We start from the raw sequence: 55,248 nt of genomic DNA on the forward strand, positions 1-55,248 counted from the left end.
CAAACTCTTCAATTTAAGATTTGTTTGATTTGCTACTAATAAAAGCAGCGATGCTCAAAGATTACTTTCTGCAAATATGCATTCGAACCGAAGTTCAAATGTGTACTGCTTTGGTCACTCTTCAAGACTTTGATATTGCTTCTGCCTGCCGAAACAGGCTTCGATATCGTCTTGCGAGTGCCCACACAGATTGTCTGATAAATTGTTAAAGAGCGTTCGTTACCCGTTTGCCTTTCGGCGAATCTTACGGTAACGCGGGAGGCAGATAATACGCTTTCCCGCTACAGAGTCAACCACTTAATCAGTTAATTTTCTCTGCTCTTCCCGGCCACTCTGTGAAGTTGCTCACAGCGCCGTGTCGATGGATGCGCATTATAGGGAGCCGCCTCAGAATGGCAAGGGTTTATCTTAAAGTTTTTTCTAACTGCTGATTATTTGAACGCAAAGACTACTTATGACGCGTTTTTATCGCTTTTGGCAGGTCAGCCAGACTATTTAGCACCCAATCAGCTAGCACCTCTCCTTCTGCGCTAACAGGCTTGCCAGTGCGAACTAACACTTTAGTGCCGACATTAGCCGCGAATGCTGCCTGCATATCTTCAATTTTGTCACCAACCATATAAGAAGAAGCCATATCAATGTTCAATTCGCTTTGTGCTTGCAGTAACATGCCAGGCAGCGGTTTGCGGCATTCACATGTTTCGCTGAACTCCGCTACACTGCCATCGGGGTGATGCGGACAGAAGTAGATGCCGTCCAGGTCAACACCACGGTCAGCCAGAGACCAATCCATCCACTCGGTGAGACTTACAAATTGCTCTTCGGTAAACATACCGCGTGCAATACCTGATTGATTGGTTACCAATACCAAAGCGAAACCCATTTCTTTCAATTCACGACAAGCATCAATAACACCGTCTATAAACTGGAAGTTATCAATTTCGTGGACATAACCGTGATCAACATTAATTGTACCATCACGATCTAAAAATATTGCGGGGACGGGCTGAGTCACTTATCTGCTCCTGAGGGCTGTAAACCCCACTAGTATCGCATGTTTTATTACCGATTGAGAATGGAAGAGAATCGGTGTTGCCAGTTGACTTAGCCGTCTAGACGCCTTAACATCCAATCTATACTTTGGTTCCGCTGAAGTTTACTTTTTATCTAGCCACGGAAACGACGATAAAATAAGAATAATATGATTAAACTTTCTCACATCAGCAAAGTGTTCCAACAGGGTTCGCACACTATTACCGCGCTTACAGACGTGAGTCTACACGTCCCTGCTGGACAAATTTATGGCGTTATCGGTGCATCAGGTGCGGGTAAAAGTACACTGATTCGCTGTGCCAATATGTTAGAGCGCCCTACCAGCGGCAAGGTTCTGGTTGATGGGCAAGATCTGACAACCTTATCTGAAGGTGAACTGACGCGCGCGCGTCGTCAAATCGGCATGATTTTTCAGCATTTCAATTTACTGTCATCTCGCACGGTGTATGGCAATATTGCGTTGCCTCTAGAGCTGGATAACACGTCACGCGCAGATATAAAGAAGAGAGTTACCGAACTGTTGGATCTGGTCGGTTTAGCGGATAAGCAAGATGCTTACCCGGCTAACTTGTCGGGCGGTCAGAAGCAGCGTGTTGCTATCGCGCGTGCTTTAGCCAGTAATCCAAAAGTCTTGTTGTGCGATGAAGCCACCAGCGCATTAGACCCGGCAACCACTCGTTCGATTCTGGAGCTGCTTAAGGACATTAATCGTCGTCTGGGACTGACTATTTTGCTTATTACTCATGAAATGGATGTGGTGAAACGCATCTGTGATCAGGTTGCTGTAATAAGTGAAGGCAAATTGATTGAGAAAGACAGTGTCAGTGAAGTGTTCTCGCATCCGAAAACCCCGCTGGCGCAACAATTTATCCAATCAACACTCCATTTGGATATTCCAGAAGATTACGCCCAGCGTATGACGCAGGAACCAACTGCAGATCGCGTTCCACTGCTGAAATTGGAGTTCACCGGTCAGTCCGTTGACGCACCACTCATTTCACAAGCGGTGCGCCGTTTCAATATTGATATCGGGATTCTCAGTTCGCAGATGGATTATGCCGGTGGCGTTAAGTTTGGTGTCATGTTAGCAGAGCTGCATGGCGACGATCAGGATGGCCTCGCTGCCATCAAGTTTTTGCAAGATCATCATGTAAAAGTAGAGGTTCTGGGTTATGTCTGAGGCAATGATGTGGTTAATGGGCCGAGGCGTCTGGGAAACTCTGATGATGACTTTTGTGTCTGGTTTCTTTGGTTTTGTGCTAGGACTGCCGGTTGGGGTGCTGCTGTATGTCACTCGCCCAGGGCAAATTATCGCCAACAATAAGATTTACCGCACCCTGTCTGGAGTTGTGAATATTTTCCGTTCCATACCTTTTATTATCTTATTGGTGTGGATGATTCCATTCACTCGAATGATTGTCGGTACATCGATTGGGTTACAGGCGGCGATTGTGCCACTAACAGTCGGTGCAGCCCCCTTTATTGCTCGTATGGTGGAGAATGCCCTACTAGAGATTCCATCTGGTTTGGTTGAGGCTGCCCGTGCGATGGGAGCGACCCCAATGCAAATTATTAAAAAGGTGTTGTTGCCCGAAGCCCTACCCGGCTTGGTGAATGCCGCCACTATTACATTAATTACCCTGGTCGGTTATTCCGCGATGGGTGGTGCAGTCGGTGCCGGTGGCTTAGGCCAGATCGGTTATCAGTATGGTTACATTGGCTATAACGCCACGGTAATGAATACTGTATTAGTATTATTAGTAATTTTGGTTTACCTGATTCAGTTCAGTGGCGATCGGATCGTAAAAGCCGTTACCCACAAATAGTTCTTAACACATCAATTACCCAAAGGAATTGATGTTGCAGGTAGGCGGCAAGCGAACATATCCCGATAAGCTTATTCAAGTAAGTGATTCGGGTAAGTGAAAGTTGCTAACAACCCTGCAGCGCCAAGTACCAAGTACCAAGGGTATAGCGACTGCCTCACACAGCGGCGCATCTTAACGAATGTCTATAGAGGAAGGGATATGTCTTTAAAATTCAAATCTATCGCGGCAGTCAGTGCACTGATTGGTACCTTGGCTCTGGTGGGTTGCGGCCCGGCAGAGAAAGATCCAAACCACATTAAAGTTGGTGTCATTGTGGGTGCCGAGCAACAAGTTGCTGAAGTTGCTCAAAAAGTGGCAAAAGACAAATATGGTCTGGATGTTGAACTGGTTACCTTTAACGACTATGTTTTGCCAAACGAAGCATTGAGCAAAGGTGATATTGACCTGAATGCCTTCCAGCATAAGCCTTATCTGGATCAGCAAATTAAAGATCGTGGCTACAAGTTAGTGTCTGTGGGTAACTCATTCGTTTATCCAATTGCTGGTTACTCTAAGAAAATCAAATCATTGGAAGAGTTACAACCGGGTTCTCAGGTCGCACTGCCAAATGACCCGACCAATCTGGGCCGTTCTCTGTTGCTACTGCAAAAAGTGGGGCTGATTAAACTGAAAGACGGTGTTGGTCTGCTGCCAACCGTGTTGGATGTGGTTGAAAATCCTAAAAACCTGAAACTGGTTGAACTGGAAGCCCCTCAGTTACCACGTTCTTTGGATGACCAACAAATCGCCTTGGCGATTATCAATACCACCTACGCCAGCCAGATTGGTTTAACACCGGCTAAAGATGGCTTGTTCGTGGAAGATAAAGAGTCACCTTACGTCAATCTGATCGTGGCTCGCGAAGATAACAAAGATGCGGAAAACGTGAAGAAATTCGTTCAGGCATATCAGTCTGATGAAGTTTACGATGCAGCAAACAAAGCATTCAACGGTGGTGCAGTGAAAGGCTGGTAAGTGTTAATTGGCTATTTTGCTGAATATGGCGTTAGCTAAAATCAGTGTTTGCTAAATATATTGCAAGACGGGCTATGGCCCGTCTTGTTATTTGCATCATAGATTGCTTCAATAGCGCCTCTTAAATAAAAAAGGCTGAGGAATTTCTATGCGTGCGTTACCTCTGTGTCTGTTAGCACTTTCGCTAACTGGATGCTCCATGCTTCAATCAAAGCCATCCACCACAGAAAGTCCGGTTAAGCAACCACCTCCGGTGACTAAACCCAGCCCAACGGCAGCCCCTCGTCCGGCACCGGTAAAACTTTATAAAAGTGCTGAAGAACTTGTTGGCAAGCCTTTCCGCGACTTAGGCGAAGTGTCCGGTGAGTCTTGCCAATCTACCGTTCAGGACTCTCCAGCCAGTATCGCCACCGCCCGTAAGAGAATGCAGACCCGTGCTTCTTATATGAAAGCCAATGCGGTGCTGCTACACGGATGTGAAATACAAAGTGGCGTTCCTGGCTGCTATCAACAAGCGGTGTGCCAAGGTTCTGCACTGAACGTTTCATCAAAATGAGTGTATTTTCCTTCAATCAGATCGGGGTGATTCGCTCACCCTATAAAGAAAAGTTTGCGGTGCCAAGGCAGCCCGGTCTAATTGAAGATGGCGGTGGTGAGTTACAGTTAGTGGCTCCCTATAATCAGCCGGAAGCCGTGCGTGGGTTATCTGACTTCAGTCATGTATGGGTGATGTTCGTTTTCCATCAAACCATGGCGGGGGGTTGGCGTCCGACGGTTCGCCCGCCACGTTTAGGCGGTAATACACGGATGGGCGTATTTGCCACTCGCTCCACTTTCCGGCCAAATCCTATCGGCATGTCGTTGATTGAGCTGAAAGGGATACGTTGCCAGGGCGCAGAGGTGATTCTGGAGTTGGGGAGTCTGGATCTGGTTGATGGAACCCCGGTGATTGACATTAAACCCTATCTGCCTTTCGCAGAGAGCCAGCCACTGGCGCGCGCTGGTTTTGCGCAGACAGCCCCAGATGCAGATATGCCGGTGTGTTTCTCAGCCACCGCTGAGCAACAGTTAGTACAGCAGCAGACGCGTTATCCACATTTGCGGCGTTTTATCAGCCAGGTTTTGGCACAAGACCCCCGTCCAGCCTACCGTAAAGACGATAATGAAAGCCGCGAATACGCGGTTCTGTTGCTGGAATTTAATGTGCGTTGGCGGGTTATGGGCCAGCAAACAGAAGTGTTGTCGCTCGACCCACGCTAAATTTCAGCCAGCTCTCTTTTGACAACCCGTACTCGCTGGTAAACTAAACCACTTTTTACTTTTTGGACTGCCTCTACTTGTTGCAGTGCTAATGGAACCAAAACATCATGCGTACTAGCCAATATCTGCTCTCCACTCTAAAGGAGACACCTGCCGATGCTGAAGTGATCAGTCACCAACTGATGCTTCGTGCCGGGATGATCCGTAAACTGGCATCAGGTCTTTATACCTGGTTACCGACCGGAGTTAGGGTGTTGAAGAAAGTCGAAAACATCGTGCGCGAAGAGATGAATAACGCCGGTGCTATTGAGGTTTCAATGCCCGTCGTACAACCGGCTGATTTGTGGCAGGAGAGTGGTCGCTGGGAACAGTATGGTCCTGAGCTATTGCGTTTTGTCGATCGCGGCGAACGCCCATTTGTGCTCGGTCCAACTCATGAAGAAGTGATTACTGACCTGATTCGCGGTGAGATCAACTCTTACAAACAGTTGCCGCTAAATTTTTTCCAAATCCAGACCAAGTTCCGTGATGAAGTTCGCCCTCGTTTCGGCGTGATGCGTGCTCGCGAGTTCCTGATGAAAGATGCTTACTCTTTCCATACCACTCAGGAATCGTTGCAGGAAACTTACGACGCGATGTATGCGGCCTACAGTAAGATTTTCTCTCGTATGGATCTGAATTTCCGTGCAGTTCTGGCAGATACCGGTTCAATTGGTGGCAGTGCATCGCATGAATTCCAAGTGCTGGCCGAGAGTGGCGAAGACGACATCGTGTTCTCAACCGGTTCTGATTATGCCGCTAATATTGAGTTTGCTGAAGCAGTGGCTCCTGATGAACCACGAGCTAGCGCCACGGAAGAGCTGCGTATCATTGATACCCCGAATGCAAAAACCATCGCTGAATTGGTCGAGCAGTTCAACCTTCCAATAGTGAAAACAGTGAAAACCTTATTGGTACATGCTCACGAAGAGAGTGGTCACAAGCTGGTTGCGTTGCTGGTTCGCGGTGATCATGAACTCAATGAGATTAAAGCAGAAAAACTGCCACAAGTCGCCAAACCACTGACCTTTGCCAGTGAAGAAGAGATTCGTGCAGTGATTGGCGCAGGTCCAGGGTCATTAGGCCCGGTTAATTTGCAGTTGCCAATCGTGATTGACCGCAGTGTGGCAGCAATGAGTGATTTTGGTGCTGGCGCGAATATCGACGGCAAACACTACTTTGGTATTAATTGGGAGCGTGACTTACCGCTGCCACAAATTGCCGATTTACGTAATGTGGTTGAAGGTGATATCAGCCCTGATGGCAAAGGCACATTACTTATCAAGCGTGGTATTGAAGTCGGTCATATCTTCCAGCTAGGCACTAAATACTCGGAAGCGATGAAAGCCACGGTTCAGGGCGAAGATGGCCGTAACCAAGTGATGACCATGGGTTGTTACGGTATTGGCGTATCCCGTGTAGTAGCAGCGGCCATTGAGCAGAATCATGACGACCGTGGCATTATTTGGCCGGATGCGATTGCACCGTTCCAGGTAGCCATTTTGCCAATGAATATGCACAAATCTTTCCGCGTGAAAGAGTTGGCAGAAGAGCTGTATGCCACTCTGCGTGCCCATGGTATTGACGTGATTCTTGATGACCGCAAAGAACGCCCAGGCGTGATGTTTGCCGATATGGAGCTGATTGGCGTGCCACACAATATCGTGATTGGTGACCGCAATCTCGACTGCGAAGAGGTGGAATATAAAAACCGCCGTGTTGGTGAGAAGCAGATGATTAAAACCAGTGAAATCATTGAGTTCCTGCTGGGCCAAATCAAGCGCTAATTGACCCTAAATAAACCGCTGAGCCGCTGGATAGTTAACTCACTACCAGCGGCTTTTTATTGCAGCAACGGATAGATTCTATTTACTGCCGCAACTCTTACTGGCATTAAACTTAATGTTATCAGCCGGAATCAGCGTTTTGTCTGATTGCCCTTCTTCCATCGATGGCCGCACATCAAAATGGCCATTAAGGGTTAAAAATACCGGTTCACCGACCTTTTTACGGGCCTTTAAATATCCGGTTTCCAGTGCAATATTATTCTCGACTGGGAAGGTTCGGCCGGTAGCACAATCGGTAAATACGGCGGCATCAGCAAAATACTTATACATACCGCTCAACGGTATCGGCGTTTTGGGTAACGGCTGATCACTCGGGGTAAGCTGATAATTCAATGCTGACTGAATCGCCAATCCTTGTTGGTCGAGCATCACCAGATTTTTACCTACTGGCCGAAAGTAGCGTTTCTCCCCTTGCCCGTTAGTAAGTACCAACTTATCAGCAGTACGCGCCCACTGACCGTATTCAGCAAAGGTTTGATCGCTCTCGTTGTTATCGCCAGCATGAGCAGTACCACGATAAATTTCCTTCAGGATAAAAGTCCCATCGCTATCAAGGAACAGTGAGGTATCCAAACCACTGCAATCCGCGCAGGGTAATACGCCCTGATAGCTTTGCTGCATAGGCTGTAAAGCCTGTTCAACCGGTTGATGTCGATTGTTGCAACCTAATAATGACAGTGCACCTACTGCCAAAAATAGCGTTATTGTTAATTTTTTCACAGTCATTCTCCCATACTGTGTCCGATATATAAGGAATGAAGCCACATTAGTCACAATGTATAAATCCCAGGCTAAATAATGGCATCACTCCTGATGTATTTTGCCGCGCAGCGCTTTGGTCGCACCTTTGCGGACTTTGCCCTCGACTCGCCTTATTTTTGAGCCTTTGGTCGGTTTTGTCGCCCGACGAGCCTTTTCTACCACCATTGCCTGACGGATTAATGCCACCAGCCGCGCCAATGCCGCTTCGCGATTCATATCCTGGCTGCGGTATTCTTGCGCTTTGATGATAACGACACCCTCTGCCGTCATCAAATGGCTATTTAGCAATAATAACCTTTCTTTATAGTACTCTGGCAGGCTTGAAGCCTTAATGTCAAAGCGCAAATGAATGGCAGTTGAGGTTTTATTGACGTGCTGTCCCCCCGCGCCCTGCGCCCGGATCGCCGTCAACTCAATCTCACTGTCAGGTAGACTGACATAATTAGATATAATCAGCACGCTTATTGCCCGTCGCCTTGCCATTCATCAAAACTAATTTCCAGATTATTCTGAGCATCCGACAACCAAATAGTTCCCTCTTGCAACGTAGCCTGTAACGACATATTACGATTCGCAAGTGCCGCCAACTTGGCCATCTGTTCATCACCCAAGAAGCGCACCCGCAAATTGCGGTGCCCGGATAACTTATCCCGGACTTGTGGCCACCACACCTTAGCTGCGCGTTCGCTGTAGGCATACAGCACCACTTGCTGTGACTGATTACAGGCTTTACGCAGACGTTTCTCCTCTGGTAACCCCAGCTCAACCCACAATTCAATACCGTTATGGTCATTATGACGCCAAATCTCCGGCTCATCGTCAGCGCTCAGACCTTTAGTAAACTGCAAACGCTCATCAGCGTGGCAGATCCATGCGAGTAACCTCAGCATCATACGCTGGTCAGTTTCGGAGGGGTGCTGCGCGATAGTCAGGTTAACATCCTGAAAAAAATTACGATCCATATCCGCAATGTTAACAGCAGCTTTATGGATGGTTGCTTTTAGTGCCATGGGTGACCTCTTAATTATCTGGCGGACAGTGTACTTGATCCAGTCTGCCAGCAGCCAGCCAACCCTGCATAAAGAGAACGATTAGTGGCATCAATGCGAAAAAGAAACCTTGTGCCACACTCTAATATCTCTATCACTCCTGTGCTATAGTCCTTATAAGTTCAGAGTTTATCTTCGTAGGTTGACAGTGTGTCGCTTCCGCTGAGAATCTACTGGGTTAAACTTTTCCAGGAGGATTACTGTGCAGCAATACTGTGAATTAGTACGCCGTTTTTATGCCCAAATTGGAAGTGGCGATCTGGGTTACGTACCAGACGCATTGCGCTGTGTATTGAAAGCATTGGACGAAGTTGCGGCTAACGACGCACTACCGTCCTCCGTTAGGGAACAGGCGGCCTTTGCCGCCGCTAACTTATTGGTGAGCGATTATGTCGATGAGTGAAGAGTATCAACCCATCAATTGTGATGACTACGATAATCTAGAGCTCGCCTGCCAACATCACCTGATACTGACGTTGAAGTTGAGAGGCGGTGAGATCGTAGAAGGTAAAGCCAGCGATCTGCTGCTGAGAAAAAAGGTCGAATACCTGATTATCGAGCAAGAAGGAACAATGCGCGAGTTGCGTCTGGACTATATTGCCAGCTTCAGTCACCCCGCGATAGGGACTGTTGTGGTGAGTGCATCATAGCTTCATCCCATTATATTGATGACGGGCCGCTGAAAAGTGGCCCGTTTTGCATTCAGGGCAGACCAAACCGAATCAAGGTTTTAAACTGGCATAGTAAGCCGCCAAATCAGAGAAATCCTCGTCGGTTAAAGGCGCAACATAAGCCTGCATCACTCCAGCTTGCCCACCAGTTCGCTCCCCTTTTTTATACGCTTTTAATGATTGTTCTAAATACATGGCATTTTGCCCAGCCAGATTAGGATACATCGGCACCGAAACCTTACCTTGTGCACCATGACAAGCCACACAACTGGCAGACTTAACCCGCCCCGCTTCGATATCATTTTTTGCCAACGCCGAGAAACTACTCAATCCCCATAACACCATTATACTGACGACTAATTTCATTATTGCTCCTCAAAATAGACTGTTCTGCGTGTTGTTATTTTATTATTCCGCGTTGGCCCAATTTAGGTGCCAACAGGGTTCGCCTTCTTTTGCCTGGCCTGCCTGAGCCACAAACACTCCAGCCGCAGCAATTAATTGTTCGCCAAAGTAGAGTAGCGGAATACGCTCCCGTTGCCACGGCGGTACCCCCAACTCTTGCCAAATCTTTTTGCTATGGCGCGAATGGTGCCGCCCAACAATCTTGATATCACCTTGTAAACCGAAACGGACGCTGATCACCTCGCCGGTTGCCGCAGCCCTGACCGCTTGCCCCCCTTCAGTAATAAAACTCAATACCCCCAGATTGGCAGGTAGAATCAAAGGGCCTGGGGGGATTGCGACATGATTAGGCCCAGCCTCAATGTTGGCCCAAGGTAGATGCCGTATATTTATCTCAGCCAGCGGTGGCAATAGATATAAATATTGCCGGAAGCGGCGAACCTGATGTGCCCCCAAAGTAAGCTGAGGCTCTGCATCTTGCCTTGCCATAGCAACTTCTAACCACAAACGTTGCAGTTGGTTTTGCGATGGCATCACTGCCCCCCATCTAGCCAGCCAACGGCGTAATATCGCCCCCCGTTTGGCTTCTGAGGCCAGTAATAACCCCTCAATAGAAAGCGCGCCATCCGGGCTTTGCAGTTGTTGCAGATTATCTGCCAACAACTCATCCAATAATTGTTCCTGCTCAGCGCACAGACTTGCACTGCGCGCCGTCGCTTGAGCAAAATGCGGCCAGCGCTGATGAAGCAGAGGCAACACACTTAATCGCAAGAAGTTACGATCGAAACGATGGTCCTGATTGCTGTCATCTTCAATCCACCGTAGTTGTTGTGTTTGAGCATAGTTCTCAAGCGTTGCGCGGGAAAAGGCCAACAATGGCCGCAACAACTGGCTATGGGCAAACGGCATTCTGCCTGCCATTGAGGACAGCCCCGCCGGACCACTGCCCCGCTTAAGTGCCAGTAAGAAGGTTTCACACTGGTCATCCAGATGTTGAGCCGTAAGTAGCACTTCATTGGCAGCTAAATGTGAGGAAAATGCCTGATAGCGAGCCGTTCTGGCGGCAGCCTCTATTCCATTGTGTCGCGGATCAATCTTCACTCGCACCACTTCAAGTGGAACTTCCCATTGATCACACTGCTGCTGGCAATGTTTTACCCAACTGTCTGCCAATGGGTTTAATCCGTGATGAATATGAATCGCGCGAACTTTCAGCTCAGGGAGCAATTGTTGGCGCAGGCTAACCAATAAATGCAGTAATACACTGGAATCCAACCCACCGCTGAACCCCACCAGCACATGGCGATGATCACCCAATTGCGCGAACAAAGGATTGAGTAACACATTAGGCATAAAGGTGGCTGAGTTCATGTCATTCCAGCGTTATTTCGTATAGCTCCAGAGGTAAACCATCTGGATCAGTAAAGAAAGTAAAACGTGATTGGGTATAGGGATCAATGCGAACCGCTTCGCAAATCACACCGGCGGCCCCCAGTTCACTGACTGCCTGCTCAATATTATCAACCTGAAAAGCCAGGTGACGTAAACCACAAGCCTCTGGGCGGCTAGGCCGTGTTGACGGGGAGGGAAAAGAAAACAACTCAATAATATATTGCCCATTTAAGGCTAAATCAGCTTTCCATGAGTCGCGTTCTTCACGATAGACCTCACTTATCAAGCTGAACCCCAGCACCTCACAGTAGAATTTTTTACTGACCTGATAATCTGAGCCAATGATTGCAATATGATGTATCTGACGTATTGCTAACATGTATTACTCCAGTTTAATCATTTGTCTTCAGCACATTGACCCAATAGCGACCATCATCATCGCGTTTAGCTCCGTGAATGTCGGTTTCAAATCCAGGGTAATGCGCGCCGATGGCACACAGCATCAGCAGGAAGTCCAAGACTGCGCGGCTCTCTTCACTGATCATTTCACCTGGCATAACCAACGGTACCCCCGGCGGATAAGGCAGGATCATGTTGGCCACAACTTTGCCTATCAAATCACGCATTTCGCAGGCCGCTATATTACCGCGAATCTGCTGTTGGAACATGTCATACGGCGTGAGTTTCATCTCTGGCAGTACATCAAAGGACTGGCGCATCAAACGGGGCAAGTCGTGTTTACGGATCAATTGGTGGATACCGGCGGCCAACTCCTGAATGCGCATATGGCGGTAAAAATCGGGATCTTCAGCAAACAGATCCGGCAGCATATTTTTAACCCGCAAGTTAAGATCATAAGCGCGTTTAAATTCAGTGAGGCCGCGTAATAAGCTCATCGCCTTAGTTTTATCAATGCCAATACTGAACAGGAACAGCAAATTATATGGCCCGGTTTTCTCTACCACGATGCCGCGTTCATCGAGAAATTTAGCGACTAATGCCGCAGGGATCCCTTCGTCTTCAAGTTCCCCTTCACTGCTCATACCCGGCGTCAGGATGGTCACTTTGATCGGATCCAGATACATATGATCTGCATCTGCATTGCTAAAACCATGCCACTTTTGCCCCGGTTGCAACGGCCAACAGGCTATTTCGTCAATATCTTCTGGCTGCCAGACATCAAAGAACCAGTTGTCACTCTGTGAACGTAAACGGCGAACTTCTTTGCGAAAATGCATCGCACGCTCAATGGAGCGCATAATCATGCGCCTGCCCGGTTTACCACGCATCATTGCTGCGGCAGTTTCCATTGATGCCACAATGCCGTAATTCGGTGAGGTGGTGGTGTGCATCATATAAGCTTCGTTAAAAGTGCCTTCATTGTAATCACCTTTAATATGAATCATCGAAGCTTGAGAGAATGCGGCCAACAATTTATGTGTCGATTGCGTTTCATAGAAAACTTTACCCGCAACCCGTTCCCCGCTCATGCCACTTTTCCCTTCATAGATCTCATGGAAATTGGTATAAGGCACCCAGGCGGAATCAAAGTGAATTGAAGGGACGTCCAGTGTCTGCTTAATATAATCAGTATTATAGAGCAGCCCATCATAGGTCGAGTTCGTTATCACCGCATGCACTGGCCAGCTGGCATTCTTGGTTTGTGCAATTTTCTCAGTAATAGATTCGCGCGTAAATTCGTGCTGCGGGATGCCGCCCAAAATACCGTAAGCATTACGGGCCGGGCACAAATATAGCGGAATGATATTGGTCATCATCAAAAGATGGGTCAGAGACTTATGACAATTACGATCAATCAATACTGTACTGCCCGAGGGGGACGAATACATGCCAATGATTTTATTTGCCGTTGATGTCCCGTTCGTCACCATATAACTCTGCTCAGCATTGAAAGTACGGGCAATATACTCTTCGGCTTCCAGATGCGGGCCACTGTGGTCTAATAGTGATCCGAGTTCAGTCACTGAAATCGACACATCAGCCTTGAGGGTGTTAGCACCAAAGAAATCATAGAATAAGCTGCCTACCGGGCTTTTTTGAAATGCCGTCCCCGCCATATGCCCCGGCGTACAGAAGGTATATTTCCCTTCTTTGACGTAATTAAATAACGCCTTGGTTAGCGGCGGAGTGATGCTATCCATATACTCAGCGGTATATTGTTCAATATGCTGGGCAATATCATCTGCCGCATTTAACGTATATTCAAAGAAATAAAGAGCCATGCGCATTTCATTCAAACTGACATCCAATGAGGAGGTCGTATTGATAAATGCGTAAAGTGGGAGATACTCGTTCAGATCATTAATTTCAGTGCAAAGCTCATTACTGTGCTGGTCCCAATCGAAAATCACACCAATAATCCGCGCATTATGCTCGATCAGTTTAAGCAGATCACCACGATCCTGAGGGTAGATCAACTGAAAACCTTTAGCCAGCAGGGCATCGTTTAACTCACGAATAGGTTCATCTTTGTAGTAAACCCCCATCGGCCCCATGATTGCGATGATATTCATCGGTGAATCCTCATATTGTCCGCCAATTACCTATAACAACATGAAATTAAATTTTTGCCAAAATTATTATGGAGTTAGATATTATTACTCAGAATCTATAAGTAAAAAATCCGGCCCATAATATATGAGCCGGATTTCAATATTTCTCTGCGATGCCCAATAAATCGGGCATGCTTAATCAGCAATAACCGTAATTCATCAGACGCTGATAACGACGATTCAATAATTCTTCGTCATTCAAAACATCCAGATCACTAAGATCAGCCAACAGTTGCGCCTTCAAAGCAGCAGCAATAGTGGTGTAATCACGGTGCGCGCCGCCTAAAGGTTCAGGGATAACCGAGTCAATCATCTTTAATTCTTTCAGACGATGAGCCGTAATACCCATGGCCTCTGCGGCTAACGGTGCTTTATCAGCACTTTTCCATAGAATAGATGCACAGCCCTCTGGGGAGATAACGGAATAGGTGCTGTATTGCAGCATATTCACTTTATCGCCAACACCAATGGCTAATGCGCCGCCTGAGCCACCTTCACCAATAACGGTACAAACGATAGGAACACTCAGACGTGACATCTCACGCAGGTTACGTGCGATGGCTTCAGATTGACCACGCTCTTCTGCGCCAACACCAGGATATGCCCCTGGTGTATCAATGAAAGTAATGATTGGCAGCTTAAAGCGCTCAGCCATCTCCATCAGACGCAGTGCCTTACGATAACCTTCAGGCGCTGGCATACCAAAGTTACGGCGAATTTTTTCTTTGGTTTCACGGCCTTTTTGATGACCAATGATCATCACCGGGCGACCATCCAGACGAGCAATACCACCGACAATAGCTTTGTCGTCGGCATAAGCGCGATCACCCGCCAGTTCTTCGAAATCAGTAAAGATATTAGCGATATAATCCAGGGTATAAGGACGACGAGGGTGGCGTGCCAGTTGGGCAATCTGCCATGCGCCGAGGTCCGAGAAAATTTTCCGCGTCAGCTCAACACTTTTCTCACGCAGACGCTGGACCTCTTCATCCAGATTAATATCTAATTTTTCGTCTTGACGGCTGACTGCAGTCAGCGAGTCAATTTTCGCTTCCAGCTCTGCAATCGGCTGTTCAAAATCAAGAAAATTCAGACTCATAGCATTCCTATTTTAGTCAAATTCCAGTTCCACCTGCTCATTACCTACCAGCGTTCGCAAATCTATCAATAAGCGATCGGTGGGCGTCACGCGCCATGTGGCTCCAAACCGCAGCCGGGCGCGAGCATCTTCCCGTTGGTAATAAAGATGCACTGGGATCGTCCCCGCTCGATGGGGTTCCAACGACTGACGGAGACGGTTCAAAAGCTGGTCATCAATTTGCCTGTCGGTCAGCGATATAGCAAGCCCACGGGCATATTTTTCACGAGCTTCACTGATGTCCATTAACTCACGGGCGGTCATTTTAAGTCCACCACTAAAGTCATCAAAGCTGACCTGTCCAGTGGCTATCAGGATACGGTCTTTTTCCAATAAATGCTGATATTTTTCCAATGCATCGGTGAATAGCATCACCTCCAGACGCCCGGAACGGTCATCCAAAGTACAAATACCAATGCGATTCCCGCGTTTTGTTACCATAACCCTTGCAGCGATTACCAGCCCTACCGCAGTGGTCATTTTGCCCCGATCCGTCGGATGCATATCTTTCAAACGCAGCCCGCCAGCATAACGTTCGATTTCCTTTAGATATTGAGTAATCGGGTGGCCGGTTAGGTATAACCCCAGCGTTTCCCGTTCACCGTCTAAAACAATTTGTTCCTGCCACCGCGGCACATTAGCATAAGATTGCTCAACCTGCTCAGGTGCATCAGCCAATACGCCAAACATATCGGCCTGACCAATGGCCTCTGCTTTCGCATGTTGGTCTGCGGCTTTTAACGCTTCGCCTAAGGAGCTCATTAATGCGGCACGGTGCGGCCCCAAACGGTCAAAAGCACCGGACATGATTAACTTTTCTAATATCCGCCGATTCAGCTTTTTCGTATCGACGCGGGCACATAAATCAAACAAATCTTTGAAGTGACCGCCCTCTTTACGTGCCTCCAGTATCGCGTCGATCGGCGCCTCACCAACCCCCTTGATAGCACCAATCCCGTAAACAATTTCACCCTCATCGTTTACATGGAAGTGATACAGGCCACTGTTAATTTCTGGTGGCAGAATCTTCAGCCCCATACGCCAACATTCATCAACCAGACCAACAACTTTATCGGTGTTATCCATATCGGCGGTCATTACCGCAGCCATAAACTCAGCCGGATAATGTGCTTTTAACCACAACGTTTGGTAGGACACCAAAGCATAAGCAGCGGAGTGAGATTTGTTAAAACCATAACCGGCGAACTTCTCTACCAAGTCAAAGATTTTTATCGCCAATTCACCGTCAACGCCCTGACTTTTGGCCCCATCTTCGAATACCGAACGCTGTTTTGCCATCTCTGCTGGGTTTTTCTTACCCATAGCTCGACGCAACATATCCGCGCCGCCAAGGGAGTAGCCAGACAGAACCTGCGCAATCTGCATAACCTGTTCCTGATACAGGATGATGCCATAGGTCGGCTCCAGTACAGGCTTCAGGGATTCATGTTGCCATTCGATATCAGGATAGGACAGTGCTTCACGACCATGTTTACGGTCAATAAAGTTATCTACCATCCCGGATTGCAGCGGACCGGGGCGGAATAATGCCACCAGAGCTATCATATCCTCGAAGCAGTCTGGCTTCAGCCGCTTGATAAGATCCTTCATACCTCGGGATTCAAGCTGGAATACTGCTGTCGTTTCCGAACGTTGCAGCATATCGAAGCTTTGCTTATCTTCCAGCGGAATAGAGGCGATATCTATCGGTTCCAGCCCAGTTTTGGCGCGCTTGGCATTGATCATCTCCAGCGCCCAATTAATGATAGTTAGCGTACGCAAACCGAGGAAGTCGAACTTCACCAGACCGGCATATTCCACATCATTTTTATCGAACTGAGTAACCGGGTTTTTGCCTTCCGCATCACAATATAGCGGTGCAAAATCAGTAATTTTGGTCGGAGCAATAACCACCCCACCGGCGTGTTTCCCAGCGTTACGTGTTACCCCTTCCAGCTTACGCGCCATATCAATCAGCGCCCTAACCTCTTCATCGGCTTCATAAATTTCAGGAAGTTGCGGTTCAGCGGCAAAGGCTTTTTCCAGCGTCATTCCAGGATCTGGTGGCACCAATTTTGAGATACGATCGACAAAACCATAAGGGTGGCCCAGCACGCGGCCCACATCGCGGATAACCGCTTTGGCAGCCATCGTACCGAAGGTAATAATCTGAGAAACCGCATCGCGGCCATACATCTCGGCCACATGTTCAATCACCAGATCACGTTTCTCCATACAGAAGTCAACGTCGAAGTCGGGCATTGATACACGTTCAGGGTTGAGAAAACGTTCGAACAGCAGGTCAAATTCCAGCGGATCCAGATCGGTAATCTTGAGCGCATATGCCACCAGAGAGCCTGCACCTGAGCCTCGCCCTGGCCCTACCGGAACACCATTATCTTTAGACCACTGGATAAATTCCATTACTATCAAGAAGTAACCAGGGAATCCCATCTGGTTGATAACTTTTAGCTCAATATCGAGCCGCTCGTCATACTCTGGCCGTTTTTGCGCCCGTACTTGCGAGTCGGGGAAGAGGAATTCCAACCGCTCTTCCAAACCTTGCTTTGATTTTTCTACCAAAAAATCTTCCGTGCTCATCTCACCGGTAGGGAACTGCGGTAGAAAGTATTCCCCAAGGCGGATGGTGACGTTACAACGTTTGGCTATTTCAACACTGTTGAGCAGCGCTTCAGGAATATCCGCGAACAGCTCACACATCTGTTCTTCATCGCGCATAAACTGCTGAGGACTATAATTTTTAGGCCGCTTAGGATCAACCAATGTAAAACCGTCATGAATAGCAACGCGGATCTCATGGGCGTCAAAGTCAGACTCAACAATAAAACGCACATCATTGGTCGCAACAACGGGCAGCCCACGATCAGTCGCTAGCGCGACTGCCGCATGAAGATAGTTCTCTTCGTCTGGCCGACCGGTACGGATTAGCTCCAAATAGTAACTGTCAGGGAAATGCTCTTGATAAAACTCAAGACACTGATCAACCTGAGTCTGATTGCCGCGCAGCATAAACTTGCCGACATCCCCCATCCGGCCACCGGATAGCAGAATCAGCCCCTCTTTATGCTTGATCAGCCAATCGCGATCAATTATCGGACCAGCTGCGCCATAACCACGTTGATAAGCTTCGGAGATCAATAAGGTAAGGTTTTGATAACCTTCATTATTGCGTGCCAACACAGTAAGGTGAGCCAACTCATCACCCAAGATTTCACTTTGCACGTAGAAATCTGCGCCAATGATGGGTTTAATCCCAGCACCGTGGGCGCTACCGTAGAATTTCACCAAACCACAAAGGTTAGTGAAGTCAGTAATGGCCAGAGCGGGCATACCTAATGCAGCAGCTCTCTTCACCAAGGGTCCAATCTTGGCTAATCCATCGATCATGGAGTAATCGCTGTGAACACGCAGGTGGACAAAACGAGGTTCGGCCATATCCAGATACCAGAAATTAGTGGATTGAATCACACCCGCAGAACAGAGTGTCTGAGGGCATCATAACTATGAGTGTCTTTCAGCGACAATACCGGCTTATATCAGCCCTAACACGCGCTTAACCGGGCCAAAGCTGCGCCGATGGTGCTCAGTTGCGCCTAGTGCCGCCAGCCGCTCCAGGTGGAATGCTGTCGGGTAGCCTTTGTGCTGCGCAAAACCATACTCGGGGAAAATGAGATCCAGTTCAGTCATTTCACGATCACGGGTCACTTTAGCCAGAATAGAGGCGGCACTGATCTCTGCAACTCGGCTGTCCCCTTTTACAACGGCTAATGACGGCATCGCCAGTTTTGGACAGCGATTACCATCAATCAACACATAATCGGGTGTGATATGCAATCCTGCTACTGCTCTTTGCATTGCCAGCATTGTTGCATGCAATATATTTAGGTGATCAATCTCTTCTGGCTCAGCGCGACCAAGGCTCCAGGACAGGGCCTTATCCGTAATTTCGTCATAAAGTGACAGACGCCGCTTCTCACTCAGTTTTTTCGAGTCTGCCAAACCGACAATTGGCCGTGTCGGATCGAGAATAACCGCCGCAGTGACAACAGCCCCCACTAATGGGCCACGGCCAACTTCATCCACACCGGCAATCAAATTCGCCTGCGGGTATATAAAAATATCTGTCATCGACCTGCTAACTCCAATACCGCCTGTGCTGCCTGTTCATCCGCGCCACAACGGATGCTCTGATGCAAAATCAGGAAACGTTCTTTTAACGCCTCAACTGCACTACCACCTTGTAATAGCGGTAACAATGCATCGGCTAATGTTTGTGGTTGGCACTCTTGCTGCAACAATTCTGTCACTAGCTCTTCGCCTGCCAACAGATTCGGTAATGAGACATAAGGTGTTTTAACTAATCGTTCTGCTAACCAGAAAGTGAAGGGTTTCATACGATAACCGACCACCATGGGGCATTTAGCCAACATGCATTCCAACGCCGCAGTACCCGAGGCGAGCAAGGTAGCATCACTGGCAATCATCGCCACCCGGGCATTGCCATCTAATAAATGGACGGATAAGTCAGGGGCAATTTCAGCTTTAATTCGTTCAAACTGCTCACGACGCTTGCTGTTAACCAATGGAACCAGCACTTCCAGCTCAGGCAGTTGTTGCCTCAAGATGGCTGCAGTACGCAGAAAATCGGCACTGAGCATTTCCACTTCTGAATGGCGACTACCCGGCAACAGGGCCAGACATGGCGCATGTAGCGCAATCCCCAATTCTGTTCTTGCCGCTTGCTTATCAGGGATTAAAGGCATGGCATCAGCCATGGTATGACCAATAAAGCGACATGGAACATTGAAACGATCATAAAACGCTTTTTCAAAAGGAAGAAAAGCCAACACCATATCGGTCGCTTTACCAATTTTGAAAACGCGTTTTTGTCGCCAGGCCCAAACAGAGGGGCTGACATAATGAATGGTTCGGATGCCACGCTGTTTCAAACGCCCTTCGAGGGTGATATTGAAATCAGGCGCATCGATACCCACGAAAACATCTGGGGAGAGTTCACTAAAGCGTTGGGTCAGATCTTTGCGGATCTTGAGTAACCGTGGCAAGCGTTCTAATACTTCAACAACGCCCATCACTGCCAACTCTTCCATCTCATACCAGGCTTCACATCCCTCAGCTTGCATCAGCGGCCCAGCAACACCAACAAAGCGGGCATCGGGAACCTGAGCTTTCAGCGCACGAATCAACCCAGCGCCTAAGATGTCGCCAGAAGTTTCTCCGGCTACTAAACCGATAGTTAAAGGACGCCCGGTATTCGACGGACAATCAACAGCTAATGGGCTATTTTGCATAAGTTAGCGAATAATGCCGCGAGTAGAGCGCGCAAAGAAATCACTGAATGCCTTAACCGCCGGAACCTGCTCCGCCAATTCGGCAATTTCTGGTTTCACTTCATCCAGCGTCCGACCACTGCGGTACAACAACTTGTAAGCATTACGGATCGCATGAAGTGATTCTTTGTCAAAACCGCGACGTTTTAACCCTTCAATATTGATACCAAATGGTGTTGCATGGTTGCCCTGAGCAATGACATAAGGAGGCACATCCTGAGCAACGCCTGAACAACCGCCCACCATCACATGCGCACCAATCACGCAGAATTGATGGATAGCCGTCATTCCGCCAATGATGGCAAAATCGTCAATTTCCACATGACCACCCAAAGTTGCATTGTTCGCAAGAATGCAACGATCACCAATGATACAGTCATGGGCGATATGGGCATTAATCATCAGCAAATTGTCGCTGCCTACTTTAGTTAATCCACCACCTTGAACCGTACCACGGTGGATAGATACGCTTTCACGGATACGGTTACGTGAACCGATCTCAACGCGAGTAGGCTCGCCTGCATATTTCAGATCCTGATTCGCCTCACCAATGGAGGCAAATTGGTAAATCTGATTGTCACAGCCAATCTTGGTTACACCATTAACGACGACATGGGATTTCAGTTCCGTGCCAGCGCCAATTTCCACCTGAGATCCGACAAAGCAGAAGGGGCCAATACGAACGCCGGCACCAATAATGGCACCTTCTTCGACGATAGAACTTGGATGGATAATGGCGGTTTTGTCAATCACGTATCAGGACTCCTTAACTGCGGGTTCGACAACAACAGACTTTGCAACAACAGCTTCTGCTGGTGGGGTTACTGGCCTGCTACGAGCACACATCATCGTGGCAGTACAGACGATTTCACCATCGACTTTCGCAACACCAGTAAAACGGGTCAGACCACGGCGTTCTTTAACGAACTGAACTTCCATGATCATTTGATCACCAGGCACTACCGGACGTTTGAAGCGAGCTTCATCAATGCCAGCAAAATAATAAAGTTCACCCGGCTCAAGTTTACCGCGGCTTTTAAATGCCAGGATACCGGTCGCCTGCGCCATCGCCTCTAAAATCAGCACGCCTGGGAAGATAGGTTTACCCGGGAAATGGCCTTGGAAAAATGGCTCGTTGAAAGAGACGTTCTTCACTGCACGCAGAAATTTTCCTTCTTCGAAATCAAGGACACGATCTACCAGCAAGAACGGAAAACGGTGCGGGAGTAGATCCAAAATCTCTTCAATATGCAGAGTATGAGTGTCAGTAGTCAAAATACTCTTCCTGTCTAAAAAACTAATGCTATCAACAACACGGCCTGCACTGCCCCAAAAGGGAGGCATTAGGCAGGCCGCAAATTAGGAACTCTGTATACCCTTCGAACTTGACGCAACAACGGCGTAACTGCACGTATTTACCTGAATCACTTGACCACATAAGTTCATCAAGATTGATTTATTTTGTCAGGCTGCGACACCAATTTCTTTAAGTATCTACTTTTGGCATCACTTGCCAATAAGCTTAATTATTGACTCAGAGTATCGGTCTTGAGTGACTACTCTTTATCGATTTTACGCTCAATAGCTTTTAAGCGTTTATTAATTCCATCGATATTCATCACTAAAGCAGCGGTCTTGCGCCAAACTTTATTTGGTTGTAACGGAATGCCGGAGGAGTATAACCCAGGTTCAGTGATTGGGCGCATCACCATTCCCATTCCGGTGATTGTGACTTTGTCACAAATCTCCATATGACCATTGATCACACTCGCGCCGCCTATCATACAATAGCGGCCAACTTTCAGACTACCTGCCATGATAACACCACCCGCAACTGCGGTATTGTCGCCAATCACAACGTTATGTGCAATCTGACATTGGTTATCAATGATGACGCCATTACCAATAATGGTATTATCTAATGCGCCACGGTCAATCGTGGTACAAGCGCCAATCTCAACACGGTCACCAATATGCACTGAACCGAGCTGTGGAATTTTTATCCAATTACCACGATCATTTGCATAACCAAAACCATCTGCACCAATGACCGTACCGGATTGAATCAGGCAGTTCTGCCCGATAACAACTTCATGATAAACGGAAACATTGGCCCACAAACGGCTACCAGCACCAATGTGAGTATTCTTGCCAATAAAGCAGCCAGCACCGATAACCACATTATCGCCTAGCACAACACCGGACTCTATCACTGCATTCGCACCGATAGAAACATTCTCTCCCAACGTTACCAGTGGAGCGATAACTGCACTCGGTGCAATATCCTGGGCCGGTTGAGGTGTGGTATCCATTATCTGAGCCATGCGTGCATAGGTTAAATACGGATTTTTAACCACTAGAGCTGCAGATTTACAGAAAGGTAAGTCAGCCTCAGTCAATACCACCGCACCTGCATTACAAGTAGCGAGTTGTTCTTGATAGCGGCTATTTGACAAAAACGTGATTTGCGAAGGCTCGGCGGAATGCATAGAAGCGATGCCGGTGATGACGAGTGAGCCATCACCGTACACCTGTGCATCCAACTGCTGAGCTAAATCAGCCAGTCGAATTGAAGGCATGTTTTATTTAACCTGTTTCAGCACGTCAGCAGTGATATCTTTAGAAGGGTCTGCATATGCAACAGCATTTGCATCAATCACCACATCATAACCACCTTTGCTAGCAACAGATTTAACAGCATCCTGAATACGGCTCAGAATTTTGTTACGCTCTTCCATCTGACGACGGCGATTATCTTGCTCAAAAGCCTGGGCTTTAGTAGAGAAAGTTTCACGCTGTTTCATTACGTCGCTTTCCAGCTTGGTACGATCACTGGCTTTCATGGTAGAACCGTCACGTTGCAGCTTCTGCATTTTAGTTTGCAGGTCGCGCTCCATTCCTTGCAGTTCGGTTGCACGGCCTTTGAATTCATTCTCCAGCTGCTTAGCTACGGTTTCACGCGCAGGTAATTGTTGGAAAATGCTGGAAACGTTAACAATAGCAATCTTGTCAGCGGCTTGAACGCTGGCAGAAGCTGCCAATGCTAAACCAAGACCTGCGGCACACAACCACTTTTTCACTATAAACTCCTTACCATTACCCGTTTGTGTCAGAGACACTTTGAAGTGCACTTAATACTGAATAGTGCCTAAAATAGCGCCAAACTCACTAGCGCTACCTTAGGTTATTTCAACTACCAGTGCTGTCTTTAAAATTCAGAACTACTTTGCCAATCAATTACCAAGTCTTACCAATGTTAAACTGGAATTGCTCTGACTTATCACCTTCGTAATCTTTAACCGGTTTAGCATATGAGAACACTAATGGACCCAATGGCGACATCCATTGTAATGACACACCGGCAGACACACGAATATTACTCGCCTTACTGTAATCAGGTACACCAGCAGCACGCGTCAGTGCGGTATTTTCCCAATTAGTATCCCATACAGTACCTGAGTCAATGAAGAAGGAGGTCCGTACAGAGTTTGAGTATTTTTCACTGATAAACGGCGTCGGTGTAATCAGTTCTAAACTGGCCACCGCCATCGCGTTACCACCAACCGCATCGGTTGAATCTCTGATGGTCCCATTAGCATTATAGTATGCCGCTTTAGGACCGATATTATTTGATCGGAAACCACGGACAGTACTGGAACCACCGGCATAGAAGTTCTCATAGAATGGCATCTCTTTCGAACCGATACCGTCGCCATAACCCAAGCGACCACGGCCTAAGAGCACCCATGAATGATCTTCATCTAACGGTTGGTAAGCAGATGTATCGAAAGTGATTTTATAGAACTCGTTATCAGAGCCAGGTACCGTCACTTTGGTATTAACTGATGATTTAACCCCTGACGTTGGGAAGAAACCACGGTCAAGGTTGTTATAAGTCCAACCCAGATTCAGTGTGAAGTCATCCGCTGTGAAGCTGGCACGATCAGTCAGATTAGGATCTTGACCAACAGAGTCAAGATATCGCCACATCGCGACTTGTGGTTCCATGTCAGACAGGGAGTTATGGACGTAACCTAAACCAACCCGTAATGAGTTATTCTCATTAATTGGGAAGCCTAAAGTACCGTCAATACCGTAACTGCTGTTGGTATAGCCAGACAGGTCTGCGTTATCTGCTTTAAAATCATTATAGAAGATACGCCCGCCCAGACTTACACCATCAACGGTGAAGTAAGGGTCAGTTAAGGTAAATTCAGCATAAGTCTGATAGTCGTTCTTCGTACCATTAATACCGACGGTATTACCAGTACCCAACCAGTTATCTTGCTGAACCCCAACCTGGAAGCTGACACCACTTTCTGTGCCGTAACCAATACCAAAGTTTAAACTACCGGTATTGCGTTCCTTGACTTTATAAGTGACATCGACCTGATCAGCAGTTCCTGGAACACGTTGAGTTTCAACATCAACGGTTTCGAAATAGCCCAGACGGTTTAAACGTTCTTTGCCCGCTTCGACCTGATCATTACCCAACCATGCACCTTCCATCTGGCGCATTTCACGGCGCAATACGGAGTCTTTACTGGTGTCATTACCTTCGAAACGAACATTGCGGACATAGAAACGGTTACCCGCATCTACGTTGATATGCAGTTTGACTGTTTTATCAGCATCGTTAATTTCTGGTTGAGAGACCACACGCGGATAAGCATAACCATAGCGGCCCAACATCTTCTTGATGTCTTCTTCAATGCGTGTGACTTTACTGCCGTTATACAATTCACCCGGCTCAATCGCTGCCAGCTTATCAGCTTCAGATTGGTGCCCTGCAAGATTACCGCTCACAACAACGCTATTAAGCTTGTATTGATCGCCTTCGGTAATGTTGATGGTGATATAGATGCCTTTTTTATCTGGCGTCAAACTCACCTGAGTAGAATCGATATTAAATCGGGCATAACCGCGATCTAAGTAGAAGCTGCGCAAGATTTCGAGATCACCGGCGAGCTTCTGCTTCTGATATTTACGATCACCAACCACGTTCCACCATGGCACTTCATCACGCAATTGGAAGCGTGAGATAAGCTCATCAGTTGTGAAACTGTGGTTACCTACGATGTTAATCTGCTGAATTTTTGCAGAGACACCTTCGGTAAAGACCAGTTTGATATCAACACGATTACGCGGTAGCGGTGTAACAACAGCCTTCACTGAAGCGCTGTATTTACCCACACTGTAGTAGAAGTCTTCGAGTCCTTTTTCAATGCTGGATATAGTGGTACGGTCCAGGGCTTCGCCAACCCGGACGCCAGAGGCTTCCAGATTCTGCTTAAGCATGTCATCTTTCACCGCTTTGTTACCGGAGAAAGTGATGCTGGCAATCGTTGGGCGTTCTTTGACTTGAACAATCAGCGTATCACCATCGCGCAGGACACGAACGTCCTCGAAGTTGCCTGTAGCAAACAACGCACGGATAGTTTTACCGATGTCATCATCACTGACGGTATCGCCTACGCGAACCGGCATATTAAGTAACGCCGCACCGACGGCGACCCGTTGCAGGCCTTCGAAATGAATATCTTTCACTACGAACCCGTCTGCACCGTATACGGTGGCGCTGCCAAACAGCAGCGACGCTATGAGCAACTTTTTCATCGCCATCGTTGTTATGCGTTCTTCCTAACCTATCCCCAGCCGTTAAAGACGGGAGAAATCATTGAAAAGTGCAAGCCCCATTAATAACACCAGCAAAATCGAGCCGATGCGATAACTGAAGTCCTGTACTCGCTCAGAAACCGGCCCACCCTTCAGCTTTTCTATCGCCAGGAAGAGCAGATGTCCACCATCTAATACCGGTAACGGGAACAAATTGATAATCCCTAAGTTGACACTGATTAGTGCCAAAAACATCAGGTAATACACCAATCCGTACTCAGCTGAAACCCCAGCGCCTTGTGCAATAGATATCGGGCCACTCAAGTTATTCAGTTTAACATCACCAGTAATCAGTTTACCCAACATGCCTACCGTCAACCGCATCAACTGCCAGGTTTTATCCCCAGCTTGGTAGAGTGCCGTAAACGGGCCATATTGGCGAATCGTTCTATATTCATCCGGAAGCGGTATAACTTTCGGCACTACACCCGCAAAACCTTCATTGCGGTTTTCTCCAACCGATTTTGTATCTGGTATCAAGGTTAAAGACAAGGGGGTACCACCCCTTTCAATATCTAACACCAGTGGCTTACCGGGGTTATCACGAACCTGTAAAACAAATGTTTGCCAACGATCCAGTGGCTGACCACCAACTTTAACTATCCTATCCCCTGCTTGTAAACCTGCCTTTTGTGCCGCAGACCCGGTTTGAACTTCAGCCAAGACAGATTCAATCTGCGGGCCCCGTGGAATAATACCCAACGCCACGATAGGATCTTGCTTATCAGGCTCGAACTGCCACTGTTGCAGATCCAGTGTCTTTTGCACCACATTAGCAGAACCAAATGGTGCCACACCCACCTGTGTTTGTTTATCACCGATTTTGCCGACGAGGGCCAAACGAACAGAATCCCAGTCAGGCGTTTCGATACCATCTACAGACTTAAGTTCCATTCCTGGAGAAATATTGGCTTGTGCAGCAATGGATTGTGGCGAAATGTCACCCACTACCGGGCGCACACTTGGCACACCAATGATAAACACCAGCCAGTAAGCAATGACAGCAAAAAGGAAGTTGGCAATAGGGCCCGCGCTGACGATTGCCGCGCGTTGCAAAACAGTTTTATTATTAAAAGATTGATGACGAAGCTCAGGAGCAACAGCTTCAACACGCTCATCTAGCATCTTAACATAGCCGCCCAGCGGGATAAGGGCGATAACATACTCGGTACCTTGACGATCCGTCCGACGCCACAGCGCTTTACCAAAACCAATCGAAAAGCGTTCGACACGGACACCACAGCGCCGCGCCACCCAAAAGTGACCGAACTCATGCACTGTAATTAAGATCCCCAGTGCGATAATAAACGCGGCCAGGCTCCAGAGTATGCTCATCATATTCCCTAAACTCCCCGTCAATGACGGATTAAAACACTAACAGCATTAAGCAGGCAAATACCGGCACAGCTGCGGTCAGGCTATCGATACGATCCAGTATCCCACCATGACCAGGAATCAGATGACCACTGTCTTTGATTCCCGCTTCACGTTTAAACATACTTTCGGTCAAATCGCCAAGTACTGAGGCCAATGCAGCCACCACGGAACAGATTAACAGTTTTTCCGGGATGATATCCAATGGAGCATAACGACCGAACAACCATGATATCAGAGCTGATGTCAGTAAACCGCCAATTAATCCTTCCCAGGTTTTACCTGGTGATACTTTAGGCGCTAATTTATGTTTACCGAATAATTTACCAAACATGTAAGCGCCAGAATCCGCACCCCATACCAAAAGCATCACATACAGCAGCCACCAGGCGCCGATATGGTGGTTCTGCTCATAGCCATACTGACGTAATGCCACCATGCCCCAGAAAAAGGGAACAATAGTCAGAACGCCGAAAATTATACGTAACAGACGTGAATCGCGCCACAACGCCGCAGAGCGTGGGTAAGTAAGCACCAACAGCAATGCTGCGACCCACCAGCCCATAGAGAGCCAGAGAGGGACACTCACTTGTGGTAGATGAGCAGAATGCTGATAGGCAGGAAGGCTAAGCAGCATTGAGATCAGTAGAAAACCACAAAGTATGGCTAACCAAATACGCTGAGAACGACTGGCGAACCCGGCTAATTGCCCCCACTCCCAGGCTGCAAGCATACAGACAAAGAGAGTAACAATAGCAAAACCAACCGGCGGAAGCAGGAACAGGGCACCAATGACAACCGGAATCAAAATCAAAGCAGTTATGAGACGATACTTCAGCAAAAGTTCCCCCTAGGATGCAGTGGCATCGATAGGTGTAGTTCCCCCGAAGCGACGCTCGCGTTGTGCAAATGCATTCAGCGCACCTTCAAAGACATGTTCATCAAAATCAGGCCAGAGTACATCAGTAAAGTAAAGTTCAGCATAGGCAATTTGCCATAACAAAAAATTACTGATGCGATGTTCACCACCGGTTCTGATCACTAAATCCACCTCAGATTGCTCATGCAGGCAGATATGCGAGTTTAGCGATTCTTCACTGATATCTGTGGGCTGCAACTCACCTTGCTGTACTTGCTCAGCTAAATGGCGCACACCCTGAATAATATCCCAACGGCCACCATAATTGGCAGCGATGTTGAGTTTCAGACCGTCATTGTTGGCAGTTAGCGCTTCTGAGCGACGGATCCGTTGTTGCAAACGTTCACTAAATCGACTGATATCACCAATAACAGATAAACGAACATTATGTTTATGCAGACTTTTTACTTCACTGTCCAGCGCACGAACAAAAAGCTCCATCAGAGCGGTGACTTCCTGAGCAGGGCGATTCCAGTTTTCACTACTGAAAGCATAAAGCGTGAGCGCATCCAAATGATGACTGGCAGCAAAACTTACTGCACGACGAACTGACTTCACTCCCGCTTTATGACCGAAGACCCTTAATTTACCCCGATTTTTAGCCCAACGCCCATTACCATCCATAATGATAGCGACATGACGCGGAATCAGGGGGCACAAGTTAGCCCTATCTTCATTTACAGACGACATAATGCGAACTCATTTCCTCAATAAATCAATTGTTCGTCCCGAACATTAGGCAGTAAGCCCACAAAAAAAGCCGTGTACCAAGTCACGGCTTCTTAAGTGACAGCCGAAATAGACGGTTTAAATACCTATTGGGCCACTAATCAACAGTCTATCTATCCATTGACGGTGCAGACTATACCATCTCAGCCTTGCCCTAACAAATTCCCAAAACAGCCAATACAACTTAATGATTCAATTTTTCTATTGCTTGAGCTGCCGTATCACGGGCTTGACGATCAATGATCAGCACCTCATCCACACTAGTGGGTTCAGCCAATGATAACTGTTCCACAACCCTAAGGTTGATGGCTGCAATATCAGTGAAACGAATGCGTGAATCTAAAAATGCCATAACGGATATTTCGTTCGCGGCATTCAGCGCTGTCGTGGCAGCTTGCCCTGCATTGCTTGCATCGATTGCCAATTTTAGACAAGGATAACGCTGATAATCCGGCGCAGCGAACGTCAGCTCGCGTATCTGGCAAAAATCGAGTGGTGCAACACCAGAATTAACCCGCATTGGGTACGCCATCGCATGTGCAATCGGGGTACGCATGTCTGGGGTCCCCATCTGGGCCAGTACACTACCATCGTGATAACGCACCATCGAGTGAATGACAGATTGAGGATGCAAAATAACCTCAACCTGCTCTGCACTGGCATTGAATAACCAACGCGCCTCGATATACTCCAGCCCTTTGTTCATCATAGTCGCGGAGTCGACTGAAATTTTGCGCCCCATAGACCAGTTTGGATGAGCACAAGCCTGATCTGGTGTGACATCGGCAAATTGTGATAAAGGTATTTCACGCAGTGGGCCACCTGAGCCAGTTAAAATAATGCGCGAGACGCCATTCTCACTCAGTGAAGAGTAGCCTAATTTACGCTGAATTTTCTCAGGTAAACTCTGAAAAATCGCATTATGTTCGCTGTCGATTGGCAGCAATTGTGCATGGCTGTGTTTCACTTCATCCATGAAAAGCTTGCCGCAGGTAATCAGTGACTCTTTGTTAGCCAGTAATACCTGTTTACCTGCACGAATAGCCGCCAGCGTTGAAGACAGGCCTGCCACACCGACAATTGCCGCCATCACTTGATCGACATCGTCTAACGCAGCCAGTTCACCGGCCGCTTTTTCACCATGAAAAACTTCGGTTTTCGAACCGTGCTCAGCCAATAACTGGCGCAACGTTTTGGCCGATATTTCATCTGACATCGCGGCATAGCGAGGAGAAAACTCGAGGCATTGCATTGCCATCTGCTCGACATTGCGACCAGCCACAAGTGCAGTAACGTTGAATAATTCGGGATTAGCGCGGACAACACCCAGAGTGCTGTTACCGATGGAGCCAGTAGAACCAAGAATAGTCAGTTGCTTCATGAGAGTGCTCTGAATAACTGTTTTTATGATAGGCGAGAGCGCAACCGACCCGAATAACAGGTGGTCTAATAAATATCCTCGGCCCAATTTTATAGCGTATTACTGCCGATATCGCATGACTCTACTGACCTAGTGAATCGGCAAAATAGTGATCCTGCTAAAAACAAAGCGCCACCTAAGCGACGCTCTGTTTTTTGTCAGGCAGGATTAGAAATCCATCAACTCAGCTTCTTTAGCCGCTAATGCAGTATCAACTTTCTTGATAAAAGCATCGGTCAGCTTTTGGATATCATCTTGAGAACGGCGGTCTTCGTCTTCACTGATCTCTTTATCTTTCAACAAAGCTTTCACTTTTTCGTTAGCATCACGGCGCACGTTACGAATCGATACACGGCCCTGCTCTGCTTCTGCACGAACAACTTTGATCAAGTCTTTACGGCGCTCTTCTGTCAATGCTGGCAGTGGAACACGAATAACGGTACCCGCGGAAGAAGGATTCAGCCCTAAATCGGAGGTCATGATCGCTTTCTCAACCGCGGCGCTAAGGCTGCGGTCAAACACGGTCAATGCCAGAGTACGGGAGTCTTCAACCACAATGTTAGCCAACTGGCGCAATGGCGTAGCAGTGCCATAATACTCAACCTGAATGCCATCAAGAATACTTGGAGAAGCACGACCGGTACGGATCTTACTGATATGGTTTTGGAAAGCTTCAAAGCATTTTTCCATACGCACTTCAGTATCTTTTCTAATTTCGTTAATCACGTTGTGAACCCTTGGAAACTGGTTACTTGGCAGGCCATAGCATGAGTATAGCCGGTGAATATACAAACCAACAGTTGCAGGCATTGGGGGCATATCTGAAAGCCGCATGCCCCTGACAATACAGGCTGCCGCTTATTTAGCGATCGCTGTCACTTCTTTAGTGATCAACGTCCCTTCATTCTCACCCATCACCACGCGACGCAGAGCGCCAGGTTTGTTCATATTGAAAACACGAATTGGCAAGTTATGATCACGGGCCAAAGTGAAGGCCGCCAGATCCATAACTTTTAGCTCGCGCTCCAGAACATCCTGATAGGTTAGCTGCTCAAACAGTGTTGCGTCAGGGTTTTTAACCGGATCTGCGGAGTAAACTCCATCAACTTTCGTCGCTTTCAGCACCACATCAGCTTCGATCTCGATACCGCGCAGACAGGCCGCGGAATCGGTGGTGAAGAAAGGGTTACCTGTACCTGCGGCAAAAATCACCACACGGTTATGACGCAGCAAGCTGATAGCTTCAGCCCAACTGTAATTATCACACACACCATTAAGTGGAATAGCAGACATCAGGCGGGCGTTCACATAGGCACGGTGCAGTGCATCTCGCATTGCCAGGCCGTTCATTACGGTAGCCAGCATTCCCATGTGGTCGCCCACTACGCGGTTCATCCCAGCTTGTGCCAAACCGGCACCGCGGAATAGGTTACCACCGCCAATGACCACACCGACCTGAATGCCCAATTCGACCAGCTCTTTAACTTCTTGAGCCATGCGATCCAAAACGCTTGCGTCGATACCAAAACCTTCCGCGCCTTGCAGGGCTTCGCCGCTAAGCTTAAGCAGGATACGCTGATATACGGGTTTTGCATTGGTTGCCATGGTGTTCTGTCCTAAGCAGCAGTAATAAATATTGGGAACTTGACCGTCAAATGTTCAAAGCAATACCGTGCGCTGAAAACTGACAGGACTAAGCTTATACCCTAAATAATTCGAGTTGCAGGAAGACGACGACTGAGCGAATCCTCAGAAGCTTACATAAGTAAGTGACTGAAGTGAACGAAAGCAGTCAACGCACCTGTAATTTGAAGTATGACGGGTATCGAGTGGATAAAATGGAACCGCCGATTGGCGGCCCCATTTTTAGCATTAAGACTGTTTGCTCATTGCTGCAACTTCAGCAGCAAAGTCAGTCTCAACTTTCTCAATGCCTTCGCCCACTTCAAAGCGGATGAAGTTTGTTACGTCAGCTTTGTTCTCTTTCAACAAATCACCAACGGTTTTGCTTGGGTCCATAACGAAGTTCTGACCAGTCAGAGAAACTTCGCCGGTGAACTTACGCATACGGCCTTCAACCATCTTCTCAGCAATTTCACGTGGTTTGCCGGATTCGATAGCAATGTCCAACTGGATTTGGTGCTCGCGAGCAACAACTTCAGCAGGAACATCGTCTGGCTTAACATATTCTGGTTTGCTTGCAGCAATGTGCATAGCAATGTGCTTAACCAGCTCTTCATCAGCGCCAGTTGCTGCAACCATAACGCCGATACGAGCGCCGTGCAGATAAGTACCCAGAACATCGCCTTCCAGAGCAGCAATACGACGAATATTGATGTTCTCGCCGATTTTAGCTACCAAATTGGCGCGTTGCTCTTCAAACTTAGCTTTCAGATCGTCGATATTAGTGATTTTGTCAGCCAGAGCTGCGTTGATAACTTCTTCGCCAAATGCTTTGAAGCCAGCATCTTTAGCAACAAAGTCAGTTTCGCAGTTCAGTTCCAGAATCACACCGAACTTACCGTCGGCTGAAAGTTGAGCCAGGATGATGCCTTCAGCAGCGATACGGCCTGCTTTCTTGGCAGCTTTAGCCTGACCAGATTTACGCATATTGTCGATGGCAAGCTCGATGTCGCCGTTAGCTTCAACCAACGCCTTTTTACATTCCATCATGCCTGCGGCAGTACGCTCACGCAGTTCTTTTACCAAAGCAGCGGTAATAGCAACCATTTAAATTTCCTCGGTTCTCTTGTGAAAACAAGATCTCACATTAGATACGCAAAGGGGGCCTATAAAGGCCCCCTAACCAACATATTTCAATACCTGGTTAATAAGGGCTCCAACGAGCCTGACTTATTATTCAGCTTCTACGAAGCTTTCTTCCGCTTGAACGGCCAAGTCTTGAGAACGACCTTCAGTGACGGCAGTAGCAACAGCGTTCAGGTACAGTTTAACTGCACGGATCGCGTCATCGTTACCTGGGATGATAAAGTCAACGCCATCTGGATCGGAGTTAGTATCAACGATAGAGAATACCGGGATACCCAGGTTGTTAGCTTCTTTGATAGCGATGTGTTCGTGATCAGCATCAACAACAAACAGAGCGTCTGGTAAACCGCCCATGTCTTTGATACCGCCCAGGCTGTTTTCCAGCTTGTTCAGTTCACGAGTACGCATCAGCGCTTCTTTTTTGGTCAGCTTGTCAAAGGTGCCGTCTTGAGACTGGATTTCCAAATCTTTCAAACGTTTGATGGACTGACGAACAGTTTTCCAGTTAGTCAGCATCCCGCCCAACCAGCGATGGTTCACGAAGAACTGGTCGCAGTTGTTGGCAGCGTCTTTTACCGCTTCGCTTGCTGCGCGTTTAGTACCAACGAACAAGATCTTACCTTTACGGGAAGAGATCTTTTTCAATTCAGCCAAAGCTTCGTTGAACATTGGTACGGTCTTTTCCAGGTTGATGATGTGAACTTTGTTACGTGCGCCGAAGATGAAAGGCTTCATTTTCGGGTTCCAGTAACGGGTCTGGTGACCGAAGTGAACACCGGCCTGGAGCATGTCGCGCATGGAAACAGTTGCCATGATTAAAACCTCTATAGTATCAGTTGGGGTTATGCCTCCACGTGCCCCATAACGCCGACCCCATAAGAAATTGATAATCATCAAAAACTTTAGGGCACCCCGGCGTATGTGTCGACACGTGTGTGTTATTTACACATATGAGTGCGATTGGTATTACTCAGCTAAACAGCTACCTGCCATCAGGACATGCCCTGAAATCGGACCTGAAACGACAACATAATAGTGCGGTTTGCCGGCGCGCTTTATACCATAAACGGCCGCAACACACCAACTTTTGTTGCATTTAGTGTCGTCACTGCAAACGAAAGTTTGGCAGCTAATTGCAGGGCTGGTACCATTAGCGACAGGTTATTTAGGGTATATGATATTTATTACCTGCTTATTCATATTACGGCGGCTGGTTGGTATTCACAGCCCCTACGGACACTTTTGCATGGCAATCTCAATAAAAACACCTGAAGATATTCAAAAAATGCGCGTTGCTGGCCGCCTGGCTGCTGAAGTGCTGGAGATCATTGAACCTCACGTAAAACCGGGGGTAACCACTGGTGAACTCGATCGTATCTGCCACGATCATATCACCAACCATCAGCAGGCTATCTCTGCTTGTCTGGGTTACCACGGCTTTCCTAAATCGGTTTGTATTTCTATTAATGAAGTTATTTGTCACGGCATTCCAAGTGATGAGAAAGTGTTGAAAGACGGTGACATCGTCAATATCGACGTGACTGTTATTAAAGACGGTTTCCATGGCGATACATCAAAAATGTTTATCGTCGGCAAACCGACCATTTTGGGTGAGCGCCTGTGCCGCGTCACTCAAGAGAGCCTGTACCTGGCAATCAAAATGGTCAAGCCGGGTATCCGCCTGCGCACTCTGGGTAAAGAGATCCAAAAATTTGTGGAAGCGGAGAACTTTTCTGTGGTGCGTGAATATTGTGGCCACGGTATTGGCGAAGGTTTCCATGAAGAACCACAAGTGCTGCACTACGATGCAGACGACGGTGGCGTAATCCTACAAACTGGTATGGCTTTCACCATTGAGCCTATGGTCAACGCAGGGGATTACCGAATTCGTACCATGAAAGATGGCTGGACGGTAAAAACTAAAGATCGCAGCTTGTCGGCACAGTACGAGCATACTATTGTGGTAACCGATAACGGCTGCGAAATAATGACGTTGCGAAAGGATGACACCATCCCCAACATCATAACGCACGAGTAATAATGACAAGCCGGCAGCCGCCGGCTTTTTTATGGGCTGCGTCTTTTTATCAGGTCGCATTTATCGGGTAAACATATGTCTGACAATCACACCGAGCACTCTGTATCCCCTGCGGTACCGAAGGTCATTCCTGAGCAGCCCGCACCACCGAGTACTTATCTCGATAGTGACCTTAATTGCCCGATTCTCAAGCAGCGGCTTGAGACTTTCCAACTTTGGCAGGCGGAAGCATTCAATGGCGGAATCAGTGCCGAGATATTAATTGCTGCGCGCAGTGATTACATTGACCGCCTGTTACGGCGGTTGTGGACATTTTATGGTTTTGATGATGTGGCTGAAACCGCGCTGGTTGCCGTGGGCGGCTATGGCCGTGGTGAACTGCACCCCTTATCAGATATTGATGTATTGGTTCTCAGCAAGCAGCGTCTAAGCGATGAAGATGCGCAACGCGTCGGCCAGTTGATCACTTTGCTATGGGACCTGAAACTGGAAGTCGGCCACAGCGTGCGCACACTGGAAGAGTGTTTGCTCGAGGGGTTAGCCGACCTCACTGTCGCCACCAATATGATTGAGTCACGTTTGATTTGCGGTGATGTAGCCCTGTTTTTACAGATGCAAAAGCACATTTTTAGCGACAATTTCTGGCCCTCGCCGCAATTTTTCCATGCCAAAATCACCGAACAACAAGAACGGCATAAACGCTACCATGGCACCAGTTATAACCTGGAGCCTGATATCAAAAGTAGCCCTGGTGGGTTACGGGATATCCACACCCTACAATGGGTAGCCCGCCGCCATTTTGGTGCCACATCCTTAAGTGAGATGGTTGATTTCGGTTTTCTGACCAAAGCTGAGCGCAATGAGCTGATTGAAAGCCAGAGTTTTCTGTGGCGCATCCGTTTCGCGCTGCATTTGGTATTAACTCGCTACGATAACCGCCTGCTGTTTGACCGCCAACTGAGTGTGGCTCAGCTTTTGCAATATCAGGGCGAAGGCAATGAACCGGTCGAACGGATGATGAAAGATTTTTATCGTATGACCCGTCGGGTCAGCGAACTGAACAACATGCTGCTACAACTGTTTGACGAAGCCATATTGGCGCTGGGTACCAATGAAAAACCACGTCCACTGGATGATGAATTTCAGTTACGCGGGGATTTAATAGATCTGCGTGATGAGAACTTATTTATCCAGCAGCCTGAAGCTATTATGCGCATGTTCTATCTGATGGTACGCAATCAGGATATCAAAGGCATATATTCCACCACAGTACGCCGCTTACGCCATGCCCGGCGGCATCTGAAACAGCCTTTATGTAACATTCCTGAAGCCCGCAAGCTATTCATGGCCATTTTGCGCCACCCTGGGGCGGTTTCCCGGGCATTATTACCGATGCATCGCCACAGCGTGCTGTGGGCCTATATGCCACAATGGGGCAGTATCGTTGGCCAGATGCAGTTTGACCTGTTTCACGCCTACACCGTAGATGAGCACACTATCCGCGTGTTACTTAAACTCGAAAGCTTTGCCGATGAAAAAACCCGGCCACGCCATCCTCTCTGCGTCGAGCTTTACCCACGCCTGCCTCAACCTGAATTATTGTTGCTAGCAGCACTGTTCCACGATATTGCCAAAGGGCGTGGAGGCGATCATTCAATACTGGGCGCTCACGATGTATTGGAGTTTGCCGAGCAGCACGGCCTTAACTCGCGCGAAGCTCAACTTGTGGCTTGGTTAGTTCGTTGCCACCTCTTGATGTCAGTGACAGCTCAGCGTCGGGATATTCAGGACCCTGCGGTTATTCAGCAATTCTCCGCCGAAGTACAAAGCGAAACTCGCTTGCGCTATTTAGTCAGTCTGACAGTGGCTGATATTTGCGCCACCAATGAAAATTTGTGGAATAGCTGGAAACAGAGCCTGTTACGCGAACTTTATTTCGCCACAGAAAAACAGTTACGCCGTGGTATGCAAAACAGCCCGGATTTGCGCGAACGTGTCCGTCACCACCGGCTACAAGCTCTGGCGCTGCTGCGGATGGATAATATCGATGAAGAAGCATTGCACCGCATCTGGAGCCGCTGCCGGGCTGATTATTTCCTGCGTCATTCACCCAATCAATTAGCCTGGCATGCCCGCCACTTATTAGAGCATGACTCAACCAAGCCACTGGTGTTAGTTAGCCGTCAGGCAACACGGGGGGGAACCGAAATATTCATCTGGAGCCCTGACCGCCCATCACTGTTTGCTGCGGTGGTCGGTGAGCTGGATCGCCGCAATCTGAGTGTTCATGATGCACAGATTTTCACCAACCGCGATGGTATGGCGATGGATACCTTTATCGTATTGGAGCCAGATGGCAGCCCACTGGCTCAAGATAGACATCCCATCATTAGTCATGCCTTAGAACAAGCGATGACCCAGCCGAATTATCAACATCCGCGCGTCAGGCGATTATCACCTAAATTACGGCATTTCAGTGTGCCGACTGAAACCAATTTCTTGCCAACCCATAACGAGCGCCGTACTTATCTGGAGTTAATTGCACTGGACCAGCCGGGCTTACTGGCTCGGGTAGGTGGGATATTTGCAGATTTAGGGTTATCGCTGCATAGCGCACGTATCACAACTATTGGCGAGCGGGTGGAGGATTTATTTGTATTAGCAGACAAAGATCGCCGCGCTTTAAGTATTGAAACCCGCCGCGAATTAGCACAACGGTTGACAGATACCCTCAATCCGAACGATAAACTGTGATACAAATAACTTTTTAGTCATTAATTTTTCTTACAACCCATTTTGAAGGGAACAGGATGCAGCAACTACAGAACGTTATTGAAACCGCCTTCGAACGCCGTGCAGATATCACGCCGGCCAACGTTGATACCGTAACCCGCGAAGCGATTAACCACGTGATTGATCTGCTTGATACCGGTGCACTACGGGTGGCAGAAAAGATTGACGGCCAGTGGGTTACCCATCAATGGCTGAAGAAAGCGGTACTGCTGTCTTTCCGTATCAATGATAACCAGGTCATGGAAGGCGCAGAAACGCGTTACTACGACAAAGTACCAATGAAATTCGCCGGTTACGATGAAGCACGCTTCCAACGTGAAGGCTTCCGTGTCGTACCACCAGCAACCGTACGTAAAGGCGCATTTATCGCTCGTAATACCGTACTGATGCCTTCTTATGTGAATATTGGCGCTTTCGTTGATGAAGGCACCATGGTCGATACCTGGGCAACTGTCGGTTCTTGCGCGCAAATTGGTAAGAATGTGCACTTGTCCGGTGGTGTTGGCATTGGTGGCGTGCTTGAGCCACTGCAAGCCAACCCAACCATCATTGAAGATAACTGCTTTGTCGGTGCGCGTTCAGAAGTGGTTGAAGGGGTTATCGTCGAAGAAGGTTCCGTTATCTCCATGGGCGTATTTATTGGGCAAAGCACCCGTATTTACGATCGTGAAACTGGTGAAATTCACTATGGCCGCGTTCCGGCCGGGTCTGTTGTCGTTTCCGGTAACCTGCCCTCGAAAGACGGTAGCTACAGCCTGTACTGTGCAGTTATCGTGAAGAAAGTTGACGCAAAAACCCGTGGAAAAGTCGGTATTAATGAGTTATTACGCACCATCGACTAAGATGAATATAGCGGGCTAATCACCCGCTATTTTTTTGCTTTGTGAAGTTATCGCCTGCAATCACATACTTTGGCGAAATTTACCGTCATAATCATAAACTGTGGAATATAAAATCAAAAAGGTGGCGCTATGTATGACAATCTGAAAAGCTTAGGAATCACACAACCAGAAGATGTCGATCGCTATAGCCTGCGTCAGGAGGCCAATAACGACATTCTGAAAATTTATTTCCGCAAAGATAAAGGCGAGTTTTTTGCTAAGAGTGTGAAATTCAAATATCCACGCCAACGAAAAACTGTGGTGGCGGATAACGCTGGACATGGTTACAAAGAAATCAATGAAATCAATCCTAACCTCCGTTACGTCATTGATGAGTTGGATCAACTGTGTAAGCGCGATCAGATTGAAGTGGATTTGAAACGCAAAATCCTGGATGACTTGCGCCATTTAGAAAGCGTTGTCGCCAATAAGATTTCAGAAATTGAATCAGATTTAGAAAAGCTGACCAACGGCCGCTAAATCTAGCTGAACACGTATTGTGGCAGCACACTGCACGCCACAATACGTCATTGAGCAGAAGCTATGTTACTTAAGCAAGCGGCCCCATTTTTCTACCCACAACGCTGAAACCACTTCTGGCTCCGGGTGTTCCATCGCGTCAATATCCAGTCGTTCACCAATCCGTGTCGCCCCCTGCTCTTGCAACAGTTCATCAAATGCGCGCCCTGCGCCGCAGAAATTATCATAACTGCTGTCACCTAGTGCAATGACGCCATAACGTAGCTCTGGCTGAAACCCAACCTGATCACGAACAGCGACGAACAGTGCTGCTATGCTGTCAGGGAAGTCGCCTTGTCCGGTGGTAGATGTGATAACCAGTGCATAATGTTGACGATAATACTGCCAGGCTTCTAAAGTCCCCTCTTCAAACAGTGTTACCTCATGCCCCTGCTCTTTCAGTATGTTTTCAGCTTCTTCCGCCACTAACAACGCATTACCGTAGACAGTGCCGACAAAAATCCCGACCTGAGCCATAAAAGATATTCCCTTTTAACCAGAAAAAATTATTCACTATCCTGACCTTCGGTCGCTGGAAACTCAACCCTTTCAAGATGAGGGGTAATACCCAACCAGCCAAAGTGTGACATCAAGCCTTGCCAGGATTCATCCCAACGCGCCGTAAGCGAAAGCACCTCACCAGTGACTGGATGATTCAATTGTAAATGGCTAGCGTGCAACATGAGCCGTGAGCAATCAAAGTGTTGGGCAATACCTCTATTCTGACGCAAATCACCGTGGGCACTATCACCAATAATTGGATGGCGTATATGTGCCATATGCCGCCGTAACTGATGCTTACGCCCTGTTTCCGGTTTCAGCTCCAATAAACTGAAGCGTGATGTGTCATAACGCCCAATAGCAACAGGAACTTCCACTTGAGCCAAAGGCTGATAGTGGGTAACTGACGGTTGTGGTGCTTTATCTTGTTTGGAATGTTTATCCGCGATTTTATCCAGTTCTTCGCTCATCGCGTAATCAACCGTACCACCTTCCAGCACATAGCCACGAACCACCGCATGATATGTTTTCTGAATCTGGTGCTGTTCGAACTGCGCCGAAAGAGCACGGGCAACATCACTGGATAACGCCATCAGCAGCACACCTGATGTTGGGCGATCCAGACGGTGGACGGTATAAACATGCTGGCCAATCTGGTCGCGCACCGTTTGCATCACAAATACGGTTTCATTACTGTCCAACCAACTACGGTGAACCAGCCAACCGGCGGGTTTATTCACCGCAACTATATATTCATCTTGGTAAATTATTTCCAGCATTAGTTACTTTCTTTATTCAACAGATCATCGAGACACTGTAATTGTGCCAGCAGTATGGTGCAATCTGGCCGACTATCACCACTTAATGCCTCTTCAAAGTATGGCGTAATGGCGAAACGTGTCGGAAGTGGGTTATTCGATTCCAGCAATGCATACATTCGGGGAATCAGTACCCATTGCAACCACTGCTCGGCATCCATGGTATCGATACTGAAAGGCTCATTACTTTCGAAGGCTGCCGCTGGCGGTGGAACAACTTGCCAAAGATCAATTGCTCGCATGGCAAGCTCAATATCCCGTAAGTTCTGACGCACCTGATTTTCTATACTCATGATTATGCTCTCAACCAAAAAACAGCCATTCGCCGGGCTGGTCCAACGGCGGCCAAGCATACCATTGAAGAAGGCGATGCCCAAACTCACGCCATAGACAACAGAAGGCTATTGGGCAAAATAAGCATAAAAAAAGGGGTACTGTTTTACCAGTACCCCTCAATTCGTTTCATAGCTATCCCGCTAAAAGTGATGCTCCCTGCTCAATCCATGAAAACTTTTCCGTGTGGTTATCCTAACCAGCAATCCGTCGCAGTGTCCTACACCATCCCGATGCTAATCCTGAGGTTATCCTAACCCACCATTCATCCTGAACCGGCTCTCAATCTCCATCCTGGAGGTGTCCTTTGTTCCATCCTGAAACATCCCTTCACTCGTCCTAAGCAGTCCCTGTGTTCTTCATCCTGAAGTGGTAGCATCCAGATACCGTCCTTCTCCACCAGATCCTATCCGGCGATTAGAAGGATCGCTTAATCGACAAAGGGTGGCAAGACACTGTAAGAATAATGATGCTGATACTTTTACATATAAAAAAATGAACGTTTATAACAAAATGATTTTATTGAAGATAAATTTGACACAAAAATTTTACAGTTAAAGAATAGAAGTGATGTCTCACAGCCGGTGTGAGAGATCTCGCACACCGGCTTGACCAGAATAAACAATAACCACTTGCTTATTCAGGTAATACTGGACGCAATGCATCAAGAAAATGTATGAGAGTTGATGCCAGCAGGGTGTGCTTACTACTACCAAATTGCTCTAACACCACATTACCTGTGACATTGCACAATGAAGCCATTGTCATCTCTGACTCTGTGGTTGCCAAAAACAGCGTTGGCGAGAGTTTCAGCCTTTTTTGCGTGACCAGATGACCAATTAGATTCTCCTGTAAACGGATAAAATCATCTTCGCTCCACACTTGTAGCAGCGTAAAACGGTGATCACCTAAATCAGCCATCATGTCGCCAGCATATTGGCAGGTGTAAAACGCATGAATATCCGGGTGAAGCTGAATCTCCAACGCCCGTTCAATATTAGCCAATGTGGCATCGGCAACCGCTGACTGTGGCAACCAAAATACCTGACTGTCCTGAGTTTCCACAATGCAAGGTGAAGGAACACCATAAAGTTCTTCACTGGCGGGCAGATGCCCGGTCTGCTGCTGCCATAGATTGATATAACGTTGGGTAAAGCTATTTAGTGCCGTTGAAACATTCTGGTCCATTCTCGATTCTCAGTATCGCGGCAGCTTGCGCTGTATTGCTGAGTGCTACCCCCCCCACTCAGAAATGCAGTTAAACGCGGCATAAATTGATAAACTAAAGCTATTGTACCTTTCTCTCATCATGGGAACAGCATGTCTTCATATCAAGACCATAAGGCTCTGGCGGAACTGACGCTGGGCAAACCAACCGCTTATCGCGATCACTATGACGTCACCTTGTTGCAAGCTGTGCCACGCAGCATGAACCGTGAACCTCTCGGTTTATATCCAGATAACCTGCCCTTTCATGGTGCAGATATCTGGACGCTCTATGAATTGTCTTGGCTAAACAGTAATGGCCTGCCACAAGTTGCCGTGGGTGAAATCAGCCTGAATGCGGATAGTACTAATCTGATTGAATCCAAAAGCTTTAAACTCTATCTCAACAGTTTTAACCAAACCGTGTTTGCTGACTGGGAAAGTGTTCGCACCACATTGCAACGCGATTTGGCGGCCTGCGCTCAAGGTGATGTCAGTGTCACGCTATATCAACTCAATGAAATAACACATCAACCCATTGCCGATTTCTCGGGGGAATGTCTCGACCAACAGGATATTCGTATCAATAGCTATGAATTTAGCGCCGATTATCTGCAAGGGGCTACCACAAGCAACAGAGTAGAAGAGAGCCTGGTCAGTCATCTGCTCAAATCCAACTGCCTGATTACTCACCAGCCAGATTGGGGATCAGTACAAATCAGCTACAGTGGCCCACAGATTAACCGAGAGGCACTGCTACGCTATCTGGTCTCTTTCCGGCACCATAATGAATTTCACGAACAGTGTGTAGAGCGTATCTTCAACGACATAATGCGTTTTTGTCAGCCTGAAACACTGTCGGTCTATGCTCGTTATACCCGCCGTGGCGGACTGGATATCAACCCTTGGCGCTCCAATACTGATTTTGTTCCATCAACTGGCCGTATGGCCCGGCAATAAATATATGCGTACATGTACGCAACATTTAAGCACAACGCACGTTAGTATTGGCAAAAACCGAGGGACAACGTTAAGGTTAATTACCGTATCTTCACGCTATTTTCAGTAGAGAAATCAGGGATAGATACTTAAAGATCTCTATGATATTCCACGGCAAAATAGAAAGCAGCATTCTGATATACCCAAAGTAATTGGTGTGGCTGGTAGGCAGCCAACACCCAGCAACGTCAAGTACGAAGGGTATACACGGACACTACCACCCTCCGGGGTGTAAAGGAGTAACTTTGATTACACATGTCAGCCCACTCGGCTCAATGGATCTGTTATCACAGCTCGAAGTGGATATGCTCAAACGTACAGCCAGCAGTGATCTGTACCGTTTATTCCGTAACTGCTCCTTGGCAGTTCTCAATTCAGGCAGCCTAACCGATAACAGCAAAGAGCTTTTATCGCGCTATGAAACTTTTGATATCAATGTATTGCGCCGTGAACGAGGTGTAAAACTCGAACTGGTAAATCCACCAGAACATGCTTTTGTTGATGGCAAAATTATTCGTTCATTACAGGCAAATCTGTTTGCGGTGTTACGCGATATTTTGTTTGTGAATGGTCAAATCGTTAACGCTGGGCGTTTTCAACATCTCGATATGGAAAGCTCCAGCCATTTGACCAATCTGGTCTTTTCTATTTTACGTAATGCCCGAGCCCTCCATCTTGATGAAGACCCCAATATGATTGTGTGCTGGGGCGGCCATTCAATCAATGAAACTGAATACTTGTATGCCCGTAAAGTGGGGAGCCAACTGGGTTTACGAGAGTTAAATATTTGCACTGGCTGTGGGCCAGGAGCGATGGAAGCACCGATGAAGGGTGCCGCCGTTGGCCATGCCCAACAACGTTACAGAAATGGCCGTTTTATTGGTATGACTGAGCCTTCCATCATTGCGGCAGAGCCACCTAATCCGCTGGTCAATGAATTGATTATCATGCCGGATATTGAGAAACGGCTTGAAGCGTTCGTCCGCATCGCGCATGGCATCATTATTTTCCCAGGCGGCGTAGGAACAGCGGAAGAGTTGCTCTATCTGCTAGGCATATTAATGGATCCAGAGAACAGTGAGCAGGTACTGCCACTTATCTTAACCGGGCCAAAAGAGAGCGCGGATTATTTCCGAGTGGTGGATGAGTTCATCATAAACACTCTCGGTGATGGCGCGCGCAAATACTACAAGATAATTATCGATGACCCGGCTGAAGTCGCCCGTCAAATGAAAAAAGCGATGCCACTGGTGAAAGAGAACCGCCGTAATACGGGGGATGCTTATAGCTTCAACTGGTCTATCCGTATCAAGCCAGATTTACAGCATCCGTTTGAACCGAGTCATGAAAATATGGCGAATCTCAATCTGTCTCATAACCAGCCACCCGAAGAACTGGCTGCGGCACTACGCCGTGCATTCTCAGGCATCGTTGCGGGTAACGTAAAAGAAGTGGGAATTCATGCCATCGAAGCCTATGGGCCTTATAAATTGCATGGCGATCCACAATTGATGAAACAAATGGATAGCTTACTGCAAGGATTTATTGCACAGCATCGAATGAAACTGCCTGGCACTGCTTATACCCCTTGCTACGAAATTTGCAGCTAAGCCTTAACTAGTAATACCTCACCGGGCAGCGCCAGCACTTAGTCGTGTGGCTGCCCGACATTAATCTGGCTTAATGACTATATAAGACAGGCTATGCAAATCCATCTTCTTATCGTTGATGCACTTAATCTGATTCGTCGCATCCATGCCGTACAAGGTTCACCTTGCATTAATGCCTGCCAGCATGCGTTGCAACAACTGATTCAGCACAGCCAGCCCACCCACGCTGTGGCCGTGTTTGATGAGGATGATCGTTCCGATAGTTGGCGTCATCAATGCTTGCCTGATTACAAAGCTGGCCGCTCACCGATGCCGGACAACTTGCAACAAGAAATGCCGCAGATCCGTGAGGCGTTTAGCTCACTCGGGGTCGCTTGCTGGCATTCTCCTGGCAATGAAGCCGATGATCTGGCGGCAACTTTGGCGACCAAAATTGGTGGAGCCGGCCATCAAGTGACGATCGTTTCCACCGACAAAGGTTACTGCCAACTGTTAGCGCCAAATGTACAGATTCGCGATTACTTCCAAAAACGCTGGCTGGATATGCCATTTGTAAAACAAGAGTTTGGTGTATTGCCACACCAACTGCCTGACTATTGGGGGCTTGCGGGCATCAGCAGCAGCAAAATTCCGGGCGTCGCGGGGATAGGTGCCAAAACTGCCGCACTGCTATTGCAGCATGCCAGCAACCTTGAAGCGCTTTATCAAGATCTGGAATCAGTGCCGGAGAAATGGCGGAAGAAATTGCAGCAACACCAAGATATGGCATTTATCTGTAAGCAAATCGCCACACTGAAAACCGATTTGACATTAAGCGGTAACTTGCAACAACTTAGGTTACCTTAAAATTAAGGGGCCAAATGGCCCCTTGCGGATAACACGATACTCATATTCCAGTAATTGGAGCCACCGCTAAACCACTGCGGCTACAAGTACCAAAGATATATGACTATTGGCGTTCATCCCGACGCCCCGGCACACCGGACCAGATACGACGCACATGCACCGTCACTTCTTCACGGTCATGATAGAGCTGTTTAGCTTGAATATGGGCATTGATACCGTTTTCTTTCAACTGTTCATCCATCATTTCCATATTTTCCAAAACGATTTCAAAACGTTTTTTCATCGGTAATTTCAAGTTGAAAATTGCCTCACGGCACCAACCGTTTACCAACCACTTGATGATAAGTTGCGTCACTTTAGCCGGTTTTTCTACCATATCGCATACTAACCAATAGATATTGCTACGCGTTGGCTCATATTTAAAACCATCGACGCGATGATGGGTTACCTGTCCGGTATCCATCAGGCTTTGTGCCATCGCACCATTATCAATAGCCTGAACCATCATGCTGCGCTGCACTAATTGGTAGGTCCAGCCACCGGGGCAAGCACCTAGATCAACTGCATGCATACCACTGGCCAAACGCTCCTCCCATTCATCCGCAGGGATAAACACATGAAAAGCTTCTTCCAGTTTTAAGGTTGAACGGCTTGGTGCGTCAGATGGGAACTTAAGACGGGGGATACCCATATAGAACGGCGAGTTATTATTGCTGTAAGAGTAGCCAACATAACAGCAACCAGACGCGATAAAGAACACGTGTACCACTGGCCGATGAGGATTTTCACGGGCAGAAAGAATTTTTTGTTCCCGCATTGCGCTGCGTAAAGGTACCGTTAACTTACGGCAAAACTTAAGCAACTCTTTGCTTTCATTGGTATCAGGAACTTCAACACGTAACTCACCGGCTTTTTCAATAACACCGACTAACATCCCAACAATCGGTGAAACACGGTCTTCCGGCGGCAAATCTTTTAATAACTCACCCACCACCATCATCTGGCGGGCAAAAATCAACTCACGAAAAGGCACTTCACGAATCAAGCGATCGGCATCTTCCAACTGATAGCACTCAAACAACACATAACCGCTGTTTTCTTTTACTCGAGCGAAACCAAAGATTTCAAGCTGTGCCGCTTTCGCAGTAATTTCTGCCGCACACTCTTTCTCAAAGCCAGAGCGGCAATATAAAGCAATTTTATTATTCATGGCGTTCTGCCCTTTTTCTTAGACGCAGAGCGCCAATCAACATCAAAATCCATCCCGCCAGAAAACATACTCCGCCGATTGGCGTGATATATACCCACAGTTTCAGGTGCGATAGAGCCAGGCAGTATAAACTGCCGCTAAAGAGTAGCGTTCCGAGCGCTAACAAGGCACCACTCCAGTAAAACCAAATACTTACTTGCCGTTGCATCGCAACAGCTAACGCCAGAATCGCCAGCGTATGGAACCCTTGGTACTCCAGCCCAGTACGAACCCAGGCCATCTCATTCGGCCCCAGTGAGGCGCTCAATACATGAGCACCAAAGGCACCGAAAGCGACATAGAAAAAACCGCTCAGTGCGGCAAATATCAGCATTAAACGACCATTCATCGTCATTAACCTTAAATTAGATAGAGTTATACCCTTCGTACTCGACATTGCAGAAATGCTAGCTGCGACTCCAATGACGTGGGTATATCGTTATATCGCCCGACAATAGCCCATTTTATCGTAGCGGGTTACCATCGTGAATGGGTTGTCATTACTACGCAGATAGGGTGATTAATCAGTTCTCATAGCGAAAGCGTAACTTTTCTTGCTCGCTGGCAGCTCTTGCCAATATCCACTGACGAAAGGCGGCTATTTTACCTAGTTCTGCCTGACTGTCATGACAAACCAGATAAAAAGCATTTTTACTCACCAAAACATCATTAAACGGGCACACCAAGCGCCCTGCTTCAATCTCTGCCTGAGCCATGACGTTATTCACTAACGCAATACCTTGGCCGTGAACGGCAGCCTGAACCACCATAGCACTATGGCTGAATATCGGACCTTGTTGCACATTAATTTGAGGAACACCCAGTTGACGGGTATAGGCCATCCAATCCCGGCGGGAAGTATCATGCAACAACGTATGATTAGCCAGATCTGCCGGTACTTTTAATCCATGCTCACCCGTTAATAAAGTAGGCGCACAAACAGGAAGTAAGAATTCTGCATACAAACGCTCAGTACGCAAACCAGTCCAATTACCCCGACCATAGAAAATAGCCACATCAACGTCATCAGCAAGTTTGTCCTCCTCCCGATCCACCGCCTGAATCCTGACATCGATCCCCGGATAAGCCGCATTAAATCCAGATAGACGAGGAACCAGCCATTGAATAGCAAAGCTAGGAGGGAGGCTTACAGTGAGCGCGCCTTTCGCGCTACGCGCCTGCAATTTACGAGTTGCTTCATTGATGGAGGTAAAAATCTCTTTAATATCGAGGTAGTAGCTTTGCCCCTCCTCAGTCAGTAACAGCGAGCGGTTACGACGGCGGAACAGTTTTAGCCCAAGAAAATCCTCCAGGGACTTTATCTGGTGACTAACAGCCGCTTGCGTGACAAATAATTCATCAGCAGCTTTAGTAAAACTCAAGTGGCGTGCGGCCGCATCGAAAACCCGCAAGGCGTTCAGGGGTGGTAATCGTTTTGACATGAATTGGATACTTTTTTATAACGGCTCATCCTTAGATGAAACCCTTTGTTTACTTATTAGTTTTTATAATCCGAGACATTATAAATTGTCCGTTGATGATGCGCCAGCAAATACCTATAGTGGCGGCACTTCCCAAGCCGGAACGAAAAGTAGGTTTAGTATCCAGGTACTGAAATGCTTTTGGCTTTGTGGTTGTGATGTTGTGTTTGCAAATGGTCTGGTAGTCCAGACATAGTAGCTAAGCTACTGTTTTTTTTCACTTCCTGTACATTTACCCTGTCTGTCCATAGTGATTTTATGCAGCACCGCTATTTTAGCGGTGCTTTTTTTTACCCTATTTTCAGCGCTTAAATTTAAACGCGACTTTGCATTGCACATAGTCAGAGCTTAAATTTAAGTTGTTGCAGAGGGTTTGATTGCCGTATTAGGCATCTTTTGAACGGTGACTTCGCGTTAAACTACTTACCCTCAGCCATTTCTTTTACTTCTGAACGGTTAATTTGCTGTTCGGTGCCGTTGGCATCGGTGTAGCTTATCATCCCGGTTTCATCATCTACTTTAGGTTTACCATCAGCAACGATAGTGCGACCATCATTGGTATGCATAACATAGTTGCTTGAACAGGCTGCTAAGGTAAAAGTGAGCATAAGTGCAGAAATTACGGCAGCTGTCTTTTTCATGGGTGACTCCTTGCAGATTAAAATGCTAAAAAACTCATTTTCATTACCAGACAAATGGTTATGTCCGTTACTATTTAGCATAACTCACTTATGACATATTTCCAGTGAACCGAGCCATTAGCGGGCAAATTATGAACAAAATGAGTCAAAATGAGACAGTTCCGAAGTAACCCAAAGGATGAGAACAACAGTATGAAAGCCTTTAATCCCACGGATTTTCGTCAGGAATTCCCGGCTATTAGTGATGAGATAACCTATCTGGATAGTGCGGCAACTGCGCTGAAACCCCGCGCCATGATTGAGTCGACGCAACAGTTTTATCAGCAGGACTCTGCAACAGTACATCGCAGCCAACATCAATCAGCATTGTCATTGACGGTTCGTTTTGAGGAAACCCGCCAACAAGTGGCCGACTTTATCAATGCACCCGCAGCAGAAAATATCATTTGGACCAAAGGCACTACCGAAGCCATTAATTTAGTAGCACAAAGCTATGCCCGCCCTCGCCTGCAAACGGGCGATGAAATTATTGTCAGTGAAGCTGAACATCATGCCAATTTAATTCCCTGGCTTATGGTTGCAGAGCAGACAGGGGCCAGAATGGTTAAATTACCCATCGGCCTTGATCACCTACCCGACCTACAGCAATTACCGCAATTGCTTAATGATAAAACACGCATATTGGCGCTGGGCCAGATGTCTAACGTCACGGGTGGTAGCCCCGAGTTAGCTCAGGCAATCGAACTTGCCCATCAATATAACTGCGTAGTGATGGTAGATGGAGCACAAGGTGTTGTGCATAACCCGGCAGACGTTCAAGCGCTAGATATTGATTTCTACGCTTTCTCAGCCCACAAGCTCTATGGACCGACCGGCATAGGCGTGCTGTACGGCAAGTCTGAATTACTCGACGAGATGCCAGCCTGGCACGGTGGCGGTAAAATGCTCACTCATGCTTCCTTCGGTGGATTTACGTCCCATGAGGTGCCATACCGTTTTGAGGCTGGTACGCCAAATATTGCTGGCGTCATTGGTTTCTCTGCCGTTCTTAGTTGGCTCGAACATATTGATCTGGCAGAAGCAGAAACCTATAGCCAAAATTTAGCCACATTGGCAGAGAATAAACTGGCTAAATTACCGGGTTTTCGCAGCTTCCGTTGCCAGCAATCTAGTTTATTGGCGTTTACTTTCGATGGTGTGCACCATAGCGATTTAGTAACGTTATTGGCCGAACAGGGCATCGCACTACGCGCCGGGCAACATTGCGCACAACCACTCATGGCAGCATTAGGGGTAAGTGGCAGCCTGCGTGCCTCATTCGCACCGTACAATACCGCGAACGATGTTGATATATTGTGTAACGCAATAGCTAAGGCTCTGGAACTATTGCAAGATTAAGAACTAACAGATAATAATTTCGCCCAATAACCACCGGTCTAATTGAGAAGATGATGATTGCCCCACACCCTTTTGGTCACGATATTACTGCTGCTAAACTGCTGGAGATATTCAGCGTTCATAAACAGTGGGAAGATCGTTATCGTCAGTTGATTTTGCTGGCAAAACAGCTTCCGTCATTGCCGGAGCCACTAAAACAGAATCAACTGGAGCTAACTGGATGTGAAAATCGAGTGTGGCTGGGGCATCAACGCCTGCCGGATGGCAGCTTACATTTTTATGGTGATAGCGAAGGCCGTATTGTTCGTGGATTACTGGCGGTTATTTTAACTGCGGTGGAGGGGAAAACCCCACAGCAGGTATTAGCAGAAGACCCATTGGCGCTGTTTGAGCAGTTAGGGCTACGCCAGCAGCTAAGCACCTCGCGCGCCAGCGGTTTACTGGCGCTGGCGCAAGGTGTAAAGGCTATCGCCGCCCAATATATAGAGTAGGAGTTATTTCACCTGACGGGCTGCTTTCGCCATCATTTTTTTCAATGCATGGGACACAGCAACAAAACCAAAGGTCGCAGTAACCATGGTTACCGAGCCAAAACCTGAAGTACAGTCCATTTTTTTTGGGCCTTCCGCTGTACTGCGCGAAGCACAAACTGATCCATCAGCCTGGGGATAAACCAGTGGTTCGCTGGAAAAAACACAGTCGATCCCCAGTTTACCTTTGCTGTTTTTCACCACATTAAAGTCACTTTTCAACCTTTCACGTAGCTTAGCCGCCAGCGGATCCTGAATGGTTTTTGCCAGATCTACTACCTCAATACGTGTTGGATCGAACTGCCCACCGGCCCCACCGGTGGTGACTACTGGGATTTTATAGCGGCGACAATAAGAGAGTAGTGCCGCCTTAGGCCGTACACTATCAATTGCATCAATGACATAGCTAAAATTGTTATTTAAAAGTTCCGCGACATTATCCGCAGTAATAAAATCATCAATACACGTCACGCGGCATTCAGGATTGATAGCCAGAATACGTTCCGCCATCACTTCGGTTTTAGCTTGCCCAACATTGTGCCGTAAGGCATGGATCTGACGATTAGTATTGGTTACGCAAACATCATCCATATCAATCAACGTAATCGCGCCGATACCCGTGCGCGCCAGCGCTTCCGCTGCCCATGAGCCGACACCGCCAATACCAATGACACAGACATGCGCCTGCGAAAACAGTTCCAGCGCCTGCTGACCATATAGACGCGCTATGCCACCAAACCGCTGTTGGTAAGCTTCGGAAAAGGCTGTGTTCATCAATGTGTTACCTTAATTGCTTCGAAATGACGTTAATAATATCGATGATATGAAGACAAAAGCGGCCAATTGGCCGCCTGATAAAGAGTGAAACCGACCGTATACCGGCAATTGCAGGTAATAAGGAAGCTTACTGACCCTGATTATTCACCAGTAATGATAAACCATTACCCGCTGGCGCGACTGTTTTGCCACCTTGATAAGCGGTAAATAGCGGTCCGCTGCTTTGGGCATTTTTCAGTACCCAAACCCGACCATAATGATTGTAGAACCCAGCGGCCTGCCCAGCTTCATGGCCAATCCCCTGATAGATATCAAAGTGCTGGCCTTTAATCGCACCACCAACATCCAATGCCACCATCAGGCGCATCTGATATTGACCCGTGAATTTCCCCTGATTATCCAGCAAAGGCACTTCAGCTAGTAATGTGGTGCCTGGCGGAATCAAGGAACGATCAGATGCAACTGACGCTTTGGCAATCAATGGAACCGCACTGGCCCCTTTCACCGGCGCGTACATTTCTGGTTTAAAGAACACAAAGGACGGATTCTGCTCTAAAAGCTCTCTGACCTCAGCTTCACTATGAGTTTCAGCCCAGTGGCGGATGGCTTGCATCGACATATCTGCTTTAGCGACTTCGCCACGATCAATCAGCACTTTGCCAATACTGCGGTAAGCATGGCCATTTTTACCTGCATAACCGAAGAAGGTCAGTGGTCGCCCATCGCCATAATCAACATAGCCGCTGCCCTGCACTTCCATCATAAAGTTATCTACCAGCGAATTAGTGTATGCGATAACTAAACTACGGTTATCCAATGCACCTGCATAGATAGCAGCGCGATCGGGTAAACGACGCTTTCCTTTAGCAGGCATCCGATAAAGTGGGTGGCGGAATTCACCTTGTGGCGTATAACGGGCCTGAAGCACCGGAGTGTAGTAGCCAGTAAACTGTACGTTACCGAAATTATCGACCCCTTCCATCTGATAGGCATTCAAACCAAATAAACTTAGCTTGCTGGTATCGGCCCCTGCCAACATCCAGTTTTCGACCGCATTGAATGTATTACTATTGCGGTTATAGAGACCCGGTGAAGATTGGTTAATCACTTTCACCTGATCAGAATAATCTTTTGCGTTAACTGGCTTACCTGTTGCATTTGGTTCATTCACCAGTTCCAGTGATTGCTCCAGACGCCCATCCTTATATTGCTGCCCACGATCGGTTGGCCGCGATTGGCACCCCGCCAGAACAGCAATCATTATTCCACTTAGTAGGTATTTGCCCCAACGACTTGTCATTTCACGCCTTCTTTTACTCATTTTATCTACTGGCGAACGATAACAAACGCCTATAGATAAAGGAATCAGCAGGTGGAAAAAAATCCTCCTGACCCCGTTATGGGGAAAAAGGAAACAGATAGTTGATAAATTAATCGAAAAAACCTCTTTACCCTAATTAAGTGGCAAAACTACTTGCAACAGATCTCATCCAGAGTATAGTGCGCTCAATCGGACGCGGGGTGGAGCAGCCTGGTAGCTCGTCGGGCTCATAACCCGAAGGTCGTCGGTTCAAATCCGGCCCCCGCAACCAACCGATACTGGCTACCAGCAGTATCAAATGTCGTTCGATAGTCTTGAAAGTTAAGACGAATTAGGTAGAATAGTAGTGAGAAGCAAATAAAAGTGTAGTGACGGACGCGGGGTGGAGCAGCCTGGTAGCTCGTCGGGCTCATAACCCGAAGGTCGTCGGTTCAAATCCGGCCCCCGCAACCAATTCTTAATCATTTTCATATCAACATCAGACACCCTTAAGGGTGTTTTTTTGTTTCTGGCTTTATACCCGTCATACTTCAAGCCGCATGTGTGTTGGCTGCTTTCGTTCACCCGAATCATTGACTAACGTCAACTCATCGGGATTATCTCAGTTGCCACCTTCCTGCAACTCGAATTATTTAGGGTATATCTCTCAATCAATAACAATGCCCTACGCGTTAAAGTCGGGCCATCGCCCCACCATTAGCAAAATAGGCTTTGATGCCAGCAAAAATAGATTCTGCGACTTGTTGCTGAAAACGGCTGGTACGTAGTTTGCGCTCTTCTTCCAGATTACTGATAAATGCTGTTTCAACCAAAATTGAAGGAATATCAGGTGCTTTCAATACAGCAAACCCCGCCTGATCGACACGGTTCTTATGCAGCGTATTAATTTTCCCCATGCGATTCAGCACTTCTTTACCAAACTTCAGGCTGTCATTAATAGTCGCCGTTTGCAGTAAATCAATCATGGTATGGTCCAGATAGCGATCACCACTTTTGCTAACCCCCCCAATCTGGTCGGCCTCATTCTGTGTCTGGGCCAGGAAACGCGCGGCGGTACTGGTTGCGCCCTTGGTTGATAGCGCAAAAACGGAGGAACCTCTGGCCGCCTGACTGGTAAATGCATCCGCATGAATTGAAATGAATAAATCTGCCCGCAGTTTGCGCGCCTTCGCTACCCGCACTTTCAACGGGATAAAAACATCTTCATTACGGGTCATAAACACCCGCATATTGGCTTCTTTTTGAATTAACGCCCGTAACCGACGGGCAATTTGTAGCACAATGTCTTTTTCACGGGTTTTATTTCTACCAATAGCACCAGGATCTTCCCCGCCGTGACCAGGATCCAACATGATAACTATCGGTCTATCGCGCCCTGCTTTGCCTGCTTTTGGTGTCTCTGCGGGTAAGCTACGCTCCACGTCGCCTTTATTATAATCTTCCAATAATGCCAACAATGGATCGTCCTCAGCAGAGCTGTTGCCCTGAGCGGGATATAAATCCACCACTAAACGATTTCGAAATTCAGCAAAAGGTTTTAGAGTAAATAGCTGGGGGCTGATGCTTTGCTTCAACTCCAAAACCAAACGGACGGTATTTTTATCAAACTGCCCTACTCGGGCTTGCTTCAGATAAGGGTCACCGGACTGAACCTGATTAGTTATCTGTTTCAGGACGCTATTTAAATGTACCCCTTCAATATCAACCACAATACGATCAGGATTGGTAAGAGCGAACTGACGATACTTCAGCGGAGTATTGGATTCCAGCGTGACTCGGGTATAGGTTGAAGAGGGCCAAACCCGGACTGCAATAATATGTGAGGAATCAGCAAATCCAACTCGACTAACACTCAGCATCCAGGCGCTCGCAGCACCTTGCAACAGACGACGACGCCCAGGATTATGATTTGAATCTGCCATGTAACTCCAAAGTAACTACCAAAATATGAATAAAAAGCGCACAAAAAAATTTATGTGCAAAAACTTTAACGAATCAATCCCACGCTGTCATTAGAAA

Annotated in this window: 53 protein-coding genes and 2 tRNA genes; 19 read left to right on the plus strand and 36 right to left on the minus strand. The window is 47.5% G+C overall.

Annotated elements, in window-relative coordinates:
* Window positions 1-448: 448 nt before the first annotated feature.
* Window positions 449-1,015 (minus strand): D-glycero-beta-D-manno-heptose 1,7-bisphosphate 7-phosphatase, encoded by a 567-nt coding sequence (gmhB, locus tag V1952_RS01300; RefSeq protein WP_420074226.1) that lies wholly within the window; start codon window positions 1,013-1,015, stop codon window positions 449-451.
* A gap of 186 nt (window positions 1,016-1,201) precedes the next feature.
* On the opposite strand from gmhB, the gene metN reads away from it, so the two are divergent.
* From metN to proS, 6 genes are all read left to right on the plus strand, one after another.
* Window positions 1,202-2,233, plus strand: a complete 1,032-nt coding sequence (gene metN / locus V1952_RS01305; RefSeq protein WP_372559752.1) for a methionine ABC transporter ATP-binding protein MetN — start codon at window positions 1,202-1,204, stop codon at window positions 2,231-2,233.
* The gene (locus V1952_RS01310) at window positions 2,226-2,879 is read left to right on the plus strand and encodes a methionine ABC transporter permease MetI (protein ID WP_050078607.1); all 654 of its coding nucleotides are present in this window, start codon (window positions 2,226-2,228) and stop codon (window positions 2,877-2,879) included. The genes metN and V1952_RS01310 overlap by 8 nt, the downstream gene beginning before the upstream one ends.
* A 201-nt stretch (window positions 2,880-3,080) precedes the next feature.
* Window positions 3,081-3,896, plus strand: a complete 816-nt coding sequence (locus tag V1952_RS01315) for a MetQ/NlpA family lipoprotein (protein ID WP_042569242.1) — start codon at window positions 3,081-3,083, stop codon at window positions 3,894-3,896.
* Between the two features lie 148 nt (window positions 3,897-4,044).
* Window positions 4,045-4,452, plus strand: coding sequence for an Rcs stress response system protein RcsF (rcsF, locus tag V1952_RS01320; protein ID WP_083162966.1), 408 nt, complete (start codon window positions 4,045-4,047; stop codon window positions 4,450-4,452).
* Window positions 4,449-5,156 carry a tRNA (N6-threonylcarbamoyladenosine(37)-N6)-methyltransferase TrmO gene (gene tsaA, locus V1952_RS01325; RefSeq protein ID WP_372559753.1) on the plus strand — a complete coding sequence of 236 codons (708 nt, stop codon included), beginning with the start codon at window positions 4,449-4,451 and terminating at the stop codon, window positions 5,154-5,156. The genes rcsF and tsaA overlap by 4 nt, the downstream gene beginning before the upstream one ends.
* Before the next feature lie 107 nt (window positions 5,157-5,263).
* Window positions 5,264-6,982 (plus strand): proline--tRNA ligase, encoded by a 1,719-nt coding sequence (gene proS / locus V1952_RS01330; RefSeq protein ID WP_420074227.1) that lies wholly within the window; start codon window positions 5,264-5,266, stop codon window positions 6,980-6,982.
* A 78-nt stretch (window positions 6,983-7,060) separates the two neighbouring features.
* On the opposite strand, the gene nlpE is transcribed toward proS, so the two are convergent.
* The 3 genes from nlpE to V1952_RS01345 all read right to left on the minus strand — a co-directional run bounded on the left by nlpE (window position 7,061) and on the right by V1952_RS01345 (window position 8,814).
* The gene (gene nlpE / locus V1952_RS01335; protein ID WP_420074228.1) at window positions 7,061-7,762 is read right to left on the minus strand and encodes an envelope stress response activation lipoprotein NlpE; all 702 of its coding nucleotides are present in this window, start codon (window positions 7,760-7,762) and stop codon (window positions 7,061-7,063) included.
* An 84-nt stretch (window positions 7,763-7,846) separates the two neighbouring features.
* A complete protein-coding gene (gene arfB / locus V1952_RS01340; RefSeq protein WP_372559755.1) occupies window positions 7,847-8,263 on the minus strand; it encodes an alternative ribosome rescue aminoacyl-tRNA hydrolase ArfB in 417 nt (138 codons plus the stop codon).
* Between the two features lie 2 nt (window positions 8,264-8,265).
* Window positions 8,266-8,814 carry a YaeQ family protein gene (locus V1952_RS01345; protein WP_372559756.1) on the minus strand — a complete coding sequence of 183 codons (549 nt, stop codon included), beginning with the start codon at window positions 8,812-8,814 and terminating at the stop codon, window positions 8,266-8,268.
* A gap of 241 nt (window positions 8,815-9,055) precedes the next feature.
* On the opposite strand from V1952_RS01345, the gene V1952_RS01350 reads away from it, so the two are divergent.
* The gene (locus V1952_RS01350; RefSeq protein WP_005185672.1) at window positions 9,056-9,256 is read left to right on the plus strand and encodes a YaeP family protein; all 201 of its coding nucleotides are present in this window, start codon (window positions 9,056-9,058) and stop codon (window positions 9,254-9,256) included.
* Window positions 9,243-9,503, plus strand: a complete 261-nt coding sequence (gene rof / locus V1952_RS01355) for a Rho-binding antiterminator (protein ID WP_420074229.1) — start codon at window positions 9,243-9,245, stop codon at window positions 9,501-9,503. The genes V1952_RS01350 and rof overlap by 14 nt, the downstream gene beginning before the upstream one ends.
* A gap of 72 nt (window positions 9,504-9,575) precedes the next feature.
* On the opposite strand, the gene V1952_RS01360 is transcribed toward rof, so the two are convergent.
* The 21 genes from V1952_RS01360 to rpsB form a co-directional block, all read right to left on the minus strand.
* Window positions 9,576-9,893, minus strand: a complete 318-nt coding sequence (locus V1952_RS01360) for a c-type cytochrome (RefSeq protein ID WP_420070731.1) — start codon at window positions 9,891-9,893, stop codon at window positions 9,576-9,578.
* 39 nt (window positions 9,894-9,932) lie between these two features.
* On the minus strand, window positions 9,933-11,300 hold the full coding sequence (gene tilS / locus V1952_RS01365; protein WP_420074230.1) for a tRNA lysidine(34) synthetase TilS: 1,368 nt from the start codon (window positions 11,298-11,300) through the stop codon (window positions 9,933-9,935).
* 1 nt (window position 11,301) lies between these two features.
* A complete protein-coding gene (locus V1952_RS01370; protein ID WP_420074231.1) occupies window positions 11,302-11,700 on the minus strand; it encodes a VOC family protein in 399 nt (132 codons plus the stop codon).
* A gap of 13 nt (window positions 11,701-11,713) precedes the next feature.
* Window positions 11,714-13,855 carry a lysine decarboxylase LdcC gene (locus tag V1952_RS01375; protein ID WP_372559760.1) on the minus strand — a complete coding sequence of 714 codons (2,142 nt, stop codon included), beginning with the start codon at window positions 13,853-13,855 and terminating at the stop codon, window positions 11,714-11,716.
* A 178-nt stretch (window positions 13,856-14,033) separates the two neighbouring features.
* A complete protein-coding gene (gene accA / locus V1952_RS01380) occupies window positions 14,034-14,993 on the minus strand; it encodes an acetyl-CoA carboxylase carboxyl transferase subunit alpha (protein ID WP_372559761.1) in 960 nt (319 codons plus the stop codon).
* 12 nt (window positions 14,994-15,005) lie between these two features.
* Window positions 15,006-18,488 carry a DNA polymerase III subunit alpha gene (dnaE, locus tag V1952_RS01385; RefSeq protein ID WP_372559762.1) on the minus strand — a complete coding sequence of 1,161 codons (3,483 nt, stop codon included), beginning with the start codon at window positions 18,486-18,488 and terminating at the stop codon, window positions 15,006-15,008.
* A gap of 96 nt (window positions 18,489-18,584) precedes the next feature.
* On the minus strand, window positions 18,585-19,181 hold the full coding sequence (gene rnhB, locus V1952_RS01390) for a ribonuclease HII (RefSeq protein WP_372559763.1): 597 nt from the start codon (window positions 19,179-19,181) through the stop codon (window positions 18,585-18,587).
* The gene (lpxB, locus tag V1952_RS01395; protein WP_420070729.1) at window positions 19,178-20,362 is read right to left on the minus strand and encodes a lipid-A-disaccharide synthase; all 1,185 of its coding nucleotides are present in this window, start codon (window positions 20,360-20,362) and stop codon (window positions 19,178-19,180) included. The genes rnhB and lpxB overlap by 4 nt, the downstream gene beginning before the upstream one ends.
* Window positions 20,363-20,365: 3 nt before the next feature.
* Window positions 20,366-21,154 carry an acyl-ACP--UDP-N-acetylglucosamine O-acyltransferase gene (gene lpxA, locus V1952_RS01400; protein ID WP_083162935.1) on the minus strand — a complete coding sequence of 263 codons (789 nt, stop codon included), beginning with the start codon at window positions 21,152-21,154 and terminating at the stop codon, window positions 20,366-20,368.
* A 3-nt stretch (window positions 21,155-21,157) separates the two neighbouring features.
* Window positions 21,158-21,676 (minus strand): 3-hydroxyacyl-ACP dehydratase FabZ, encoded by a 519-nt coding sequence (gene fabZ, locus V1952_RS01405; protein WP_083164110.1) that lies wholly within the window; start codon window positions 21,674-21,676, stop codon window positions 21,158-21,160.
* A gap of 281 nt (window positions 21,677-21,957) precedes the next feature.
* The gene (lpxD, locus tag V1952_RS01410) at window positions 21,958-22,980 is read right to left on the minus strand and encodes a UDP-3-O-(3-hydroxymyristoyl)glucosamine N-acyltransferase (RefSeq protein WP_420074232.1); all 1,023 of its coding nucleotides are present in this window, start codon (window positions 22,978-22,980) and stop codon (window positions 21,958-21,960) included.
* Between the two features lie 3 nt (window positions 22,981-22,983).
* Window positions 22,984-23,481, minus strand: a complete 498-nt coding sequence (gene skp / locus V1952_RS01415) for a molecular chaperone Skp (RefSeq protein ID WP_032820361.1) — start codon at window positions 23,479-23,481, stop codon at window positions 22,984-22,986.
* A gap of 157 nt (window positions 23,482-23,638) precedes the next feature.
* Window positions 23,639-26,023 (minus strand): outer membrane protein assembly factor BamA, encoded by a 2,385-nt coding sequence (gene bamA, locus V1952_RS01420; RefSeq protein WP_372559765.1) that lies wholly within the window; start codon window positions 26,021-26,023, stop codon window positions 23,639-23,641.
* A gap of 36 nt (window positions 26,024-26,059) precedes the next feature.
* On the minus strand, window positions 26,060-27,415 hold the full coding sequence (gene rseP, locus V1952_RS01425) for a sigma E protease regulator RseP (RefSeq protein WP_372559766.1): 1,356 nt from the start codon (window positions 27,413-27,415) through the stop codon (window positions 26,060-26,062).
* Between the two features lie 28 nt (window positions 27,416-27,443).
* Window positions 27,444-28,292, minus strand: a complete 849-nt coding sequence (gene cdsA / locus V1952_RS01430) for a phosphatidate cytidylyltransferase (RefSeq protein WP_083162927.1) — start codon at window positions 28,290-28,292, stop codon at window positions 27,444-27,446.
* 9 nt (window positions 28,293-28,301) lie between these two features.
* Window positions 28,302-29,060, minus strand: coding sequence for a (2E,6E)-farnesyl-diphosphate-specific ditrans,polycis-undecaprenyl-diphosphate synthase (ispU, locus tag V1952_RS01435; protein WP_372559767.1), 759 nt, complete (start codon window positions 29,058-29,060; stop codon window positions 28,302-28,304).
* A 223-nt stretch (window positions 29,061-29,283) separates the two neighbouring features.
* Entirely contained in the window at window positions 29,284-30,480 is a 1,197-nt protein-coding gene (gene ispC / locus V1952_RS01440; RefSeq protein WP_420074233.1) for a 1-deoxy-D-xylulose-5-phosphate reductoisomerase, read from the minus strand.
* Window positions 30,481-30,687: 207 nt separating this feature from the next.
* The gene (gene frr, locus V1952_RS01445; protein ID WP_083162921.1) at window positions 30,688-31,245 is read right to left on the minus strand and encodes a ribosome recycling factor; all 558 of its coding nucleotides are present in this window, start codon (window positions 31,243-31,245) and stop codon (window positions 30,688-30,690) included.
* Between the two features lie 132 nt (window positions 31,246-31,377).
* Entirely contained in the window at window positions 31,378-32,124 is a 747-nt protein-coding gene (pyrH, locus tag V1952_RS01450; RefSeq protein WP_083162919.1) for a UMP kinase, read from the minus strand.
* Window positions 32,125-32,391: 267 nt separating this feature from the next.
* Entirely contained in the window at window positions 32,392-33,249 is an 858-nt protein-coding gene (gene tsf / locus V1952_RS01455; protein ID WP_372559769.1) for a translation elongation factor Ts, read from the minus strand.
* A gap of 126 nt (window positions 33,250-33,375) precedes the next feature.
* Entirely contained in the window at window positions 33,376-34,101 is a 726-nt protein-coding gene (gene rpsB / locus V1952_RS01460) for a 30S ribosomal protein S2 (RefSeq protein ID WP_083164108.1), read from the minus strand.
* A gap of 433 nt (window positions 34,102-34,534) precedes the next feature.
* Between rpsB and map the strand changes: the two genes are divergently transcribed.
* The 4 genes from map to V1952_RS01480 all read left to right on the plus strand — a co-directional run bounded on the left by map (window position 34,535) and on the right by V1952_RS01480 (window position 39,480).
* Window positions 34,535-35,326 carry a type I methionyl aminopeptidase gene (gene map, locus V1952_RS01465; protein ID WP_083162917.1) on the plus strand — a complete coding sequence of 264 codons (792 nt, stop codon included), beginning with the start codon at window positions 34,535-34,537 and terminating at the stop codon, window positions 35,324-35,326.
* A gap of 75 nt (window positions 35,327-35,401) precedes the next feature.
* Entirely contained in the window at window positions 35,402-38,080 is a 2,679-nt protein-coding gene (glnD, locus tag V1952_RS01470; RefSeq protein ID WP_420070728.1) for a bifunctional uridylyltransferase/uridylyl-removing protein GlnD, read from the plus strand.
* A gap of 56 nt (window positions 38,081-38,136) precedes the next feature.
* Entirely contained in the window at window positions 38,137-38,961 is an 825-nt protein-coding gene (dapD, locus tag V1952_RS01475) for a 2,3,4,5-tetrahydropyridine-2,6-dicarboxylate N-succinyltransferase (protein WP_004391708.1), read from the plus strand.
* 129 nt (window positions 38,962-39,090) lie between these two features.
* The gene (locus tag V1952_RS01480; RefSeq protein WP_004706707.1) at window positions 39,091-39,480 is read left to right on the plus strand and encodes a DUF3461 family protein; all 390 of its coding nucleotides are present in this window, start codon (window positions 39,091-39,093) and stop codon (window positions 39,478-39,480) included.
* A gap of 66 nt (window positions 39,481-39,546) precedes the next feature.
* On the opposite strand, the gene V1952_RS01485 is transcribed toward V1952_RS01480, so the two are convergent.
* The 4 genes from V1952_RS01485 to syd all read right to left on the minus strand — a co-directional run bounded on the left by V1952_RS01485 (window position 39,547) and on the right by syd (window position 42,359).
* A complete protein-coding gene (locus V1952_RS01485) occupies window positions 39,547-39,996 on the minus strand; it encodes a flavodoxin (protein WP_083162913.1) in 450 nt (149 codons plus the stop codon).
* 29 nt (window positions 39,997-40,025) lie between these two features.
* Complete coding sequence (gene truC / locus V1952_RS01490) at window positions 40,026-40,799, minus strand: tRNA pseudouridine(65) synthase TruC (RefSeq protein WP_372559772.1); 774 nt, start codon at window positions 40,797-40,799, stop codon at window positions 40,026-40,028.
* A complete protein-coding gene (locus V1952_RS01495; RefSeq protein ID WP_083164106.1) occupies window positions 40,799-41,131 on the minus strand; it encodes a YqcC family protein in 333 nt (110 codons plus the stop codon). Before V1952_RS01495 ends, truC begins: the two co-directional genes overlap by 1 nt.
* Window positions 41,132-41,807: 676 nt before the next feature.
* Entirely contained in the window at window positions 41,808-42,359 is a 552-nt protein-coding gene (gene syd, locus V1952_RS01500) for a SecY-interacting protein (RefSeq protein ID WP_420074234.1), read from the minus strand.
* Between the two features lie 132 nt (window positions 42,360-42,491).
* Here syd and queF point away from each other — a divergent pair, with 132 nt between their 5' ends.
* From queF to xni, 3 genes are all read left to right on the plus strand, one after another.
* Window positions 42,492-43,337 carry an NADPH-dependent 7-cyano-7-deazaguanine reductase QueF gene (gene queF, locus V1952_RS01505; RefSeq protein WP_420074235.1) on the plus strand — a complete coding sequence of 282 codons (846 nt, stop codon included), beginning with the start codon at window positions 42,492-42,494 and terminating at the stop codon, window positions 43,335-43,337.
* A gap of 284 nt (window positions 43,338-43,621) precedes the next feature.
* Window positions 43,622-44,986 carry a nucleotide 5'-monophosphate nucleosidase PpnN gene (gene ppnN, locus V1952_RS01510; RefSeq protein ID WP_372559775.1) on the plus strand — a complete coding sequence of 455 codons (1,365 nt, stop codon included), beginning with the start codon at window positions 43,622-43,624 and terminating at the stop codon, window positions 44,984-44,986.
* A gap of 93 nt (window positions 44,987-45,079) precedes the next feature.
* The gene (gene xni, locus V1952_RS01515; RefSeq protein WP_372559776.1) at window positions 45,080-45,832 is read left to right on the plus strand and encodes a flap endonuclease Xni; all 753 of its coding nucleotides are present in this window, start codon (window positions 45,080-45,082) and stop codon (window positions 45,830-45,832) included.
* A gap of 103 nt (window positions 45,833-45,935) precedes the next feature.
* Here xni and rlmM read toward each other — a convergent pair whose 3' ends face one another.
* From rlmM to V1952_RS01535, 4 genes are all read right to left on the minus strand, one after another.
* On the minus strand, window positions 45,936-47,042 hold the full coding sequence (rlmM, locus tag V1952_RS01520) for a 23S rRNA (cytidine(2498)-2'-O)-methyltransferase RlmM (RefSeq protein ID WP_083162900.1): 1,107 nt from the start codon (window positions 47,040-47,042) through the stop codon (window positions 45,936-45,938).
* Window positions 47,035-47,430, minus strand: coding sequence for a DUF423 domain-containing protein (locus V1952_RS01525; protein WP_083162898.1), 396 nt, complete (start codon window positions 47,428-47,430; stop codon window positions 47,035-47,037). Before V1952_RS01525 ends, rlmM begins: the two co-directional genes overlap by 8 nt.
* Before the next feature lie 175 nt (window positions 47,431-47,605).
* Window positions 47,606-48,523, minus strand: a complete 918-nt coding sequence (locus V1952_RS01530; RefSeq protein WP_083162896.1) for a transcriptional regulator GcvA — start codon at window positions 48,521-48,523, stop codon at window positions 47,606-47,608.
* Window positions 48,524-48,981: 458 nt separating this feature from the next.
* Complete coding sequence (locus V1952_RS01535; protein WP_005166349.1) at window positions 48,982-49,203, minus strand: YgdI/YgdR family lipoprotein; 222 nt, start codon at window positions 49,201-49,203, stop codon at window positions 48,982-48,984.
* Window positions 49,204-49,395: 192 nt separating this feature from the next.
* Here V1952_RS01535 and csdA point away from each other — a divergent pair, with 192 nt between their 5' ends.
* A complete protein-coding gene (gene csdA, locus V1952_RS01540) occupies window positions 49,396-50,601 on the plus strand; it encodes a cysteine desulfurase CsdA (RefSeq protein WP_372559777.1) in 1,206 nt (401 codons plus the stop codon).
* A gap of 50 nt (window positions 50,602-50,651) precedes the next feature.
* Entirely contained in the window at window positions 50,652-51,092 is a 441-nt protein-coding gene (gene csdE, locus V1952_RS01545; RefSeq protein WP_420070724.1) for a cysteine desulfurase sulfur acceptor subunit CsdE, read from the plus strand.
* Window positions 51,093-51,095: 3 nt separating this feature from the next.
* Here the strand turns inward: csdE and tcdA are convergent, their stop codons facing one another.
* Entirely contained in the window at window positions 51,096-51,905 is an 810-nt protein-coding gene (gene tcdA, locus V1952_RS01550) for a tRNA cyclic N6-threonylcarbamoyladenosine(37) synthase TcdA (RefSeq protein ID WP_420070723.1), read from the minus strand.
* Between the two features lie 130 nt (window positions 51,906-52,035).
* Window positions 52,036-53,208 carry a murein transglycosylase A gene (gene mltA / locus V1952_RS01555; protein ID WP_420070722.1) on the minus strand — a complete coding sequence of 391 codons (1,173 nt, stop codon included), beginning with the start codon at window positions 53,206-53,208 and terminating at the stop codon, window positions 52,036-52,038.
* Between the two features lie 215 nt (window positions 53,209-53,423).
* Here mltA and V1952_RS01560 point away from each other — a divergent pair.
* Window positions 53,424-53,500, plus strand: a tRNA-Met gene (locus V1952_RS01560).
* Window positions 53,501-53,605: 105 nt separating this feature from the next.
* A tRNA-Met gene (locus V1952_RS01565) sits at window positions 53,606-53,682 on the plus strand.
* A gap of 218 nt (window positions 53,683-53,900) precedes the next feature.
* On the opposite strand, the gene amiC is transcribed toward V1952_RS01565, so the two are convergent.
* Complete coding sequence (amiC, locus tag V1952_RS01570) at window positions 53,901-55,151, minus strand: N-acetylmuramoyl-L-alanine amidase AmiC (protein ID WP_420074236.1); 1,251 nt, start codon at window positions 55,149-55,151, stop codon at window positions 53,901-53,903.
* Between the last annotated feature and the right edge of the window lie 97 nt (window positions 55,152-55,248).

Source organism: Yersinia sp. 2542 StPb PI (assembly GCF_048593855.1).
In the GTDB taxonomy this organism is placed as follows: domain Bacteria; phylum Pseudomonadota; class Gammaproteobacteria; order Enterobacterales; family Enterobacteriaceae; genus Yersinia; species Yersinia enterocolitica_E.

Excerpts from the sequence above, each read along its gene's own strand:
- metN (WP_372559752.1), top strand. The coding sequence starts at position 1,202 with ATGATTAAACTTTCTCACATCAGCAAAGTGTTCCAACAGGGTTCGCAC.
- V1952_RS01310 (WP_050078607.1), top strand. The coding sequence starts at position 2,226 with ATGTCTGAGGCAATGATGTGGTTAATGGGCCGAGGCGTCTGGGAAACT.
- V1952_RS01315 (WP_042569242.1), top strand. The coding sequence starts at position 3,081 with ATGTCTTTAAAATTCAAATCTATCGCGGCAGTCAGTGCACTGATTGGT.
- rcsF (WP_083162966.1), top strand. The coding sequence starts at position 4,045 with ATGCGTGCGTTACCTCTGTGTCTGTTAGCACTTTCGCTAACTGGATGC.
- tsaA (WP_372559753.1), top strand. The coding sequence starts at position 4,449 with ATGAGTGTATTTTCCTTCAATCAGATCGGGGTGATTCGCTCACCCTAT.
- proS (WP_420074227.1), top strand. The coding sequence starts at position 5,264 with ATGCGTACTAGCCAATATCTGCTCTCCACTCTAAAGGAGACACCTGCC.
- V1952_RS01345 (WP_372559756.1), bottom strand. The coding sequence starts at position 8,814 with ATGGCACTAAAAGCAACCATCCATAAAGCTGCTGTTAACATTGCGGAT.
- rof (WP_420074229.1), top strand. The coding sequence starts at position 9,243 with ATGTCGATGAGTGAAGAGTATCAACCCATCAATTGTGATGACTACGAT.
- tilS (WP_420074230.1), bottom strand. The coding sequence starts at position 11,300 with ATGAACTCAGCCACCTTTATGCCTAATGTGTTACTCAATCCTTTGTTC.
- V1952_RS01370 (WP_420074231.1), bottom strand. The coding sequence starts at position 11,700 with ATGTTAGCAATACGTCAGATACATCATATTGCAATCATTGGCTCAGAT.
- V1952_RS01375 (WP_372559760.1), bottom strand. The coding sequence starts at position 13,855 with ATGAATATCATCGCAATCATGGGGCCGATGGGGGTTTACTACAAAGAT.
- accA (WP_372559761.1), bottom strand. The coding sequence starts at position 14,993 with ATGAGTCTGAATTTTCTTGATTTTGAACAGCCGATTGCAGAGCTGGAA.
- dnaE (WP_372559762.1), bottom strand. The coding sequence starts at position 18,488 with ATGGCCGAACCTCGTTTTGTCCACCTGCGTGTTCACAGCGATTACTCC.
- rnhB (WP_372559763.1), bottom strand. The coding sequence starts at position 19,181 with ATGACAGATATTTTTATATACCCGCAGGCGAATTTGATTGCCGGTGTG.
- lpxB (WP_420070729.1), bottom strand. The coding sequence starts at position 20,362 with ATGCAAAATAGCCCATTAGCTGTTGATTGTCCGTCGAATACCGGGCGT.
- lpxD (WP_420074232.1), bottom strand. The coding sequence starts at position 22,980 with ATGCCTTCAATTCGACTGGCTGATTTAGCTCAGCAGTTGGATGCACAG.
- bamA (WP_372559765.1), bottom strand. The coding sequence starts at position 26,023 with ATGGCGATGAAAAAGTTGCTCATAGCGTCGCTGCTGTTTGGCAGCGCC.
- rseP (WP_372559766.1), bottom strand. The coding sequence starts at position 27,415 with ATGATGAGCATACTCTGGAGCCTGGCCGCGTTTATTATCGCACTGGGG.
- ispU (WP_372559767.1), bottom strand. The coding sequence starts at position 29,060 with ATGTCGTCTGTAAATGAAGATAGGGCTAACTTGTGCCCCCTGATTCCG.
- ispC (WP_420074233.1), bottom strand. The coding sequence starts at position 30,480 with ATGAAGCAACTGACTATTCTTGGTTCTACTGGCTCCATCGGTAACAGC.
- pyrH (WP_083162919.1), bottom strand. The coding sequence starts at position 32,124 with ATGGCAACCAATGCAAAACCCGTATATCAGCGTATCCTGCTTAAGCTT.
- tsf (WP_372559769.1), bottom strand. The coding sequence starts at position 33,249 with ATGGTTGCTATTACCGCTGCTTTGGTAAAAGAACTGCGTGAGCGTACT.
- rpsB (WP_083164108.1), bottom strand. The coding sequence starts at position 34,101 with ATGGCAACTGTTTCCATGCGCGACATGCTCCAGGCCGGTGTTCACTTC.
- map (WP_083162917.1), top strand. The coding sequence starts at position 34,535 with ATGGCAATCTCAATAAAAACACCTGAAGATATTCAAAAAATGCGCGTT.
- glnD (WP_420070728.1), top strand. The coding sequence starts at position 35,402 with ATGTCTGACAATCACACCGAGCACTCTGTATCCCCTGCGGTACCGAAG.
- dapD (WP_004391708.1), top strand. The coding sequence starts at position 38,137 with ATGCAGCAACTACAGAACGTTATTGAAACCGCCTTCGAACGCCGTGCA.
- V1952_RS01480 (WP_004706707.1), top strand. The coding sequence starts at position 39,091 with ATGTATGACAATCTGAAAAGCTTAGGAATCACACAACCAGAAGATGTC.
- V1952_RS01485 (WP_083162913.1), bottom strand. The coding sequence starts at position 39,996 with ATGGCTCAGGTCGGGATTTTTGTCGGCACTGTCTACGGTAATGCGTTG.
- truC (WP_372559772.1), bottom strand. The coding sequence starts at position 40,799 with ATGCTGGAAATAATTTACCAAGATGAATATATAGTTGCGGTGAATAAA.
- V1952_RS01495 (WP_083164106.1), bottom strand. The coding sequence starts at position 41,131 with ATGAGTATAGAAAATCAGGTGCGTCAGAACTTACGGGATATTGAGCTT.
- syd (WP_420074234.1), bottom strand. The coding sequence starts at position 42,359 with ATGGACCAGAATGTTTCAACGGCACTAAATAGCTTTACCCAACGTTAT.
- queF (WP_420074235.1), top strand. The coding sequence starts at position 42,492 with ATGTCTTCATATCAAGACCATAAGGCTCTGGCGGAACTGACGCTGGGC.
- xni (WP_372559776.1), top strand. The coding sequence starts at position 45,080 with ATGCAAATCCATCTTCTTATCGTTGATGCACTTAATCTGATTCGTCGC.
- rlmM (WP_083162900.1), bottom strand. The coding sequence starts at position 47,042 with ATGAATAATAAAATTGCTTTATATTGCCGCTCTGGCTTTGAGAAAGAG.
- V1952_RS01525 (WP_083162898.1), bottom strand. The coding sequence starts at position 47,430 with ATGAATGGTCGTTTAATGCTGATATTTGCCGCACTGAGCGGTTTTTTC.
- V1952_RS01530 (WP_083162896.1), bottom strand. The coding sequence starts at position 48,523 with ATGTCAAAACGATTACCACCCCTGAACGCCTTGCGGGTTTTCGATGCG.
- V1952_RS01535 (WP_005166349.1), bottom strand. The coding sequence starts at position 49,203 with ATGAAAAAGACAGCTGCCGTAATTTCTGCACTTATGCTCACTTTTACC.
- csdA (WP_372559777.1), top strand. The coding sequence starts at position 49,396 with ATGAAAGCCTTTAATCCCACGGATTTTCGTCAGGAATTCCCGGCTATT.
- csdE (WP_420070724.1), top strand. The coding sequence starts at position 50,652 with ATGATGATTGCCCCACACCCTTTTGGTCACGATATTACTGCTGCTAAA.
- tcdA (WP_420070723.1), bottom strand. The coding sequence starts at position 51,905 with ATGAACACAGCCTTTTCCGAAGCTTACCAACAGCGGTTTGGTGGCATA.
- mltA (WP_420070722.1), bottom strand. The coding sequence starts at position 53,208 with ATGACAAGTCGTTGGGGCAAATACCTACTAAGTGGAATAATGATTGCT.
- amiC (WP_420074236.1), bottom strand. The coding sequence starts at position 55,151 with ATGGCAGATTCAAATCATAATCCTGGGCGTCGTCGTCTGTTGCAAGGT.